Raw genomic sequence first — 55,660 nt, 5'->3', positions numbered from 1 at the left:
CGGGTGCCAGCACGACGGTCAGAGCGAACCCGGTGGCAAAGCCCACCACGTCGGCAATCCAGTCGCTGCCGCCCCCGAACAACATGCCAAAGACCAGTTGCACCGCCAGCAGCATCCCGATCAGGGCAAAGGCCCGCACCTGCGGCGCGCCCTCTTTCCCCAGCCGCACCCAGAGCAGGAAGGTGAACCCGCCGATCAGCCCGTAGACACCGGGAAAGGCGCCCACCAGCCAGGGATCGTCGCTGAACAGGCCAAAGCCCACCGCCCCGACGATCCCGGACACAAAGAACACCGCGACGAAGACCAGAGAGCCGACGGATTCCGCCACGATCTTGCCCATCGCCAGCAGGATCACCATGCTGAACAGCCCGTGGCTGAAACTGGGATGCAGGAACAGGTAGGCCACCAGCCGCAACAGGTGCTCGGGCGGGTATTGTCCCGTCTCCAGCATCCAGTCGAAAGCCCGCCCCGAAAAAGCATAGGTCTCGATCGCCGAGGTCCGCCAGCCGACTGCACCGGGGCCGCCGACGATGCCCTGTCCGCCCAGCCAAAGGGTCAGTTCGATCCCCGCCAGCACAAGGAACAGCGCCGCCACCACCGGCGGCAGCGGGTTGACCGGGGCCTCGTTATGCGGGTGCGTCATGGGGACCTCTTTCTTGACGGTGTCCGGCGGCATGGGTAAGCCAGCCGCGCAGGAATTTCCACAGGGGAACATCAATGTCCGAGTCTCAGCCCAATGCCGCCTTCACGCCGCGCGTCTTTTCGGGCATCCAGCCTTCGGGCAACCTGCACCTGGGCAACTACCTGGGCGCACTGAAACGCTTTGCGGACAGCCAGACGGCGGGGATCCAGTCCATCTTCTGCATGGTCGACATGCATGCGATCACCGTCTGGCAGGACCCCGAGGCACTGCGCCGCCAGACACGCGAGCTGACCGCGGGCTTCATCGCCTCCGGCGTCGATCCGGAAAAGTCGATCCTCTTCAACCAGAGCCAGGTCGCGGCCCACGCCGAACTGGCCTGGATCTTCAACTGCGTCGCCCGCATGGGCTGGATGAAACGCATGACCCAGTGGAAGGACAAGGCCGGCAAGAACCAGGAGAACGCCTCCCTGGGCCTGTTCGCCTATCCCGCGCTGATGGCGGCGGACATCCTTGTCTACCACGCCACCCATGTGCCGGTGGGCGAGGACCAGAAACAGCACCTGGAACTGACCCGCGACATCGCCATCAAGTTCAACAATGATTTCGGCGTCGATTTCTTCCCGATCACCGAGCCGGTGATCGAAGGCACCGCCACCCGGGTCATGAGCCTGCGCGACGGCACCAAGAAGATGTCCAAGTCCGATCCTTCGGACATGAGCCGCATCAACCTGACCGACGATGCCGATGCCATCGCGCAGAAGATCCGCAAGGCCCGGACCGACCCCGAGCCGCTGCCTGAAAGCGTCGAGGGGCTGGCAGAGCGTCCCGAGGCGCGCAACCTGGTCAACATCTACGCGGCAATCGCCGATCTCTCGGTCGAGCAGGTGATCGCGGAACATGGCGGCCAGCAGTTCGGCACCTTCAAGCCCGCGCTGGCGGACCTGGCGGTGGCCAAGCTGGAACCGATCTCCTCCGAGATGAAGCGCCTGACCGCCGACCCCGCACAGATCGACACGATCCTGCGGAACGGCTCCGAACGCGCCCGCGAGATCGCCGCGCCGATCATGGAGAAGACCTACGAGATCGTGGGCATGGTCCGCTAAGGGCCGATTTCGAAACCGCCTGTCCCGGGCCTGACCCGGGACCTCGTGCCTCCTATATCGGGTGGCTGACGGCCAGACAGCAGGATCCCGCGACGCGAAGGTTAACGGGACCTTGCCGGTTTGTACAAAATGCCGATTTCGCCGTACGTTTTGTACAAAACGTACAAATCTCGCGGTGGCTCAGCCTGCTGCGTCGCCCTCCGGATCGGCGCTGCGGACCCAGTCCCGCGCCGCCTCCAGTTCCGCCATGCCGAAGGTCCGGATCTTCGTCGAAATCAGTGCGCCAGCGGCCTTCACCACCGGGCTGATCCAGCCCATGTCCGACACGACGGCGACATGGGTGATGTAGCGGATATTGCGGATATCGAATTTCAGCCCCGGGATCAGGATCGACGGATCGAAGGTCGGGAAATGTTCGACCACCTCGATCATCCGCACAGTCCCGTTACGGTCGATGAAGTCCTGCAGCCTGTCCACCAGCGGCGCATAATCCGCGTGGCTGATGTGGCCCGTGATGTGGAATTCGACCACCTTGGTGGCGTCATCCTCTTGGTATTCTATCGTCATGGCGCTCCCCTCCGGGGATCAGGATGCGCCCGGATGCCCCATCTCGCAAGGGCGCAGATCCGCCAAGCGGATCATGGCCAATTCTTGCCAAAAGGCGAAGCCAACATCGCAAGAAATTGATTTCTCATGCACTTCTGCCTTGCCCGCGTCAGGGCAGCCTATTGCGTCCCCCGCCCGGCCGCGATCCGGGCCGCCAGCCGCAGGGCGTGGCTCGGGTCTGTCGCGGCCACCGGCAGAACCGGGTCATAGGCCGCGCGGATCACCTGCGCCAGATCCGGCCGCAGGATCACCCGCCCGCCCTCGACCTGCGCCAGCGGAGAGCGGTCGGCAAAGGCCCTGTCGGACCACAGGAGGATGGTCTGCACCACCTGGCTCAGCGCCAGCGTCTCTGCCGGAACCTTGGTCAGTTCGCCGTCCATCCGCAGGAAGACGAAACAGGCCTTGATCCCGCCATCGGCATCGAACCGGAACACCCGGTACTGGTTCGCCTCTGCGCCCTGCAGGCGGTCGACCAGCGGACCCAGCCCCTCGATCAGGCGGTCGAGATCCGGCACCTCCAGCAATTCCGCCCAGTCGCGGAAGAAGAAGACCATGACATTGGCCCCAAGCTCGGGGTCGGTTTCCGCCATCTTGTGCCCGGCCAGCGTGCAGACCGCCTCGAAGGCGCCCTTGACCACCTGCAGGGTCGCCTCTTCGACACCAAAGACGATCGGCGCCAGCGGGCGCCCCCAGCGTGCGCAAAGATAGCTGCCGTCCGACCGCGTAAAGAGCGTGGCGATCTCTTCGGGGGTCATGTCCTGGGTCATGCCGGCTGTCCTTTTCACGTCGTGGAATAGCGCTTTGCCGCGACCTGCCCGAAAACGACCCGAAAGGCAAACTGCCCCTGCAAGGTCGGGTTTACCCGACCGGCCCGCGGCTTGGCCGTCCGGCGTCCGCTCCCCATGTCATATTGGAACGCAGAGGAGAGACCCCATGCACAGCCGACGCACCATGCTCAGCCTGGTGAGCGCCTTCGTCTTTGCCGCCGCCACCCCCGCACTTGCCATTTGCAACAGCAATGACGCGGGTCGCATAGCCCTGGCGGCAGGCGACCGGACCGAGGTCGTCGCCCTTGCCGATGCCAGCCCCTCTTTCACGCAAAGCGGCCAGCCCACGATCAACCTGTCGCTCTGCGCCGACAGCGCGCCAGTCCTTGCCAGCATGACCAAGGAGGCCGTCGGCCAGCAGATCGCACTGACACTGGACGGTGAGCCTGTCTGGAACGCGGTGGTGGCGCAACCGATCCTAGGCGGGGCCTTGCAGGTCACCGGCGGCTTTACCGCAGACGAGGTCCGGGAGCTGGCCACCCGCCTGCGCGAGGCTGCGGGGCTGACGGACTGACGTCAGCCCTCGAAAAGGTCGCTTTGTCCCGGTGGCACCGGGGCAGCGAGTCCAAGGTGTTTCCAGGCCTTCTGCGCCAGCATCCGCCCGCGCGGCGTGCGGCTGATGAGACCCTGTTGCAGGAGGTAGGGTTCCACGACCTCCTCCAACGCGTCACGGCTTTCCGACAGTGCCGCCGAGAGTGTCTCGATCCCCACGGGACCGCCGCCGTAATTCTCGGCCATCAGCATCAGGTAACGTCTGTCGGCCCCGTCCAGCCCCAGGCTGTCGACCCCCAGCCGGGTCAGCGCATTGTCGGCCAGGGCGCGACTGACCACGCCACCGCCTTCGACCACGGCGAAATCCACCACGCGACGGAGCAGCCGTCCGGCGATCCGGGGCGTGCCGCGTGACCGGCGCGCGATCTCCAGCGCGCCGTCGCCCTCCATCCGCACGCCCAGCTTGGACGCATTGCCCGCGACGATGGTTTCAAGCTCGGGGATGGTGTAGAAATTCAGCCGCGTCGGGATGCCGAAACGGTCGCGCAGGGGCGTGGTAAGCAGGCCCAGCCGCGTGGTTGCACCGACAAGCGTGAAGGGTTGCAACTCGATCCTCACCGTGCGCGCCGCCGGTCCCTCGCCGATCACGAGGTCCAGCTCGTAGTCTTCCATCGCCGGGTACAGAACTTCCTCGACGGCGGCATTCATCCTGTGAATCTCGTCGATGAACAGTACGTCGTTGCGTTCGAGGTTGGTCAGGATCGCCGCAAGATCGCCTGCTTTGGCCAGAACCGGACCCGAAGTCATGCGAAAGCCGACCCCAAGTTCCCGCGCCATGATCTGCGCCAGCGTCGTCTTGCCCAGGCCCGGGGGGCCGTGGAACAGCGTGTGGTCCATTGCCTCGCCGCGCGAGCGCGCGCTCTGGATGAAGACACGCAGGTTCGCCCGCGCCTCGGCCTGGCCTATGAAATCCTCCAGCATCTGAGGACGCAACGCGCGGTCGCGGTCCTCCGGCAGGGGATCGGGGCGCAGGGTGGGGTCAGGATCGCTCATGTCCATCCCTTACCCCTTCGGCGCCAATAGCTTCAACGCCGCGCGGATCAGGGCGGCAGTGTCGGCCTCCGGCTCGGCGCCCGCGGCCTCGGCCACGGCACCGGCGGCCTCGGAGGGGCCGTAGCCCAGGTTGCCGAGCGCAGAAAGCGCCTCGGCCTGCGCGCTGGACCGGCGCGGCGGCGCCTTGCGGGGGGCATCGGGAGCAGGCGACGTCTCGATCACCTCGGCGGAGGCAGCCTGCGGGTCGTCCCCGAGGGGGTCGCTGACGCCCATTGCCATGATGGCGGGTGCCTTGTCCTTCAGCTCGTTCACGACGCGCTGCGCGGTCTTGGGGCCGATCCCCTTGGCCGCCTTGATCGCCGTCCAGTCGCCCAGCGCCAGCGCGCGGCTGACCCCGTCTGGACCAAGCGTGCCCAGGATCGCCAACGCCGCCTTGGCGCCCACGCCCTGCACCGACAGCAGCAGGCGGAACCATTCCTTTTCCACCAGCGTCGGAAAGCCGAACAGTTGTAGCAGGTCCTCACGCACCAGCAGATCGGTATACAGCGCCGCGGCTTCGCCGGCGCCGGGCAGACCCACGCGCACCCGGTCGCTGCAATAGACGACGTAGCCGACGCCCTGCACGTCGATCAGCACATGATCCTCGCCGTGGTAGACGATCCGCCCCGCGATACGCCCGATCATGCCCGCACCTTCATGCGCCGGGCGCCCATGTGATGCGCGTGGCAGATCGCCACCGCCAGCGCGTCCGCCGCGTCCGGCCCGGCGGGCTTCGCGCCGGGCAGTTGCAGGCTGACCATGTGCTCGACCTGGTGTTTCTCGGCATGGCCGACGCCAACGACCGTCTTCTTGACCGAGTTCGGCGCGTATTCCCCGATCGGCAATCCGAACTGCGCCGGGACCAGCAGGGCGATCGCCCGCGCCTGGCCCAGCTTCAGCGTGCCCGCCCCGTCGCGGTTGACGAAGGTATGTTCCACGGCCGCCTCGTCGGGCATCATCCGGTTGAACACATCTGTGAGCAATTCGTGCAATGCGAGCAGTCGTTCGGCCAGCTCCTTGCCGCCGGGCTTGCACAACCCGTTTGCGACGTGCCTGAGTCGGCTGCCCTCGACCTCGATCACACCCCATCCAAGGGTCCGAAGCCCCGGATCAATGCCCAATATCCGCATGGATGCCCGCCCGTGTTGTTTTTCAGACACGGCTAGCACGAAAGGCGAACAAAAGCCAAGGTTAATGCGGCGAGGGCCGTTTGCGACACCGATTGTCCCAGCCCCGACACATGACATTTGTTTCCGGCACGGTACCGCCGGAAAACGACGCTGGGTAGAGCGGATTTTTGCTTGTTTATCAGAAGGGTTAACCGCGATTTCCGTCATGCAGAAATCGCATGTGACCCATGCAGAAAATGCGCCTTGTTGCAGCAGATTGCCCAAACTATGTGCGGTTTCAGAACGAATACACCCCCCATCCAAAAGGAGACCAGCGATGGCCGCATTCGACACTTCCCGCCCCTTCGCCGCGTCGGGCTCCGCCGCCCAGATCGGTAACATCTTCACCTCCGCATTCGGCGCAACCCGCCCCTACCATGCATCGGAAACCGCAGCCCGAATCGGCAGCATCTTCGCCGCTGTCTTCGGTGCGGTCGCCGCATGGAACGACGCACGCATGACCCGCAACAGCCTGTCGGCCCTGACCGACCGCGAGCTGGAAGACATCGGCCTGCACCGCGGCGACATCGACAGCGTTGCACGTCGTTACTGAGGACAGTTCGCGCAGCCGGTCGACCAGGATGCTCGACCGGCTGCGCATCGCCACTCACGGCAAAGGCAAAACCCGCGCTTCATCGGAAGCGCGGGTTTTTTCTTGTCTCGTGATGTGAGGGGAGCCTCACCCCATGACCGGCGTCAGGAAGTCGGCCAGCATGCGGGTTGCCGGATCGACCTGCAGGATCCACGCCCCGGCCTTTTCGTAGAAAACGCCCTGTGACAGGCGTTCGACGTGTCCGGTGTAAATCCCGTCTCCCAGCCATGCCAGGGCGACCATCTTGAACAGCATCACCGCCACCGCAAGACGCAAGACCAGGTGCAGGCCGAAACCGCTCATCCTGCTCTGGGGGACCTGTTCGATCACGCCGTTGCGGTTCATCCGGGTCACATACCCTTGTGACATCCGGATGTGCTTGCGCCGCAGCGCTTGTTCACGCTTGTGAAAACTTCTCTGAGCGTCGTCCATGACAGCCTCATTTCAACCGGCCCCCACCGGATGAGGCAATTTTTAGCCAAACTTTATGGCAAGATTGGGGCAATTGGATTTAATTTTGCCTCGATTGCCCCGGTTAACCCTTTATTTACTGGTTTCTCCGGAGCGTCAGCGTCACCCACTCGCCGATCACATCGCGGCGTAATTGCGGCATCCTGTGGGCAGTGTAGACCTCGACCACCTCATCGGCCTGCCAAGTCAGAATACCCGAAAGGATAGCATAACCCCCTGGGGCAAGATGTTTTTCCATGTCGGGCGCCAGGTCGATCAGCGGTTGCTTCAGGATGTTTGCAAAGACCAGGTCATAGGGTGCGCGAGCGTGCAGTTCGGGGTTGTCAAAGCCGGCGGCCTCGACACAGATGACCTTGTCGCCAAGGTCATTGGCGCGCACGTTGGCCTCGGCCACCTCGACGGCGACCTCGTCGATGTCCGAAGCGATCACGGGATCGGGCCAGATTCGCGCCGCCCCCATCGCCAAAACGGCCGTGCCACAGCCGATGTCGGCCACGTTGCGGCCCTGAAAGCCCTCCGAGGCCAGCCGGTCCAACGCCTCGAGGCAGCCCTGAGTGGTGCCGTGGTGGCCCGTGCCAAAGGCCATCGCCGCCTCGATCAGCAGCGGTTCCGAGCCTTCGGGGATCTTGTCGGCATCATGGCTGCCGTAGACGAAAAAGCGCCCGGCCTCGACCGGTGTCAGTTCGCGCCGGACCTTGTCGACCCAGTCGGTGTCCGGCACCTCGGAGACGACAAAGCTCTTGGCGTCATAGGCGGCGGCCAGCAGTGCCAGTTCGATCTCGTTCGGCGCCTCGGTGAAGTATCCCCCGATCTCCCAGGTGCCAGAACCGTCCTCGATCTCGAAGACGCCGATACCCGTGGGCTCGGGATCGAGTTCCTCGAGTGCAAGGCCCAGGGCCTCGGCTTTGTCCTTGTCGGCAAGCTTGGTGAAGGCGGTCCAGGTCTTGGGCATGTGGGTGATCCATTGATGGAAAAAAGCGCATTCGCTGTGGCACGAAAGCCCGACCGCCGCAAGTCGCACTGCGTTTGACGTGATTCCGTCACGCAGCCGTGCTAGAGGCATTTGACCCTAGGCCAAGACATCATGCCCGCCGCATTCCTCGTCCTGTTCTACCTTGCCCTGACCTGCGCACCGCTGGCGCTTGCCGCGCTCCAGGGACACCCCCCGCGCCCCTTGCGTGACGAACTGGCCTCCGGCGTGGCCCTGGCCGGGCTGGCGATCCTGCTGGTGGAATTTGCCCTATCCGGGCGGTTTCGCGTGATCTCGGGGCGGATCGGCATGGATGTAACGATGCGGCTACACCAATTGCTGGCCCGCGCCGCCTCAATGCTGATCCTGCTGCACCCGTTTCTCTATTCCGGCCCACAAAGCCTGCGCCCCGGCCTGACGGCCCCCGGATCGACGGCCCTGAATTTCGACTGGTCCGGCCTCTGGCCCGGGATCGTCGCCTGGCTGTTGCTGGGCGCCGTTATGGTCATGGCACTGGGCCGAGACGGGCTGTATCGGCACGAGATCTGGCGCGCGTTGCACGGGATCATGGCGCTGGTCATGGCGGGACTGGGTGTTCTGCACGCCACCCGCGCCGGACGGTATAGCGGCGATCCGGCGCTTTGGGGGTTCTGGTGGGCCCTGTTTGCCATTGCCGTTCTCTCACTGGCCTGGGTCTACGCGGTCAAACCCCTGATGAAGGCGCGGCGCCCCTGGCGCGTCGGCAGCGTGACCCGTCTGGCAGACAGGACCTGGGAGCTTTGCCTCGACCCCGAGGGCCACAAGGGCCTGCACTACCTGCCCGGACATTTCGCCTGGATCAGCATCGGCAAGCCCGCCGTCTCACTGAACGAGAACCCGTTTTCCATCGCCTCTGCCCCGGCCGAAGGCGGCAGGCTGCGCTTCGTCATCAAGGAGCTGGGTGATTTCACCAACCGGCTTGGCCGCGTGACCCCCGGCACCCGCGCCTGGGTCGATGCCCCCTTTGGCTCACTGACCTTGAAACGGCATCGCAAGGCCGGCGGCGTTGCGCTGATTGCCGGCGGCGTGGGCATCGCCCCGCTGCTGTCTCATCTGCGCCAGCTGGATGCCGACGATGACCCGCGCCCGCGCGTTCTGTTCTATGCCAACCGGGCCGAAGAGCAGATCGCCTGCCGCGAGGAACTGCACCGGCGTGCCCAAACCGGACCGCTTCGCGTGGTCCATGTCCTGTCCGACCCGCCCGAAGGCTGGCAGGGAGAGACCGGCTTCGTCACGTCCGAGGTGCTGAACCGGCACCTCGACGCGGAGGCCCTGAAAAGCTGGGTGTTTGTCCTTTGTGGCCCGCCCCCCATGCTGCACGCCGTCGAGGACGCGCTCTTGGGTCTTGGCGTGTCTGCCCGCAACATCCTGCTGGAGCAGTTCAGTTATGACTAGCCGTGGACGCATCGCACGCGCCTTCTGGGTCCTGACCCTCGTGATCGTGCTGGCCGTCCTGGCCTTTGCCCTGCGCGGTTTGCTTTAGCGCCGGCGCCAGCGGTTCGGGTCGCGCAGGGCGCGCCGTTCGCGCAGGTTGACCCTGGGCAAGGCCCCCTCACCGATCCCGCGGACATAGCGCCAGCCCAGGACACCCGCCACAACGCCCATGACGGCCCCCACAAGCGCCTGCGCATAGATCACGCCCTGGGCCGCGTAGACCCCCGACAGCCAGAGCGCCACGGGCCACATCAGAACCGCCTCGCGCAGCCAGCTTTGCACTGAGGCCCAGAGCGGTCGGCCCAGCGTGTTGAACGCCGCGTTCGAGACGAACAAAAGCCCGCCCAGCGTGAAGGACAGCGCCCCGAACTGCGTGAAGGCCCGCAAGACCTCTGCGCCCTCTCCATCCAGCCCAAAACCCCGCGCAATGGGACCGGTCAATGCCATCAGGATCAGCCAGACACCCGCCGCGTATACAACGCAAAACAGAACCGCATCGCGGTAGGTCTGGCGAAGGCGGTCGAACTGACGCGCGCCGAAATTCTGGCCAAAGATGCCCCCGATCGCCCCGGCCAGCGAGAACAGCCCGCCGAAGGCCACAACCGTCAGCCGGTTGATCACTGCCCAGGCCGCCACGGCGGTATCGCCATGCACCGCGATGAACCCGGTCAGCAGGAAGTTTCCGAAAGGCGTGGCCATTTGCGTGATGATCGCCGGCAGCGCCACGCGCAACAGGCCCGGGCCGTGGCGCAACAGCAAGGCGGGCCGTGGCATGGCCAGCAGTCCATGCCGGTGGGCAGCGAACCAGATCGCCAGCCCCGCCATGATGCCGCGAAAGATCCAGACGCTCAGCGCCGCGCCGTCCAGTCCCCAACCCCACACATAGATCAGCAGCGGGTCCAGCCCCAGCATGATCAGCCCGCCGCCCATCGTCACCATCATCGCCTGCCGCGCCAGCCCGTCGGCGCGCAAGACCGCGCTACCGCAGAGACCCACGGCCATCACCGCCAGCGAAGGCATCGACAGCGCGACATAGCGCGCGGCCAGGTCCAATGCCTCGCCTTCGGCCCCCGCGCTGGCCAGCAGGTCATGCCGGAACAGCACCACCAGCCCTGCCGTCGCCGCCTGTACCAGGAAACACAGCAGCATGCCCGCCGCCCCCTGCTCCCGCGCAATCGCCCGTTCGCCGCGCCCGATGCTGCGCGAGACAAGCGCCGTGGTGGCGATCATCAGGCCGACGCCGATGGAAACGGTGAAGAACTGGACGGCAAAGGCATAACCGATAGCCGCCATCAGGATCGGCTCACCCAGTTGCGACAGCCAGAACAGGTTGGCCGCATCGACGACAAAGACAAAGGTGATGCCCGCCGCGCCGCTGAGCGTCATCCGGACGACATGCCCCAGGGTCGGCCCGGTGAGGAAACGCCCCCCGGCGCCGCTCGCCTCGTCGGCCACGCCTATTCCGCCGGGGCCGCAACGACCCCGGAAAAGACGGTTTCATTGCCCGGTTCCGGGTGACGCGGGATCATCAGTGCCAGCGCAAGGCTGGTCAGCGCCATGCCCGCCGCCAGGCCAAAGACGGACCCCGGCGAGGAATCCCAGAGATAGCCCAGTGCCGCCGGCAGAAAGACCGCCGCGATATGGTTGATGGTAAAGGCCACCGCGGCGGTGGGTGCCATGTCACCCGGGTCGGCGATCTTCTGGAAATAGGTCTTCAGCGCGAAGGCGAAACCGAAAAAGATATGGTCCAGCACATACAGCGTCGCCGCCAGCACCACGCCCCAGCCGAACCAGAACAGCCCGCCGTAGGCCAGGAACACAAACGTCAGCCCGATGTATTCGAAGGTAAGCGCATTGCGTTCGCCGAACCGCGCGACCACCTGGCCAAAGATGGGTGTCGCCACCATGCTCAGAACCAGGGTGACGAGGTAGAGCGAGGTGATCTCGTGCACGTCATAGCCGAACCTTTCGACCATCATGAAGGCGGCGAAGACAACGAAGATCTGGCGCCGCGCACCCGACATGAACTGCAGCGCGTAGTACAGCCAGTAGCGGCGGCGCAGGACGAATTTCTTGACCTGCGGATTGGGGCTTTCGAACTGCGGAAAGGCAAGGGCACACCAGGCTGTGATGCCCAGCGTCAGCACCCCGGCAACGGCATAGACAAGGCCGTAGGGCAGATCGTAGGTCCGCCAGGTCACGACGATACAGGCGTAGGCGACAAAGGTCGCGGCCGATCCCACGGCCACCAGCCAGCCCAGGATCTGCGGCGCACGGTCCTTGGGCAGCCACTGGAGCTGCAAGCTCTGGTTCACCGTTTCGTAGTAGTGGAACCCGATCGAGCTGAGCAGCGTCACGAAAAGCAATCCGCCGAGGCTGGGAAACATTGCGGTGATCGCCGTTGCCACCCCTAGCAGCGCCAGCGACACCAGCGCCAGCACCTGTTCGCGCACCAGCAGCAGGACCAGGATCACACCGATTGCCAGAAACCCGGGGATCTCGCGCACGGAATGCAGCCAACCGATGTGCTTGCCCTCGAAACTGGCCACCTCGATGACGAAATTGTTGAGCAAAGCCGACCATGTGGCAAAGCTGAGCGGCATGGCAATCGCCATGAGCGCCAAGAGGGCAATCGGACGCCGCCAGACCGGAAGGTGGCGCGCTTCTGAAAGGGGAACCGGGGTCATGGTTTTGCTTTAAGCCGCCACACTGGGCTTGGCGAGTCCCGGTTTGGTGCGTTGGCGCACATTGCGACCGCCGCCCCGGGCACCGGCCCGGACGGCGGCCAGCCCGTGAGGTTCAGACCGCCTGCGCCGCCGAGAACCGGTATTCCACCTCTGCGAAACGGTCCTTTGCAAAGACGTAGAGGAACCGCAGCCCCGCAGCCCCGGCAACGGTGTCATGCTCGGCGTCCTCGGGGATATAAAGCGCGGTGCCCGGCGTCAATTCATGTTGCACCCCGTCGATGGTCACGATGCCCGATCCTTCGAGACCGAAATAGATCTCGGCGGGGCTGTGACGATGCGGCAGCAGGGTGCCGGCGGGACCGAATTCCGCCACGCCCATCACCATGCCCGAGGTCGAGGTCTTGTCGGCGGAAAACAGGGTCCGCCAGCGCACGGTGCCAAAGGCCGGATCCTCTCCGCCTTCCAGCGGGGCGTGGTCCGCGTTGGCGACAACCGGCAGCCTCGCCACGGCCATCATCATCTCGTTGGCGAAATCCATGTCGAAGTCCATGACGCCTCTCCTCTTGCGCACGGGTGTGCCATCAACCATGCCCGAATCGCACCCGGGGCCGCTGTCCCCGCTGCGACCGCGTTCTGTCGCGACGGGGAGGCCAGTTTGCGACAGGGCTGTCGCCTGTGGACAACCCGCACGGCCGCCACCATCGCCGCGCGACATTCCACTTTCATGATCTGTATCAAGGCAACTCCGGCCCGTTCCGGTGCATCACACGGCGCATCACGCGCGCGGAGGCACTGGCATGGATATCGTCCCCCTGATCGACCGGATCGGAGAGAACCCGACGGCGGCGCTCTTTGGACTGATCACCGGTGTGATCTTCGGCGTCGCGGCCCAGCGGTCCCGGTTCTGCCTGCGGGCGGCCACGGTCGAGTTTGCCCGTGGCATGATGAAAGACAAGGTCGCCGTCTGGCTGCTGACCTTTTCCACCGCCGTGGTCTGGGTACAGGGGGCGCAGATCCTCGGCCTGCTGGAAACGTCAGAGGCGCGCATGATGGCGGTTCCGGGCAGCTGGTCCGGCGCGATCATCGGCGGGCTGCTGTTCGGCGCGGGCATGGTCTTGGCGCGAGGCTGTTCCGGGCGCCTGCTGGTGCTGGCGGCGACGGGCAACCTGCGTTCGGTCGTGTCCGGGCTGATCTTTGCCGTGGTGGCGCAGATGTCGCTGACCGGCTGGCTGGCCCCCCTGCGCGACCGGCTGGCCGCGATGTGGATCACCTCCGGCGGCCGCAACATGGACCTGCTGGCCGCGCTGCACCTGCCGCGCGAGGCCGGGCTTGTGATCGGGCTTGCCATCGCGCTCCTGGCGCTGGAGCTCAGCCGCCGCAACCGGATCGGCTTTTCGCGACTGGTGTTTGCCTCCGGCGTCGGGTTCGCTGCCGCCGTGGGCTATGGGCTGACCCATGCGCTGAGCCAGGTGGCCTTCGAGCCGGTCCAGATCGAAAGCCTGACCTTCACCGGCCCTTCGGCCAACACGCTGATGTTCTTCCTCGACCGCAATTCGGTGCTGGAATTCGACATCGGGCTGGTGCCCGGGGTGGTTCTGGGATCCTTCCTGGCCGCCCTGGTCAGCAAAGAGCTGAAGTTCCAGGGATTCGAAGGCCCGACACCGATGCGCAACGCGATGATCGGCGCCGTGCTGATGGGGTTTGGCGGGATGCTGGCCGGCGGCTGCGCCATCGGCGCCGGCGTGTCCGGCGGGTCGATCTTTGCCGGCACCGCCTGGCTGGCGCTGTTCTGCATGTGGGTCGGCGGGATGAGCATGGACGTCATCCTTGGCGGACGCGGCCAACCCGCGCATGTCTGAGACAGGCGCAGTCGCCCCTTACATCCCCCGAACCGTGTCGATCATCAACTGCACGTTCTCGGGGTCCGCGTCCGGCGTGATCCCGTGGCCCAAGTTGAAGATATGCGGCCCTTTTCGGAAAGCCTCGACCACGCGCCGCGTTTCATCCACCAGCGCCTGACCGCCCGTCACCATGTGCGACGAGGCCAGGTTGCCCTGAACACAGCCCGAAACCTGCACGTTTTCCGCCGCCCATTCCGGCGTCACGCTGTCGTCAACGGCCACGCAATCCGCGCCTGTCGCGGCGTGGAACCCGACATATTTCTCTCCCGCCTGGCGCGGGAAGGCGATGACTGGCAGCCCCGGGAAACGGCTTTTCAGTTCCTGCGTGATGGTCCGCGCGGGCGCGGTGCAATAGCGGTCGAAATCCTCGCCCTGCAGCGACCCCGCCCAGCTGTCGAAGATCTTGACCACCTCGGCCCCGGCTTTCACCTGCTCGGACAGGTAGTCGATGGTCGCCTCGGTCAGCCGGTCGATGATCTTTTCGAACAGTGCCCGGTTCTCGGCCTTCAATGCATGCGCAGGGCCCTGGTCCTTGGTGCCCTTGCCCGCGATCATGTAGGTCGCCACCGTCCAGGGCGCACCCGCGAACCCGATCAGCGTGGTCTCGGAGGGCAGCGCCGACGACAGGTTCCGCACCGTTTGGTAAACCGGGTTCAGCGTGTCGTGGATCATCTCTCCCCGGCCCAGCTTGTCGAACTCCGCATCGCTGGTGATGGTCGACAGGCGCGGTCCCTCGCCGGTGACGAACCACAGGTCCATACCCAGCGCCTGCGGCAGCAGCAGGATGTCGGCAAAGAGGATCGCCGCATCGAACCCGTACCGCCGGATCGGCTGCAAGGTCACCTCGGTCGCCAGGTCGGGGTTGTAGCAGAGCGACAGGAAATCCCCCGCCTCGGCCCGCGTCGCCTTGTACTCCGGCAGGTAGCGACCCGCCTGCCGCATCATCCAGATCGGCGGCGTCGGCAGGGTCTCGCCCGCAAGGGCACGCAAGATCGTCTTGGTCATCGCTTTCGCTCCTCCAGGTCCGGGGGCCTTGGTCCGATGCGGGCCCGCCGGTGTCAAGCCGCCTTGACGGAGCGGGCGCGCGTGACGCATGCCGGCGCCCGCAAATCCCGTTTCCTTTCCTCACGCAGCGCGCTAACCCTTTGCCATGACCGATCTGCCCACGCCCCACTCCCCGCTGAAACTCGGCACCCGCGGCTCTCCCCTGGCGCTGGCCCAGGCGCATGAGACCCAGCAACGGCTTGCCGCCGCCTTCGATCTGCCGCTGGACGCCTTTGAAATCGTGGTCATCAAGACCACCGGCGACGACCGCAGCCTGATCGATGCCGACCGCCCGCTGAAAGAGATCGGCAACAAGGGCCTGTTCACCAAGGAAATCGAAGAGGCGATGCTGGCGGGCATGATCGACCTGGCCGTGCATTCGATGAAGGACATGCCCACCGAACAGCCCGAGGGGCTGGTGCTGGACTGCTACCTGCCGCGCGAGGACGTGCGCGACGCCTTCATCTGCCCCGAGTTCTCCTCGATCCACGACCTGCCCGAAGGCGCCGTGGTCGGCACCTCTTCGCTGCGGCGCCGGGCGCAATTGCTGCACCGCCGCCCCGACCTGACCGTGGTCGAGTTCCGCGGCAACCTGCAGACCCGGCTGAAGAAGCTGCACGACGGCGTGGCGCGCGCCACCTTCCTGGCCTGTGCCGGGCTGAACCGCCTCGGCATGACCGAAGTGCCGCAAACCGCCATCGCCCCCGAGGACATGCTGCCCGCCGTTGCCCAGGGCGCCATCGGCATCGAACGCCGCAGCGACGACACCCGCGCGCGTGACATGCTGGCGGCCATCCATGATGCGACGACCGCCCTGCGGCTGAACGCCGAACGCGCCTTCCTCGCCGCGCTCGACGGCTCCTGCGAGACGCCCATCGCGGCGCTGGCGGAACTGGACGGCGACAGCCTGCGCCTGCGCGGCGAAATCCTGAAGACCGACGGCTCCGAGGCCCACGCGGGCGAGATCACCGGCCCGGTGGCGCAGGGCGCCGAGCTGGGCCGCAGCTTGGCGGCTGACCTGCTGTCGCGCGCAGGCGACGGGTTCTTCGACCACAAACTCTGACACCCTCTCGTGACCGTGATGGGAAAATCACGGCAACTGTGCTACCTTTTGACGCAATAGCGCGTTCGGCCGGCCTTCCCGTCGCCGCGCGGCGGGCCCTCCGGTTGGCGCGATCATCGCCAAGAGGAGAGGACTCATGCCTCAGACCATCGGAAATCCCGGAACCTGGCTGGCCAGTGCCTTCGGCCTCGCCGGACGCCACGCGGCGGACTCGGCCCAGGCCCTCGGCAGCGAGGATACCACCCCGCCCCGCACCCGCCAGTTGACCAACCAGGACCTGCGAGAGGCCCTGTCTGCCGGGTGGCACGATTTCCAGCAATGCCGGACCGACGTGATGTTCCTGGTGCTGCTCTACCCGGTCATCGGCATCGTCCTGGCGCTAGCCGCACTCAACATGGACCTCGTCCCGCTAATCTTTCCGCTGATTGCCGGCTTTGCGCTGCTGGGGCCGGTTTCGGCGGTGGGGGTCTATGAAATCAGCCGCCGCCGTGAACAGGGCGAGGAAATCGGCTGGCTCGGCGCGCTCAAGGTGGTGGAAAGCCCGCGCTTCGCCTCGATCCTTGTCATGGGGATCTACCTGGCGGTGATCTTCTGCCTGTGGCTGGTGGTGGCCGGGCACCTCTACGGCGCCACGCTTGGGCCAGAGGCCCCGGCCTCCATCGGCACCTTCCTCGGCGGCCTCGCAACCGGCCCCGGACTGGTGATGATCGTCCTGGGCTGTGCCATCGGCGGGGTCTTTGCGCTGGCCGTCCTGGCCACCAGCGTGGTCTCCTTCCCGCTCCTGCTGGACCGCGCAGTGGGCCTGCCCGTGGCAGTGCTGACCTCGATCCGGGTCACCCGGGAAAACCCGCGCGTGATCCTGACCTGGGGGGCCATCGTGACCCTGGGCCTGGTGGTGGGCAGCATTCCCGCCCTGATCGGACTGGTGATCGTCCTGCCTGTCTTGGGCCACGCCACCTGGCACCTATACCGCCGCGCGGTCGCCTGATCCCAAAAGGGGCGCACAGCAGTGCCGCGCCCCTGCTTCTTTGGGCCGAAAATACCTCAGGGGGTGAATTGGCCAGCGGCCAAGAGGGGGCAGCGCCCCCTTACCCGCTCACCTTCAACACGATTTTGCCGATGTGGCCCGAGCTTTCCATTCGCGCGTGCGCCTCGGCGGCCTGGTCCATCGGAAACTCGCTGTCCATCACAGGCGCCACCTTGCCCGCATCCAGCAAGGGCCAGACCTTCTCCCGCAGGCTCTCGGCGATACGCGCCTTGGCCAGGTCGCTTTGCGGGCGCAGGGTACTGCCGGTGATGGTCAGGCGCCGCACCATGACAAGGGCAAAGTTCAACTCGACCTTGGGGCCCTGCAGAAAGGCGATCTGCACCAGGCGTCCATCCTCGGCCAGCGATTTGACGTTGCGCGGCAGGTAGTCGCCCCCCACCATGTCGAGGATCAGGTTGGCGCCGCCTTCCTCCTTCATCACCGATACGAAATCCTCGTCCCGGTAGTTGATCGCCCGGTCCGCGCCCAGGTCCAGGCAGGCCTTGCACTTGGCCTCGGACCCAGCGGTGGCAAAGACCCGCGCCCCGAAATGATGGGCAAGCTGGATCGCCGTCGTCCCGATTCCGCTGGAACCACCGTGGACGAGGAACCGCTCGCCAGCCTGCAATCCGCCACGTTGAAAGACGTTCGACCAGACGGTGAAGAAGGTTTCCGGAAGGCAAGCCGCCTCTTTCATGCCCATACCCTTCGGCACCGGCAAGCAATGCGCGGCGGGCGTGGCGACATATTCCGCGTAACCGCCGCCGGGCAGCAACGCACAGACCTTGTCGCCAAGCGAGAGGGAATCAACACCTGCGCCCAGTGCCACCACCTCGCCCGAGGCCTCAAGTCCCGGCAGGTCCGAGGCGCCGGGAGGCGGCGCGTAGCTGCCGGCGCGTTGCAGCGCGTCGGGGCGGTTGACCCCGGCATAGGCGACCTTGAGCACCACCTGTCCTGCCGCCGGCTGCGGCATAGGTCGGCTTGTCGGTTTCAGTACCTCCGGCCCGCCCGGCTCGGTGATCTCGATCGCGCGCATGGTTTCTGTCATGGTTCAGCCTCCCTGTTTGCGGATTTGGTAGCAAGCAGGGCCGGGGTGGCAAAGCGGTTTCCCGTGCCACCCCCTGCGCCGATTGCGCGCGGCAGGGCCGCCAGGTCAGCGGGGAAAGGGATGTCCCCCCGGCAGGTCCGAGCCATCGCGCGCCGGCGCCTGCACTCTTTCCAGGATCTTTGCCGGGCCAGCCATCAAACCACTCAATAGACGGTTTCCACGCACTTGCGCCTTGGCCTTTTCAAAGCGCATCACGTCCTCGATCCGGCGATCCAGGAAGGCCCAGGTCGCCTCGTTGTCCAGCGAATCGTCGCCCAGCCAGTACAGCACGGTCGACGAATAGACGCCCGAGAGCGTCGCCCGCTTGGTGTACCAGTTGAAATCGCGCGAGGTGTCCCCCAGCGCGGTCCAGATCGCATCCGCCGTGCCCCAGATCAGCCGGGCGCCATCGGGCGCGTAGATCGGCAAGGCAAACAGGGTCGTCCCCCGCCGCACCGCCTCGCGGTCCTCGGCGGCCTCGATCCGGGCGCGCACCGCAAAGGCCACGCGATCGCGAAATCGCATCTTGTCCAGGTCTGCCGCCTCGATCCGCTGCAGCATCTCGGCATCGCCGCGCTTGTGATAGGCGACGGCCAGATCCACCGCTCCGCGCGGGAACAGGCCACGGGCGACCACCGGGTCCACCCCGGCGTCGGAAACCGCGGCACGAAAGCTCGTTTCGGACCAGCCGTCGAAGGGCACGTGCATCAAGGCGGCGTCCAGAATCTTGTCTGCTGTGTCGGGCATGGAACGGGTTCCTCTCGTTGCGGCGTTACTCTAGACAACTAGGCCAGCGGTTGCTATACGGCCACCTCCTGCAATTCTCCTTGCAACTCAAATCTAGAAAGGTGGTGACAACCACATGCAGGTCAGTGTTCGCGACAACAATGTCGATCAGGCGCTCCGCGCCCTGAAGAAAAAGCTGCAGCGCGAAGGCGTGTTCCGCGAAATGAAGCTTCGGCAGCATTTCGAGAAACCCTCCGAGAAGAAAGCCCGTGAAAAGGCCGAGGCGATTCGCCGCGCCCGCAAGCTGGCGCGCAAAAAGGCCCAGCGCGAAGGGCTGCTGTAAGCGACCGAACGCAATTTGAGACACGAACCCCTGCGACCCGCTCGCGGGGGTTTTCTTTTTGGGACGGCCTCATGTCCGCAACGGACAAGCGCGGGTATTCCCCACCTTGTTCCAGCCCCCCAAGGCATCATAATCATCGCAAGATGGACTCTCTATGCCCGTGAGGGGACGATGACACAGTTTACCCGTTTCGTATTCCTGGCTTTTCTCGCAAGCCTGACAGCCGTGCCGGCACCTGGCCGGGCGCAGGACATCAGCCGGGTCATCGCGCTGGACGCGCTGGCCGGAACCGATCCGTTCCAGGCCCTGCAGCAGGTCGATATCGCCCTGAGAGACCCGATTGTCCTGGGCACCCCACCGAATATCCGCATCCTGGTCGACCTGATGCAGCTGCGGGCCGACCTGCTGGACGGGCTGGGCTATGTCCAGGCCGCCGACGCCTGGGCCGACCTCGCCCGCACCCGGGCCTTTGCCCGGACCGAACTGGGCGAGGACCCGGTGCCCGCCTTCATCAAGGCCGCCAAAGCCTACGAGGCGCAGGGCGCGATCAGCTCGGCCCGCACGATGATCGAGGCCGCCATCACCGCCGAGGAGGAAACCGGCCGCAGCGATGCGGTGCTGCGCGATCTCTATGCCGAACTCGTGCGACTGACGGAACTGATGGGAGACGACGACGCCGCCGACCGGGCGCGCGCCGCGCTCGAGGCGCTGGCTTCGCCGTCGCTCGAGACATCGTTTGCCGGTGATGACGACGGATTCCACGCGGTCGATGTCTATTATGCCACCGACCGTGCCCGCAGTGGCGATTCGCATCCCGCCCGGTTCTATGGCGGCGAACGCGGCGACCGGCTGGAACTTGGGATTGCCACGGTCACGATCCCCAACATCCACGTCGCCGGACAGGTCGAGAAACCCTCGATCTGGCGGCTGGAATTCCGCGCCAACCCGTCCAAGCACATCCTGCTGAAATCGGTCGAACCGGTCGATCCCGACAGTTTCTATGGCCGCCTGCAGGACGAGTTCGAGGAGGACGGCCAGCGCGATCTGCTGGTCTTCATCCATGGCTACAACACCAGTTTCGAATATGCCGCCCAGCGCACGGCCCAGGTGGTGCACGACATGGGCAACGGCACGGTTCCGGTGCTGTATTCCTGGCCCTCGCGCGACACGACCATCGGTTATAACGCCGACGCCGCCGTCGTGCGGCTGTCTGGCCGCCGCCTCGCCCGCTTTCTCGAAGACCTGGTGCTGCGCTCCGGCGCGCGCTCGATCAACGTCGTCGCGCATTCGATGGGCAACCGCGCCCTGACCGACGCGCTGGAGATCATGGCCCTGCGCCGCGATGCCCGACCCGGCGACCAGCCGATCCTCGACCAGGTGATGTTTGCCGCCCCCGACGTCGACGCAGAGCTGTTCGGCGCGATGGCGGGCACCTTTGCGCCGCTGGCACAGCGCATGACGCTCTATGCCTCGTCCACGGACTGGGCGCTGGTCTCCTCGGGCAAGCTGCACGGATCTGCCCCCCGCGCCGGGCTGGGCGGGGACGTGATCCTGGCACACCCGGCCTTCGACAGCATCGACATGACCTCGCTGGGCGACGACATGCTGGCGCACAACTACTTTTCGAACGACAGTTCGGCCTTGGTCGACATCATGACGCTGTTCTGGCGCGACGTGCCGCCGGAACGCCGCTGCGGGTTGCAGGCGCGTCCTGCGCGCGACGGCACCGTCTGGGAGTACCGCGAAGGGGTCTGCCCCTCGAACGACCTGATTGGCGTCATTTCCTACGCCCAGTCCCGCCACCTGCGGACCAGCAACGAACTGCGCACCCTCGTCGCCGATCTCCTGTCCGAGGAAAGCCGCGTCGAACGGGTCATGAGTGTACTCGACCAGATCCTGGACGCGGTCCGCTGAACCTGCGGACATCAAAAAGGCGGCTGCACCTCCCGGTGCAGCCGCCTTTCTTCTGTTCGGTTAACGCCCCGACGGGTCAGCTGGGCCCGACCATGAAGCAGGTCATCTGACGTGCCTGAAGCCGGCGACAGGCCAGTTCCGCCCCGTCGCGCGTCATTCCCATGAACATCGCATCAAAGCCGGTCTTGCCCCGCACCACCTTGCGCAGTGCGTCATCCAGAGTCGCGGTTTCCGTGAGCCCGGTCTTCAACAGCATCTTCTGCGCCAGGTACTCGTTCGGGAAACGGCCCACGTTGATGCCCCAATGCCGCCCGCCCGAGGTCGACAGACGCGTGACGACCTCGGCCTTGCGGGCCAGCGTCGGCGTATCCTTGAAAGTGAGCGTGGCGGCGGCAGCCGCAACCGCGGCGGCAGCCGCAACCGCGGCGGGCCGCTGCACCGGTTTCTTCGATTCCGCTGGCGCCGCCACATCGGTAACATCGGCCAAGATAACCACGTCCGGATCGTCGGGCGCGGGGTCCGGCGCAGTATCGGAGGCCAGTACAATCTCCTGCAACTCGCGCTCGATGTCCTTGCCCACCGAGGCCACCAGCGGCGCCACCTTGGCCGGGTCTACCGTGCTGCCAGGCCGCGCCTTGGGCCGCAGGCTGCGGGTCACGGCAGCAGAGGCAACCCGGATCGACTTGGCGCGCGTGCCCGGTGCCGGATCAGAGGTATTGGCAACCACGATACCACCAGCGCCAGCCCCCTTGCCAAGGTAGGGTGGGCGGTCCGGTGTGCGCATTTTCACCCAGGTCGGGGACTTCTTGAACCCCAGGTCCAGCAGTTCGGCCACTCGTGCGTTGCGCGTGGCAGTGGACCGACCGCCAAAGACGGTCGCGATCACCCGTTCGCTGCCACGCTCGGCCGAGGCAACGAGGTTGAAACCGGCCGCGCGGGTGTACCCTGTCTTGATGCCGTCCGCGCCACGGTACGAACTCAGCAGCCGCGAGTTGGTGTGATTCACCCGGCGCACACCTGCATCCGCAGTCTTGCGCGAGAACAGGTTGTAGTACTGCGGGTAGTCGTAGATCACATGCTGCCCCAGGATCGTCATGTCGCGCGCCGTCGACAGGTGCCCGCTTTCGGTCAGGCCGTGGGCGTTCTTGAAGGTGGTGCGCGTCATGCCCATCGCCTTGGCAGTCCGATTCATACGGCGTGCAAAGGCGGCCTCGGACCCCTCGATCCCCTCGGCGATGGCCGTGGCGGCGTCATTGGCGGATTTGACCGCCGCCGCACGCACCAGATAGCGTAGCTTGATCTGCTGGCCGGGTCGAAGGCCCAGCTTCGACGGCTCTTCGGCGGCGGCCTTCCGCGACACGGTGATCAGCGTGTCCATCGTCAGCTCACCGTTCTGCACCGCCTCGAAGGCGATATAGAGCGTCATCATCTTGGTCAGGGAGGCGGGATGCAGGCGGGTGTCGGCATTCTGCGCATGCAGCACCTTGCCGTTGCGTGCGTCCATCACCAAGGCTGCATAGGGCGCAGCCGCTACGCTGAGCGGCAACAGAACCATGAGCCACACGAACATGAAGAAATACAGGCCCCAATGGCCTGACTGCCTGCGACGTCCCGTCACGATACACTGCCTTTCTGCCTCGTCCCCCCGATTTTTCGGTTGGGGTTGTTGCTTATGTCCCGGCCCCATTTTGCGCAGCCGTGGTTAAGAGAATGCTAACACGAAAACAGCTTCAAGAGAAGCGGACAATGCCCTGATATTCATAGGTTTTTATCATTGTGAACGCGCTAGATGTAGCGGGTCAAGACAGGTCCGCCCCCTAGACCGTCCATTGGGGCGGGACTGTGGCGAAATATGGCCGAAATGTGGCGACTCGGGTCGCCCCCCTTTCAACCGATCTCGTGAACGAGGCCGGGAAGGTCCCCAAGGTCAATCAGGGTCCGGAATCGCGGCGCTTCGGGGGGCTCGGCATGTTCCAGCGCCCAGGCCAGGTCATGCGGGACATGCACGCCCCAGGCCCCGGCCGCGATGGCGGGGACGACGTCCGATTTCATCGAGTTGCCCACCATCATCGCCGCACCGGCGCCGCCGGGCAGGGCACCGAAGATGCGCGCATAGGTGTCGGGCTGCTTGTCCGAGACGATCTCGACCCCGTCAAAAAGGTCCCCTAGGCCCGATTGAGCCAGCTTGCGTTCCTGGTGCAGCAGGTCGCCCTTGGTGATCAGCAGCACCCGGTGCGTATCGGCCACCGCCTCGACCGCCTCCTGCGCATGGGGCAACAGCTCGATCGGATGGGCCAGCATATCGCGCCCCGCCGCCATCAGGTCCGAGATGACAGAGGCCGGCACCCGCCCCTCCGTAACCTCGATGGCGGTCTCGATCATCGACAGGACAAAGCCCTTCACCCCGAATCCGTAGTGGCCGATATTGCGCCGCTCGGCCTCGATCAGGCGTTCGGCCAGGTGGTCCTTTTCCGCGTAGTCGCGCAGCAGATCGGCGAATCGCTCTTGTGTGAGCACGAAAAAGCGCTCGTTGTGCCACAGAGTATCGTCCGCATCGAAACCGATTGTTTGCAGTTTTTTCGGCATCCTGTATGCAGCCGCGAACGGCCCCCTTTTCGCCAACGCCCCCTACCCTATATACAGGGGCCGTAGACGGAAACCCAAAGCGCGATTGCCCTGATGACAGACGCCCACTTCACACGGACGTTCATGATGACCGGCACCCCGCCCGATGACGGCGAGGGCGACGCCGGTATCGCCGTGAAGACCAAGCCCAGGACCAAGCGCCCGCCGCTCTACAAGGTTCTGCTGCTGAACGATGATTATACGCCGATGGAATTCGTCGTTCACGTGCTGGAACGGTTCTTTGGCATGACCCATGCGCAGGCCTTCGAGGTCATGCTGACCGTCCACAAGAAGGGTGTCGCCGTGGTCGGCGTCTTCAGCCACGAGATCGCCGAGACCAAGGTGGGGCAGGTCATGGATTTTGCCCGCCGGCACCAGCACCCCCTGCAATGCACGATGGAGAAGGAATAGGCGCCCGCGCCTTTCCGTCCCATGTCGTCCGATCGTCTTTCCTTCGCCCTCGCCTCCGGCGGCCTTTCGCTGCCTGCCGACGGGCGTATTGCCCTCTTTGGCGCGCCCGGAGATGCCGCGCTGGACGGATTTGACCCGACCCGCGTCGAGGTCATCCAGACCTTCTTTCCCGATCACACCGCCTGGCAACAGCGCGGCATCGCCGTGCAGACCGAGCCAGAAGGCCCCTATGCCGCGGTCATCGTGACCCTACCCCGCGCCCGTGACCTGGCCGAGGACCGCATCGCCCGGGCCAGCGCCTTGGCGCCCGGTGGGCTGGTGGTGGTCAACGGCGCCAAGACCGACGGGGTCGAGGCCCTGGCCAAGGCCCTGCGCGGCCGCGTGACGCTGCTGGGCCAGGTGTCCAAGGCACATGGCAAATGCCTGTGGTTCGAAGGCGGCGCCGATCTGGCGGACTGGCGGCATGATCCCGCGCGCCTGCCCTCTGGCGACCTGACCGCGCCAGGCATCTTTTCCGCCGACGGCCCCGATCCGGCCAGCCAGGCCCTGGCCAAGGCCTTGCCGTCCACGCTCAAGGGGCGTTTTGCCGATCTCGGCGCCGGTTGGGGCTGGTTGTCGCGCCAGATCCTGGCCCGTGAGGCTATCACCGAACTGCACCTCGTCGAGGCAGAGAAGGCCGCGCTGGATTGCGCGCGCGAAAACGTCACCGACGCCCGCGCGCAGTTCCACTGGGCCGATGCAACGGACTGGACGCCTGCCAGTGCGCTGGACGGTGTCATCATGAACCCGCCCTTTCACCAGGGCCGCAAGGCCGATCCGGACATCGGTCGCGCCTTCATCACCTCTGCCGCCCGCATCCTTGCGCCGCACGGACGGCTCTGGCTGGTTGCCAACCGCCACCTGCCCTACGAGGCCACGCTGGCCGAGAGTTTCCGCGAAACCACCGAAATCGGCGGCGACAACCGGTTCAAGATCCTTCAGGCCGCACGCCCCTCTCGTCAACGGCGCTGAACCCGGTTAGCTTGACCGGACAACCCTCACGAGGCCCCCATGAGTTTCTCCATCGAAGGCAAGACCGCGATCGTGACCGGCGCCGCCAATGGCGTGGGCCTGGCCATCGCCCGGCATTTCGCCAACAAGGGCGCCAACGTCATGCTCGCCGACATGGACGAGCCGCAGCTGGTCAAGGAATGCAAGGGGTCCGACGACGACAGCGCGATCCGCTACTTTGCCGGCGACCTGCGCGAACGCCTGACAATGGCAAACCTTCTTTCCGCCACGCTCGACGCCTTTGACCGGGTCGACATCCTGATCAACGGCTCGCGCCAGCTGCTGACCTCCGATCCGCTGGACCTGGAGGATGACACGATGGAAACGCTTCTGTCGCAGAACCTGACGACGGCCTACCGCATGACCCAGCTGGTCTCGCGCCGGATGATCAAGCAGGCGGCGGGACAGGAAGAGGGACAGGTGGGCGCCATCGTCAACCTGTCGTCCATCGCCGCGCGCCGCACGCATCCCGAACTGCTGGGTTATTCCGTGTCCTGCGCCGCGCTGGACCAGATGACCCGCTCGATGGCCGTGGCGCTGGCGCCGCACCGGATCCGCGTGAACGCGGTCGCCTTCGGTTCGGTCATGTCCTCCAGCCTCAAGGACACGCTGCGCGAGCACAAGAGCTATCGCTCTGACATCGAGGACCACACGCCGCTGGGCCGCATCGCCGCCCCGCGCGAACTGGCCGAGTCGGTGCAGTTTCTTTCCTGCGAGGGCGCGGGCTTTGTCACCGGCCAGATCATGACGGTCGACGGCGGGCGCACCCTGCTGGACCCGGTGGCGGCCCCGGCGCACTGACGCTTGTCGCGCGTGCCATGCTGACCTAGACATCCCTGAAAAGGGAGAGCACCGCATGATGGACACCGAAAAGGACCGCGCCAGCAACTGGTTCCGCCAGTTGCGCGACGAGATCGTTGCCGCTTTCGAAGGGCTGGAGGACAGCCATTCCGAAGGCCCCTTCTCTGACATGGCACCGGGCCGCTTCGAGGTGACCGAGACAAAGCGCGCCTCCGACGACGGATCAGACGCGGGCGGCGGACTGATGAGCGTCATGCGCGGCGGACGCGTGTTTGAAAAGGTCGGCGTCAACGTCTCGACCGTCTACGGCACCCTGGGCGAGGCCGCGCAAAAGGCGATGGCGGCGCGTGGCGTGCCCGGCATGGACAACGACCCGCGCTTCTGGGCCTCGGGCATCAGCCTTGTCGCCCACATGCAGAACCCGCATTGCCCCGCCGTCCACATGAACACCCGCATGTTCTGGACCCCCGGCGCCTGGTGGTTCGGCGGCGGGTCCGACCTGAACCCCTGCATCGAATACGATGAAGACACTGCCCATTTCCACGCCACCCAAAAGGCGCATCTCGATCCGCACGGAGACACGCTCTACCCCGAGCTGAAGGCCTGGGCGGACGAGTATTTCTACATCCCCCACCGCCACCGGGCGCGCGGCGTCGGCGGCATCTTCATGGACGATCGCAACACCGGCGACTGGGAGGCCGATTTCGCCCTGACGCAGGACATCGGCCGCGCCTTTCTGCCCGCCTACCTGCCGCTGGTGGAAAAGCGCCGGGTGCAGGCCTGCACCGAGGATGACAAGGACACCCAGCTGATCCACCGCGGGCTCTATGCCGAATACAACCTGGTCTATGACCGGGGCACCAAGTTCGGGTTGGCCACCGGCCATGACGCCAATGCCGTCCTGATGAGCCTGCCACCATTGGCGAAATGGGTCTGAGCGCCGAACAGTGAGCGGTTTCGACCTCTCCCTCTATCTCGACCGGCTGCGCATCAGCCACGTGCCGGTCACGGTCGAGGGGCTGTCCCGGCTGCAATCGGCGCAGATCCGGCGCATTCCCTTCGAGGACATCGACCCCTTCCTGGGGATAGCCCCCGGCGTAGGCTCTGCAGAAGTCGCCGACAAGATCCTGCACCGGGGCCGTGGCGGCTATTGCTTTGAACAGAACCGGCTGTTTCAGGACGCCTTGCAAGCGCTGGGGTTCGACGTGACACGGCGACTTGCCCGCGTCCGCAAGGGGGCGACGCAGGGCGGCGCGCGCACCCATCTCCTGTTGATCTGCCGGATCGATGGCACCGATTACCTGGCTGACGCCGGATTTGGCGGACCAACTCCGCTAGAGCCACTCTTGCTGCATGAGAATGGCCCCCAGACCTCCCCCAACGGCAGCTATATCCTGCGCGACGATCCCGGAACCGGCGAGCGGGTGCTTTTCCTGCGCAAGCCCGATGAGGAGTTCGCGCTGTACGGCTTCGATGATGCCCATGTCAGCGACAGCGACATCGAGGCCGGGAACTTTCTTTGCACGCACTGGCCGCAGGCGCCTTTTCCGCATCACCTCATGGTTAAGGGCTATGACGGGGATATACCGTTGGGCCTGCTGGACCGACAGTTGAACGAAGCGGGCGAGAAACGGTTGCTGACCAGCGCCGTAGCCCTGCACAACGTCCTGTGCGTCAGGCTGGGCCTCGTGCTGCCGGATACCACGGTTCGGGCCCTCTGGGACCGCATCCAGTTCCTTTCGGCACCGTCCCGGTAATCCGGCCCCGGGCGGGCACGACCCGGAGCCTTGCGCCGGTTGCCCTTCATGCCTCGCGCCATTTTCCCGGCGCGATCCCGTCCAGCGTCCAGTCCCCGACCGACCAGCGCACCAGACGCAGGCATGGCAGGCCGACATGGGCGCACATGCGCCGCACCTGCCGATTGCGCCCCTCGGTGATGGTCATCTCCAGCCAGGCGTCGGGCACCGTCTTGCGGAACCTCACCGGCGGAATGCGCGGCCAGAGGTCTGGCGGATCGATCGCCACGCAGCGCGCCGGACGGGTCGGCCCGTCCTTCAGCGTGACGCCCTTGCGCAGCGCCTCAAGCTGATCCGTGGCCGGCGTGCCCTCGACCTGCACGAGGTAGGTCTTGGGCCGCTTGAATTTCGGACTGGCGATCCGTGCCTGCAGCCGCCCGTCGTCGGTCAGCACCAATAGTCCCTCGCTGTCGCGGTCCAACCGGCCCGCCGGATAGACCCCCGGCACGTCGATGAAATCCGACAGGGTTGCGCGCGGCGTGTCCGCGTTGCCCTTGTCGGTGAACTGCGAAAGCACACCGAACGGCTTGTTGAACAGGATCACGCGCGCCATGCCCTCACCTCCGCGCCGCAAAGAAGTCACGCAGCAACCCCGAGGCCGCGTCCCCGCCGATGCCATCATAGATTTCCGGCACGTGATGGCACTGCGGGTGGGAAAACACCCGCGGCCCCTGCGCCACGCCGCCGGATTTCGGATCGGACGCACCGTAGTACAGCCTCCGGATACGGGCAAAACCGATTGCCGCGGCGCACATCGGACACGGCTCCAGCGTGACGTAAAGATCATGCTCCGGCAACCGTTCGGACCCCAGCATCGAACAGCCGGCGCGGATCACCAGCACCTCGGCATGGGCGGTGGGGTCGTTCAATTCCCGGGTGCGGTTGCCTGCCTGCGCGATCACCTCGCCACCGGGCGAGACCAGGACAGCCCCGACCGGCACCTCGCCGCGCCGGGCGGCGGCCTGCGCCTCTTCCAGGGCGGTGTCCATGTGGCTGCGGAATGTCATGCCACCTGTTAGCGCGGGTGGAGGGTGGGGGAAAGGCGCTTGCAAGCACCTTCAAAGGGCCTTCGAAGGCCCTTTCGCCCGGCCCCGCTGCCGCGCTAAAGGACGTGGATGGAAAACAAGACCCCACCCGGAGAGCGAATCGCCAAGGTCATCGCCCGCGCAGGCCGCGCCAGCCGGCGCGAGGCCGAACGCATGATCGCCGAGGGCCGCGTCACCGTGAACGGCAAGGTGATCGACCGCGCCGCGCTGAACGTCACCGATGCGGACAAGGTCACCGTCGACGGCACTCCGCTGGAGGCTCCCGAAGCCGCGCGGCTTTGGCTGTATCACAAGCCGACCGGGCTGGTGACGACCACGCGCGACGAACAGGGACGGCCCACGATCTACGACGATCTGCCCGAGGATCTGCCCCGCGTCATGAGCGTCGGACGGCTCGACCTCAACTCCGAGGGATTGCTGCTGCTGACAAATGACGGGGCGATCAAGCGCAAGCTGGAACTGCCCTCGACCGGGTGGCTGCGGAAATACCGCGTCCGCGTCAACGGCCGCCCGACGGACGAGGTGCTGAAACCGCTGCGCGAGGGCATCGAGGTCGACGGGCAGAAATTCCAGCCGATGCAGGTCAGCCTGGACCGCCAGCAGGGCGCCAACGCCTGGCTGACCGTTGGCCTGCGCGAGGGCAAGAACCGCGAGATCCGCCGCGCCATGACCGACATCGGCCTGACCGTGAACCGGCTGATCCGCGTGTCCTACGGGCCGTTCCAGCTGGGCCAGATGAAACCCGGCGAGGTGCAGGAAGTCCGCCGCAAGATCCTGCGCGATCAACTGGGACTGGAGCCCGAGCCGGAGGGCACGGCCAAGCCCGCGAAACAGGGCAAACCCGGCAAGCCCGGGCATCCGGGCAAGCGACAGGTTCAACGCCGCCGGCGGGAGCCGAGAAAGGGTTAACGACAGGGCCGGCTGCGGCATTCGCTTCACCCATCGTTAACTTTTCTTTATTTTTCCCGGCGCTTGCCCCGATTTCGCCCCGTTTCGCACGAATGTTGTCCTCATGGTGACAACATTCATAGCCCTTTCGATTCTCCTCGCCTCCGCCCTGCTGGTGGTTGGGAACCTGCGCATGGTCGCGGTCGACACCTTCGACGCGGTGGCCACCTATACCCGTCGCGCACGGAAGAACGGGCAGTTGATAAGACACATCGCCTATTTCGCACTCTGGCTGATGATCTTCATCATGAGCTACACCTGAGGAGGCGCCGGGGCGGATGGACCATATCCACGATACCGCGGAATCCGCCCCTGACGAGGGCACTGACGGTCTGGCCGTCGAAAGGACGCAGATCGAATCCGGTCTGAACTTCCTCTTTCTGGCCGCCTTCCCCCTTTTGCTCTGGGTCTTCCAGGATTCCTTTGCCGGCATTGCCACAGCGATTGCCCTGCTCTGGGTCTACTCGCTGGCGCTGCGCCTGATCGCGGCCGGGCAGCAGATTCATCATGACTACGACCATGCCGAGGTTGCGCGTGCCCCGCGGGTGCCTCGCAAGGTGATCGGGTCCATCTTGATCGGCCTCGTCGTGCTGATCCTCGCCGGACACAAGTACGACAACCTGTGGATTCCGGCGCTGACCGGGGTCTTGGCCGCCGGGCTGGCCCTTTCCGCTTTCGGTCCGGACCCGATGCGCAACAAGAGTTCGGGACGGGCACGGCGCGAGGCGGCCCTGGACAGTGTCGAAGCGGCCCTTGCCTCGCTGGCTGATCGCGTTGCCGCGCTGGACGATGCCACGCTGACGCTCAAGGTCGAGGCCGCACGCCGGCTGGTGCTGACCCCGATGCGGCAGATCTCGGGCGATCCCCGGACAGCCGAGCGGCTTGATCGGCCCGCGCGCAGGGTCGTGGAGATCATGGAACAGGAAACCGACCGACTCGAGGCGGCCTGGAATGCGCAGGGCCACGTCTTTGCCCGGCGGCGGTTTCTTGCCAAGCTCGATATCATGACCGACAGCTTTGAAAGCTTTGCCATGCAAAACGGCATTCGGAGCGCCCGCGACGCATTTGAAAGGCAGGCCGACCAGCTGATCGACAGGATGCCCCGGGAATCCGCGGCCTGACGTGGCGCTCCGGGACTTCCCCCTAGCAAGCGCCGCTTTTTGCCCTTAAGTTCCGCCTTGGAAAGGCGCGATAAAAGCGCCGATACCCGGGGAGTGCGATGTCTGGAAACGCCTTGCAGAAGGTGAGCTACGTCCTGCTGATCGTGCTGCTTTTCGGAGTGGCGACCGGCTGGCTGGGAGGGCTTTGATCGCATGGCCCGAAAGTTCGGCGGAAAATTCAGCCCCGACGGGTCTTCGGACGGCCCCGACGACCGGCCGCACGAGGACCGCCCGGCCTACCACGGAGCCCGGGTCTCGCCCGCGGGCGCGCGGTCAAATGTCCTGTTCATTCCCGGCGTCATTCTGGCGATCCTGTCGATCAATGACGGTGCCATCGGCATGGCCGCAGGCCTTGCCGGTGCGGCGGCGCTGCTGTTGGGCGCCTGGCTCTTGCGTGACGGGCTGATCGCCGAATCCGCCTACCACGAACGCAAGATCGCCCGACGCCCGGCCATCCCCCGCAAGATTTTCGCCGCCGTGCTCTGTGGTATCGGGGCCGGCATCGCCGCATGGCGGTCGGAACCCGGCCTGGTCGCTCCGCTGATTTTCGGCGGCGCCGCAGGCGTTCTGCACATTGGAGCCTTTGGCATCGACCCGCTGAAAGACAAGGGGATGGAGGGGATCGACACCTTCACCCAGGATCGCGTCGCCAGGGTCGTGGACGAGGCGGAAAGCTATCTCAACGCCATGACCGACGCCGTGAAACGCGCCGGGGACCGCCAGGTCGAGGCGCGGGTGGACCGCTTTACCGTCAAGGTGCGCGAGATGATCCGCACGGTCGAGGAAGATCCCCGCGACCTGACCGGTGCGCGCAAGTTCCTGGGCGTCTACCTGATGGGTGCGCGTGACGCGACAGTGAAATTCGCGGACATCTTTTCCCGCCAGCAGGACCGCGATGCCCGCAGCGATTACATGATGCTGCTGACCGATCTCGAAGAAAGCTTCGACAAGAAGATCGACAAGCTGCTGGCGGACAACAACGAAGACTTGAACGTGGAAATCGAGGTGCTGCGCGACCGCCTGCAACGCGAAGGCGTCCATCTCGAACCAAGATGAATTTATTGAACGGGGGATCCCATGTCTGAAAACATACGTCAGGAAGCCGAAAAGACCGTGGCCTTGGTCGACGAGGTGAACGCCGTTGTTCTGCCCGATCCGGTCGAGGCAAACGCCGTCGTGCCGCTCAAGGATGCACCCGCCGAGGTCAGCGGCGAGATCCGCTCGCGGATGGACGAACTCGACATGGCGGATACCAATTCCATCGTCTCCTTCGGCTCTGCCGCCCAGGCCGAACTGCAGGAAATCAGCCAGGCCATGCTGACCGACGTGCGCAACAAGGACGTGGGTCCGGCGGGCGACTCGCTGCGCAACATCGTCACCACGATCCGCGGTTTTTCCGTGTCCGAGCTGGACGTGCGCCGCGAGCGCAGCTGGTGGGAGAAACTGTTGGGCCGCGCCGCGCCCTTCGCCAAATTCACCGCCCGTTTCGAGACCGTGCAGGGCCAGATCGACAAGGTCACTGACGACCTGCTGAAGCACGAGCATGTCCTGCTCAAGGACATCAAGTCGCTCGACCTGCTGTATGAAAAGACCCTGCAGTTCTACGATGAGCTGGCCCTGTATATCTCGGCTGGCGAGGCCAAGATCGAGGAACTCGACACCACCGTGATCCCCGCCAAGGAGGCCGAGGTGCAGGCCGCACCCGAGGGCGAACAGGTGATGAAGGCGCAGGAACTGCGTGACCTGCGCGGCGCCCGCGACGACCTGGAACGCCGGGTGCATGATCTCAAGCTGACCCGCCAGGTCACCATGCAGTCGCTGCCCTCGATCCGGCTGGTGCAGGAAAACGACAAGTCGCTGGTCACCAAGATCAACTCGACCCTCGTCAACACCGTGCCGCTCTGGGAAACCCAGCTGGCGCAGGCGCTGACGATCCAGCGGTCGAAACAGGCGGCCGCCGCCGTGCGCGACGCCAATGACCTGACCAACGAACTGCTGACCTCGAACGCCGCCAACCTGCGCGACAGCAACAAGATGATCCGCGAAGAGATGGAGCGCGGCGTCTTCGACATCGAGGCCGTCAAGCAGGCCAACGCCGACCTGATCGCCACCATCGAGGACAGCCTGCAGATCGCCGACGAGGGCAAGGCGCGCCGCGCCAAGGCCGAGGAGGAACTGCAGAAGATGGAGCACGAACTGCGCGATACGCTTGCCTCTGCCAAGTCCCGGCGCGAAGCGGCCGGATCGGTTCCGGGCTGAGGAAGACCATGAAGGGCGGCCTGAAAACAGCATTGGCACTTTCGGCTGCCCTGATCCTGTCGGGGTGTGTCGGCTCTGATCTTGCGCCGCGCAAGACGGGGGTCAAACCGGCGGCACGGCCGGCAACGCTGGCCCCCGCCGAAAAGCCGGCTGCAGAGCCCTCGCGCGCCAGCCGAGCCCTGACGCAATACTATGGCCGCGTGCAGAACGATCTCCTGGCGCGCGGCCTCCTGCGTACCGATGGCGGCGGGCCGGACACGGCCTTTACCGACACGATGCTGGTCCGGAACTTCGCGGCCATCGCGCTCGAAGAGGAATACGAACGCGGCGCCGGCCTGCGGCCGTCGTCCGGCGCGCCCAGCGCGATCAAGAAATGGACGATCCCGGTCCGCATGACCACCGAGTTCGGCCCCGGCGTCCCCAAGGATCAGATCGCGGAGTCTCGCGCGCAGGTTGCCTCGTTCGCGGCACGCCTGTCGCGGGTCACCGGGCATCCGATCTCGATGGTCGACCGCAACCCCAATTACCACGTCCTGTTCATGTCCGAGGACGACGCCGGCCTGATCGCCCCGCGCATCCGCGAGATCGTGCCGGACGTGAACCCGACCGCGTTGCGCATCTTCGACAACCTGCCGCGCGGCATCCACTGCGTCGTGGTCGCCTTCTCGCGCAGCCCGGGCGGCTATGACTATGGCACCGCCATCGCGGTGATCCGGTCGGAACATCCGCCGCTCTTGCGCCGATCCTGCATCCACGAGGAACTGGCACAGGGCATGGGCTTGGGCAATGACAGCCCCCGCGCCCGACCGTCCATCTTCAACGACGACGATGAATTCGCGCTGCTGACGGGCCATGACGAGATGCTGCTGAAAATCCTCTACGACCCGCGTCTGAAACCGGGGATGAGTGCCGAAGAGGCACTGCCGATCGTGCAGAAGAAAGCCGCAGAATTGATGGGCACCACGGGCCCAAGCTGATTTAGGGAGAGTAACATGGGCATCTGGGATTTCCTTTCGGGACAGTTCATCGACGTCATCCACTGGACGGACGACACCCGCGACACGATGGTCTGGCGGTTCGAACGTGAAGGCCACGAAATCAAGTACGGCGCCAAGCTGACGGTGCGCGAAGGCCAGGCCGCGGTCTTTGTCCACGAGGGCCAGCTTGCGGATGTCTTCACCCCCGGTCTCTACATGCTCGAGACCAACAACATGCCGATCATGACCTCGCTGCAGCACTGGGACCATGCGTTCCAGTCGCCGTTCAAGTCCGAGGTCTATTTCGTCAACACCAACCGCTTCACCAACCTCAAGTGGGGCACCAAGAACCCGATCATGCTGCGCGACCCGGAATTCGGGCCGACCCGTATCCGGGCCTTTGGCACCTATTCGATCAAGGTGGCCGACCCCGCGCTCTTCATGACCGAAATCGTCGGCACCGACGGCGAATTCACGATGGACGAGATCAGTTTCCAGATCCGCAACATCATCGTGCAGGAGTTTTCCAAGGACATCTCTGCCAGCGGAATCCCGGTGCTGGACATGGCCGCCAATACCGGCGAGGTCGCCGAGTTGATCCGCAAGGCCATCGACCCGGTGATCCACCAGTACGGGCTTGAACTGGCCGAGCTCTACATCGAGAACATCTCGCTGCCCGAAGCCGTGGAAAAGGCGCTGGATGCGCGGACTTCGCGCGGGATCGCGGGCAACCTCGACGACCACATGAAATGGAAGGCCGCCGAGGCAATGGGCCAGGGCGGCGCGATGGACCAGTCGATGGGCATGGGCTTCGGCGCCGGCATGGGGATGCAGATGGCCAATGCGATGGGCCAGCAAGGCCCCTGGGGCGCAGCGCCCCAGCAGCAGGGACGCCCGCAGCCCGCCGCTGCGCCGATGGCGCCGCCGCCACCGCCGGTCGAACATGTCTGGCACCTGGCCAAGAACGGGCAGACTTCCGGCCCCTACTCCAAGGCGGACCTGGGCAAGATGGTCGCCAGCGGTGAATTGACCCGCGAAACCCATGCCTGGACCCAGGGGCAGGACGGTTGGAAACGGGCCGGAGAGGTGCCGGAGCTTGCACAGCTCTTCACCGTCATGCCGCCACCGCCGCCGCCGATGTAAGCGACTGCGTGCCCCCGTCCCGGGCTTGCCCCGGGACCTCGCGCCCACAGACATCGCAGAGCAAGGACGCCCCATGCAGATCGCCATGACCGATTTCGCGCGCCGCAACTGGCAGCCGCGCGCCAGCGGCACGCTGATCGAGGGTATCTCACCCGAAGAGCTGACCGACCGATGCAACGCCGCCATTGCGGGAGGCGCGGCGCTGGCCGATGGCTATGCCCCTTTCTGCAAACACCTGTTCCTTGAAAACGACACCCCCACCCGTTGCGGCTTTGCCCCCATCACCCCGGAGAACGCCCACCTGCTGCGCAGCGGCTACGCCGCACGCCGTGAGGGCGAAATGGCGGTTCTGGAACGCTGGTTCGAAGGCGAGGCGCCCGTGGCGCGCTGGCTGGATGTGATCCTCTATAGCCACGCGCAACTGGTGGCCGAGGCCGCCGACTACCCAGAGGAACAGGGCGTTCCCGATTGTGACTGGGGCGTGGTCTCTATCATAGGCACTCTGGAACCGGTCGAGCCACCGATGCCACCGATCACGCAATGGCGCAACGCCCTGGGGCGCGCGGCCGGCGGGTCGGGGCAAGAGATCGACCCCGACGCCTATGCCAGGGCCGTTGCCTTTTGGGATCGTCACGCCGCCGTCAGGCCACCCGAAGACACCTGACGACCCGCGGGTGTCACCGCGTCAGCAGGCTCAGCATCGGCGGAGCATTGCAGGCATCGCCGGGAAAGTCGAACCCCTCGACCCTGATCGCCGGAAAGGGCTCGCCCGGTGCCACCTGGCTTTCAAAGATCAACCGGTTGTCGACGCAGATGTCCTGCGCGGCGTTGCCGATGTTGAAGCCGAACCCGTCCTGGCCGCAGTCATTCCCCTCGCCGTTCATATTCCAGGCCTGGGGCATCCAGATGCCTTCGCCGTCCACAAGGAAACTAGCCGACGCAGGGTCGAAATGCAGCCGCCAGCTGGTTTCCTCGTTCAGCATGGTTAGCGCCCAGCGGCCCACCGGCTCTCCCTCCTTGCTGCCCTCGATCACGAAACAGCTCAGATCCTGCGCAAGGACGAAGGGGCCACTGATGGCGGCGCTGTCATATTGCAGCGCGCCCTTGACCGAGTAGCCGCCACCGCCGGTCCATTCAAAGGCATAGGTCACGGGCTCTGCCAGGGCGGCCCCCGCCAGCCACACAAATCCCAGGACCAGACCTCGCATCATTCGAACGCTCCCTTGCCAGCTGCCGCCACGCTAGCCTCCGCGTCGGGCAGCGCCAAGTGCAGGCAACCGGGATTTTCCCTTTCCCCGGGGACCAATCCGCGCAAGGATGCGGACAAACGCCACAGCTTGATGCCTTTTTCGACATGAGTGATCTGCCCCCACCTCCCCCCTCCGACGCCCCGCCGCCACCGGCCTCGTCCAAGGACGCCACGGACGAGCACCGCTTTCCCTGTGACCAGTGCGGCGCCGATTTCCGGTTCGACCCGGACAGGGGCATGTTGGTCTGCGAACACTGCGGCAACACGTCCGAGGTCGATGTCGCCACCGGCCCCTGGGAGGGCGGCATCCGCGAACTCGATTTCCAAGCCGCGATGAACAATCTCCTGCCCTTGCAGGAGATGGAGGAAACCCGGGTTTCGACCTGCCCGAACTGCGCCGCGCAGGTGGAATTCGATCCCGACGTCCATTCCGCCGAATGCCCGTTTTGCGCCACGCCCGTCGTCACCGACACCGGCACGCACCGGCACATCAAGCCGCGCGGGCTGCTGCCCTTCGCACTGGACGAACGCGCTGCACACGATGCGATGAACGAATGGCTGGGCAAGCTCTGGTTCGCGCCCAACGGCTTGCAGGAATACGCCCGCAAGGGACGCAAGCTGACCGGCATCTACGTCCCCTTCTGGACCTTCGATGCCGACACGAGCTCGGACTATCGCGGCGAGCGCGGCACCGTCTACTACGAGACCCGGCAGGTCATGCGCGACGGCAAGATGGAAACCGAGCGCGTGCAAAAGATCCGCTGGACCCGCGTGTCTGGCCGGGTCAAACGCTTCTTCGACGACGTTCTGGTGCTGGCCTCAAAGGCCCTGCCAAAACGGTACACCGACGCGCTGGAGCCTTGGGATCTCTCGGCGATGGAGCCTTACAGGCCGGAATTCCTGGCCGGTTTCCGGGCCGAAGGCTACCAGGTCGACCTCGACGAAGGTTTCGCCGAGGCCAAGGTCAAGATGGACCAGCAGATTCACCGCGACGTGAAATTCGACATCGGCGGAGACCGCCAGCGCGTGCACAACATCGACACCGAGATGCGCGACATCACCTTCAAGCACGTCCTGCTGCCGGTCTGGATGGCCGCCTACAAGTACCGCGGCCAAAGCTATCGGTTCGTGGTCAACGGCCGGTCGGGCCGGGTGCGCGGCGAACGCCCCTGGTCGGTCTGGAAAATCACCTTTGCCGTGGTGCTGGGCCTGATCGTCGCCGGCGGCATCGGCTACCTGATCGCCGTGAACCAGTAAATCGCAGCGCCTTGCCCCTGGCGGACCGAACGCTTCCACTTTCTACGCCGCTCGGGCTTTGACCAGGGCCGTACTGCGGTATAGTTAGCGCAAACAAAAAACAGGGAGAGCGCCCATGATCCTCTGCTGCGGCGAAGCACTGATCGACATGTTGCCCCGCGAGACGGGCACAGGGGAACAGGCCTTTGCGCCCTATGCGGGCGGGGCGGTCTTCAACACGGCCATCGCCCTGGGCCGGCTTGGTGCGCCCTCCGGCTATCTTGGCGGGCTGTCGCAGGATCTCTTCGGCCAGATCCTGGCCGAGGCCCTGGCCGCCTCGCAGGTCGACTACAGCCTCTGCCCCCGCTCGTCCCGGCCGACCACGCTGGCCTTCGTCACCCTCACGAACGGGCAGGCGCAATACGCCTTCTACGACGAGAACACCGCCGGGCGGATGCTGTCGGAGCCAGAATTGCCGGACCTCGGCCTTGGCACAGAGGCGCTCTTCTTCGGCGGCATCAGCCTTGTCTCGGAGCCGCAGGCCAACAGCTACGCCACGCTCTGCGCCGGTGCGGGCGACCGTGTCGTGATGATCGATCCGAACATCCGTCCCGGCTTCATCACCGACGAAACCGCCTATCGCGCGCGCCTGGCGCGGATGCTGTCCCGTGCCGATATCGTCAAGCTCTCGGACGAGGACATGGACTGGCTCGGCACCGACCCCGGCACATTGCTGCGCGAAGGAACCGCGGTGGTGCTGGTCACGCGCGGCGCCGAGGGGGTCGATGTCGTCACCCGCGAGGGCGAGACACGCGTCCCGGCACAAAAAGTCGAGGTGGTCGACACCGTGGGCGCTGGCGACACCTTCAACGCAGGCTTCCTTGCCGGCCTGCATCGGGCCGGTCTGCTGACCCGCCCCGCCCTGGCCGCAGCCTGGGGCACCGATCTCGCCAAGGCTGCGGACCTGGGCGTCCGCGCCGCAGCCGTCACCGTCAGCCGCGCGGGCGCCAATCCCCCCTGGGAGGCCGAGCTGTGAGGGCCCTGATCCAGCGCGTCACCTCGGCCCAGGTCGATGTCGGCGGCGCCACCATCGGAGAAATCGGCCAGGGTATGCTGGTGCTGATCTGCGCCATGCAGGGCGATGCCGAGGCAGAGGCCGACAAGCTCGCCGCCAAGATTGCCAAGCTGCGCATCTTCAAGGACGACGAGGGGCGCATGAACCGATCTCTCCTCGACATCGGGGGCGCTGCGCTGGTGGTCAGCCAGTTCACACTTGCTGCCGACACGTCGCGCGGCAACCGCCCCGGCTTTTCCACCGCCGCACCGCCCGCCGAGGGAGAAAGGCTCTACGAGTATTTCGCCAGCGCGCTACAGGCGCAGAGCCTGCCCGTTGCCACGGGCCGTTTCGGCGCCGACATGGCTGTGAGCCTCGTCAACGATGGGCCAGTGACCATCTGGATGGATTCGGACGGATAGGTCGCCATGCGGGGGCCAGCCCCCGCACCCCCGGGAGTATTTGAACCAAGAAGAAACACATGGCGCGTCCTTGGGCTTCTTCTTGGCGCAAATACCCGAAAGACTCCGAGCCCAGAGCCGAAGGCGGCGGGCGAGAGACAAAGCGCCGCCGCAGGCGGCCCCTTCGGATCACGGTTCGCGGAAGGCTTCGCGCGACTTGTAGAGCGGTTTCAGCAGGTATTGCAGGACGGTTTTCTGCCCCGTGTGCAGCTCGGCCTGCGCCTGCATGCCGGGGCGAATTTCCATCGCCACCTGGCGGTCGGTCAGGGCCGACATGTCCACCCGTACCGTGACCTTGTAATGCGGCTCCGATTCGGGGCGGCGCTCGTCCTTGAAGGTATCGGCCGAGATCACCGAAACGCGGCCCTTCAGCGTGCCGTAGATCGTGTAGTCATAGGCGGTCAGCTTGATCGTCGCCTCCTGCCCCGGTCGGATGCCCGCGATGTCCTGCGGCCGCACCTTGGCCTCGACGTACAGGTCTTCGTCGACGGGGATGATCTGCATGATCTCCTCGCCCGGGCGCACGACGCCGCCGATGGTCGTGACCGACAGCTTATTGACGATACCATGCATGGGCGAGGTCAATACCGTCCGGTCCAACTGATCCTGCGAGGCCTTGAGGTTCTGCTGCAGTGTCGCCAGTTCCTTGAGCGTTTCCGAGTATTCCTCGGCCCGGACCAGTTCGGTCTGGGTGACGATCTCGTCATAGGCTTTCTGAGCATCCGCATGCGCCTTGCGGGCCCGGGTCACCTCGATCAGGGCGACCACCTTCTTGTCCAGCAGGTCCTCCATCAGCTTCAGCTCCGAGGCCGCCTGTTCCAGCACCCTGTCCGCGCCCTGCCGTCGTTTGAAGTAGTCCGATTGCCGCGCAGCCAGCAGCGCCTGTTCCGAAGCGACCATCTGCGGTGACCGCTGCGCCAGGTCGCGCGGCACCTCGACCACCGAGGCGCCCTGCAGTTCGGCCTCCAGCCGCAGGCGGCGGATTTCCAGCGCGGTAATCTGGTCCTGCAGGTCATCGACCAAGGATCTGAATTGTGTCCCGTGCAGCCGCGCCAGCACATCGCCACGCAGGACCTCATCGCCTTCCTTGACCATCAGCTCGGACAGGATACCGCCTTCGAGGTTCTGGATGATCTGCGGACGCGAGGACGAGATGATTTCGCCATCGCCCCGGACGATTTCGTCCAGCCAGGCAAAGTTGGCCCAGATGATGAAGGCCCAGACCGACCCGGCGCAAAGCCAGATCGTCAGCGATGGCCCCTTGATGTCCTTCGACAGTTGCGCGGAAAGATTGGTTGCCGTGGTTGCCATTTACGCGCTCCCCGTCTGGACGGTGCGCAGGTGATCCAGCACCTGGTCGCGCGGCCCGTCGATCGCCATGCGGCCATTCGCCAGGATCAACGTGCGCGAGGCGAGGCTGAGGATCGGCACGCGATGCGTCGCGATCACCGCCGTGCGCCCCTCCAGCCAGGACTCCAGCCGCGAGATCAGCGTCTTTTCCAGCGTCTGGTCCAACGCGGCCGTGGGTTCGTCCAGCAGGCAGACATCGGGGTCCTGAAGCCAAAGCCGCGCCCAGCCGATGGATTGACGCTGCCCCACCGACAGGCCCTCGCCGCCGTCACGAATATCGAGGTCCAGCCCCTTGGGATGCGATTTCACGAATTGCCCCAGCCCGGCAAAATCCAGCGCCTCCAGCAGGCGGTCGTCGTCGCGTTCCAGCAGGCTGAGATTGAGGTTGTCGCGCAGCGTGCCGTGAAACAGCCGGACCTCCTGCCCCAGGTAGCCGATGGACCGACGCAGGTCGCGCGGCTCGATCTGGGCCATTTCCGTGCCATCGATCAGGATCTTGCCGCTGGCGGGCGCGTAGAGACCGGACAACAGCTTGAGCAGTGTCGACTTGCCGGACCCGTTGGCGCCCAGTACCGCGATGGTCTGGCCCGGCTGGATCGTCAGCTTGTCCAGGTCCAGCACTGCGGCACTTTCGGGATCGTAGCGATAGCTGGCCTCGCGCAGTTCGTACTGCCCCTGCAGGCGTTCGCGGCGCAGGTAATGGCGGGCCTCGGCGCGGTCCTGGGGCACATTGGCGATCCCGTCCAGCCCGTCGAGCGCCGCCTTGACGTTGCCCCAGCGGGCCAGGATGCCCGCAAGCTGCGTCAGCGGCGCCAGCGTTCGCGACGACAGGATGCCCACCGCGATGATCGAGCCGACGGTGAATTCCCCGGCAAAGACGAGATAAGTTCCGGTGATGACCGCACCGACATAGGTGGCCTGTTGCACCCCCTGGCTCCAGAAGGTCAGCGTGGCGGCCAGACGGCGTTGATCCGAGGATTTCAGCGCCTGAACGGCGGTCAGTTCCTCCCAGACGCGGGCAAAGCGATCCTCGGCACGCTGGGTCTTGATCGTGTCCAGTTCGACCACCGCCTCTTGCAGCAGGCGCGATTGCCGGGCACTGGCGCCCTGCATTTCCTGTGTCAGGCGGATCATGCGTTTCTGAAGGAAGAAACCGGGAATGACCATCAACAGGCCGCCCGCGATCAGGACCCAGACGACGCTGCCCGCGATGGACCAGACAAGCAGGAGAAAGACGAAGATGAAGGGGATGTCCGCCAGCGCCCCCACGGTCGAGGCGGTAAAGAACTCACGCACCGAGCCGAACTCGCGCACGGCGGCAAACAGTTGCGAGGGCGAGCGCCCCGGCAGGTCCGACCGCATCCCCAGCAGGCGGCTCATCAACAGGCCCTGGACGCCCATCTCGATCTGGCGCCCCGCCCCGTCGAGGAGTTGCGAGCGAGAGACCTTGAGCAGGGCCTCCAGCAGCAAAGCGATCACGGCGCCCGCGGCCAGCACCCAGAGCGTCGCCTCGGACTGGTGCGGGATCACCCGATCATAGACCTGTAACGAGAACAGGGCGACCGAAACCGCGAGGATATTCGCCACGAAGGACCCCAGCGCGACCTCGGCGAAATGCTTGCGAAAGCGCGCGAACTGGCCCCAGAACCAATGCGCCTGCCGGTCGGTCGCGGCATGGACCTCGGACAGGGCCTGCACCGGCGCCTCGGCCTGCAGGAGTTGCCCGGCAAAGACCGAGCCGAATTCCCCCAGCGATACCTCGGACCGGCGCGAGGCGGCGGTTTCGTCGTAGATGGTCAGGCTGTGGCCCTCTTGCGAGAGCACCAGCACCGCCTGGCCATTGGTCATCAGTGCCAGCGCGGGCCACAAACCGGGCACAAGGCTGTCCGGCGTTTCGACATGGGCGATCAGCCCGGCGGCCTGCAGGCCCGCCAGCAGCGCCCCGGCATCATAGCTGTCGCCCGATCCGGCACGGGGCGACAGGGCTTCGAGAATGTCCGAGAGCCTGGGCTCGACCCCAAGCCGCCCGGCCAGCACGCGGACCAGCGTGGCTCGGGCGCGGGCGCGGTCGGTATGACGAGGGGCGCGGCGGGCGGCATTGGCGGCGGCCCCGGCGGGCACGGCGCGCAACATCGCCTTGCCGGCCTTCCCCGCCATCTCGAACATGCCCTTGCTCACATCTGCGCCCCTTCGGCCAGGGCCCCGCGCAGGCGGGCCAGTTCCAGTTCGGCGCGCGCGGCCTTGTATTTCAGCTCTATGGCCGTCTCCAGCGCGGCGGCATAGGTCTCGTAGACGCCGACCACGTCCATGACCTGCCTCTGGCCGCCGTCGTACTGGCGCTGGAACAGGTCGAGGTTCTGCTTGGCCTGCCGGGTCAGCAGCTCTGCCTCCTTGGCCTGGCGCGTATAGGCGGCCAGTTGGCTGGACTGGCTGCGGATGGCGCGATCCGCGGTTTCGCGGGCTTCACCGATCCGGCGCTCGGCGGCCTCCTTGCTGGCTTCGATGGCCCGCAGGTCCGACACGGTGCCCAGCGAAAACAGCGAATCCGACCCGACGTCGAGACTGCCCAGCCGCCCGCTGTCACCAACCGAGCCGCTGGCCACGAGACTGGGCAGATGGCTTGCGCGGGCGATTTTCGCCTCGGCCACGGCGATGTCACGTTCGACCTGCGCCCTGAGCACGCCCAGCGCTGCCCCGCCCGAGGCATCGCGCAGCCCACCAAGACCTCGCACCTCTGTCAGCGGGCGCCCCGCCATCGCGTCGAGCTCTTCCAGCGCGGTGCGCGCGGTTTCCAGCGCCTCGCCCCGCCGGGCGCGGATGCTGGCAAGCTTCTGTCGCAGGATATTGAGGTCGGACATGTCCGAGACACCGCCCCGCACCCTTTCGTTCATGATCCACTCGAAATGGGTCATATCCTTGAGCGCCAGTTCCAGGTGCGCGGCCAGTTCGCGGTTTTCCTCGGCCCGGATATAGAGTTTCAGCGCGTCGTCCACGCGGTCGTTGCCGTCTTCGACCAGCTTGACGGCGGCCAGTTCCACATGCGCCTTGGCCAGGTCACGCTCCGCCTTCTTGCGTCCATTGTCGAAGAGCACCTGGTTGATGACCAGGTCGGCCACAAAATCGCCCAGCGAGTTCAACGAAATGCGCGGCCCAATGGCCGGCAGCCAGTTGTATTTGGCCGCATCTGCCCGCAGCTGCGCCACATGCAGTTCCGCAGCCGCCACCCGGTTGTCCGAGGCGATGACCGCGTTTGCGACGCTGGCATAGGGCGTGCCCGGCTCAACCACCGTGTCACGCAGAGACAGGGCATGGATGACAGGTGCGGCCTGCGCGGGATCAGGGCGCGGCGCATTGGCCGCGCGCGCAACGGTTTCCTCCGCTGGCGGATTGGAGCCACCTGCGAAACGGGACACCACGCCCATGTCCTTCATGCAGCCCGAGAGCGCGACCGCCACCACGATCATGCCCAGGCCGTGCCTGCCTATCCTCATGTGTGCCCCCGTCTCGGCGCGATTATGGTTATGAAGCGGGATCCGCGGCCCGGTTCTGCGCCGGGCCTGCGGACGGTCTTGATCGGGTCAGGTGACGCCGTGGATCTGGGTGATGTCATCCTCGATCAGCAGGGTCGCGTCGCCAAGGCTGAAGACGTTGAACCCGTTGCCGTCGTTGCCCTCGGCGGTGGCTCCGGTGATTGTCACGCTGTCGTCAGATCCGCCCCGGATGGTGACCGTGTCGCTGTTCTCCGACAGCGCCTTGATCTGCGCCTCGGTGATGGTGAGGTTGCTGTCCTCGGCGAAGTGCAGGTCGATGGTGTCGATCTGGAAGTCGGACAGGGCCTCTGCGATGTCGTCGGACATCAGCACCGTGTTGGTCAGGGGATCGTCGGTGACGAGGTAGGACCCGGAGGTGTTGCCCGCCGCATCGGTCGAGGCCAGCACCAGGTGCGTGCCATCCGCCACCGACCCGTCGAGGTCGATGTAGGTCTGGCCGATCGCCTCGATATCCGTGCTGGCATCGATGGAAACCGCCGTCACATCCGGCGTTCCCGAAGGATCGCTCAGCTGGCCAAGGAAAACATCGTCCTCGGTGATCTCGGTCCGGATCAGGTCCACCCCGGATCCGTCGCGGCCATAGCCGGTCCAGTTCAGAGTGCCGGGTGCATCGGTATCCACGCTCAGCGTTTCCGTGATGGCGCGGGTGTTGCCCGCGGCGTCCACGGCCTCGATCAGGACCGGGGCAGATAGCGTGCCTGTGGGAATGGCCGAGGACGGTATGTCCACCGACCAATTGCCCGAGGCATCGACCGTGGCCACATGCACCATGCCACCCACGGTAACCGAGACGCTCGACCCCTGCTCGACCACGCCGGTCAGGGTGACGCCCTGGCGGGCCTCTGCCGCGTTGATGACGCCATCCGGCGTGACCGGGTCCGAGGACATGGCCAGCAGGTTGACCTCTGTGTCGATGTCGAAAGCGACCGAGGTCGTTGCCGTGTTGCCCGCCGCATCCGTGGTGTCGATCACCGCAGAGGTGGCCTTTTCTCCGGCGGGAATGTCCCCGGCCTGAAATCCGACGCTCCAGTTGCCGGAGGCATCGACCGTGGCGTCACGGGTGACCCCTTCGAAGGTGACGGAGACGGTGCCGCCCGGCTCTGTCGTGCCGGTCAGGACAAAGCCGTCGCTGGCCTCGTCGGCGTTGATGACATTGTCGCCCTCGACCGGCGCACCGGAGGCGGCAAAGTTCAGCACCTCGGTATCGACCTGGACGCTGTCGGTACGGGTCAGGGTGTTGCCCGCGCTGTCGGTGATGGTGGCGGAAATATCGGCGGTATAGGTGCCCGGTGCGATTTCTCCGGGGGCGAAGTCCAGCGACCAGTTGCCCGAGGGATCGGTCTGCACCGCGTGCGTGACGCCGTTCAGCGTCACGTTCACCACCTGGCCCGGGTCCGAGGTGCCCTTGATCGTCACCCCGTCCGAGGCCTCGACCAGGTTCACCACATCGTCCCCCTCGACCGGGTCGGGGCTGATGGTCAGCGTGCCCGCATCGGTGTCGATGGTGACGGGCTGGGTGATGGTCTCGGTATTGCCGGCCGGATCGGTCGAGACTGCCGTCAGCGTGACGGTCTGCTCGCCGCTGGGCAGCTGCGCGGGGTCAAAGCTGGCGGTCCAGTTGCCGCCCGCGTCCACCGAGGCCTGCACGGTGTGGCCGTTCAGCGTGATGCGCACGCTGCCGCCCGGTTCCGTCGTGCCCGTCAGGACAAGGCCCTGCGCCGCCTCGTCGGCGTTGATGACCGCATCCACCCCGCCCGGGGTGGATGTGATGGCAAAGTTGCGCACGAGTGTATCGACATCGATGCTGCCATTCGCGGTGGCAGTGTTGCCCGCCGGATCGGTCGAGGTCGCGGTGACGTCCAGCGTGCGTTCGCCTGCCGGGATCTCGGCCGCGGCGAAATCGACGGTCCAGCTGCCACTGGCCGCCACGGTGGCTTGGTGAGTCACCGCACCCAGCGTCACCATGACGGTGCTGCCCGGTTCGGCGGTGCCGGTCAGGGTCACGCCGTCGCTGCGTTCGGCGGCATTGACCACGCCGTCGCCCTCGACGCCGCTGGTCATGACCGCGACATTGGTTGTCGTGTCGATGGCGATGGTGCCGGTGGCCGTGACCACATTGCCCGCTCCATCGATGGAGGTCGCCAGAACGTCAAGCGAGGTCTCGCCTTCCGGGATCTCTGTCGCCGGCAGGACTACGGACCAGGTGCCGTCGAAGTTGATCGTCGCGTCATAGGAAGTGCCGTTTACCGTGACGGTGACGGAGGAGCCCGCGCCCGTTGCTTCGGTGTAACCGGTCAACAGCACACCATCGGCACGCTCGGCGGCATTCACCACCCCGTCGCCTTCGACGGAAGCCGTGTAAACCTCGACATGGTTGGTCACGTCGATCTCGAACCCGCCCGAGGCGAAGGCCATGTTGCCCGCCGGGTCGGTCGAGGTGACGGTGGCCAGGACCGCGATGCTGTCGGCCTGCCCCGCATTTGTCGGCAGGACGCTGGCCGGAAAGGGCATGGACCAGGTGCCATCGGCGCCGACGACGGCGGTGGCCGTCTCGCCATACAGTTCCAGTGTGACCGTCGCGCCCGGCTCGCCCGTGCCGGAAAAGGAGATCATGCCCGCGTGTTCGGTGCTGTTGACGATACCGTCCACCGCGATGGTCGAAGTGTCGAGCGTCAGCGCCAGTTCGGTGTCGATATCGACGCTGCCGGTCGCGGTCATGGTATTGCCGGCCAGGTCCGTGGCCGTGGCGCTGATCTCAAGCGCCATCGTGCCGCGCGGCAGGCTGACAGAGGGGATGTCGACCGACCAGCCACCGGTTGCGGTGGCCGTGGTCGTATAGCTTTCGCCATTGGTCGAGACGACAACCGTGGCGCCCGGCTCTGCCGTGCCTGTCACGGCGACACCTGCGTCGGCCTCGCCCGCGTTGATGACCCCATCCCCACCGACAATTGCCGTGTTCACGGTGACGGCGGTCTCGGTGTCCACGTCGAAATCATGGCTCGTCGTGACGACATTGCCCGCCGGGTCGGTCGAGACGATCTGCGCCGTGGCGGAATAGGTGCCTGTGGCCAGGTCTCCCTGGGCGAATGTCACGCTCCAGTTGCCATCGGCATCGGCGGTTGTGCTGTGGGTCACGCCATCGACGGTCACGGTGACGGTCGATCCCGCGTCGGTCGTGCCGGTGAAGGTCACGCCTGCGGCGACCTCTCCCCCGGAAATAACGTTGTCGCCGGTCAACGGCAGGTTGGTCAGCTTGATGGTGTTTTCGGTGTCCACCTGCACCACGTCGTAGACCGTGGTGCTGTTGCCGAAATCATCGGTGGCAACAAGGGTGATGTCCTTGCCGTAGGTGCCCGTAGGGAAGACCGCCGAGGAGAAGTCGAAGAACCAGTTGCCGTTCTCGTCGACAACCGTGGTCTGCGTGGTGTCGTCCACTGTGATCGTGATGGTCGAGCCGGGCTCGCCCTCGCCGGTCACGGTGACACCGTCCTGATGGTCGTCGTCGTTGACGAGATCGCCGGTGGAGACGGTTCCGTCGGTCACGTCGACCGGCGGCGGCGTGGTGTCGATCACGAAAGAGGGACCATCGAGGTAAGTCACGGTCCCGTCCGGGTCCGTGACCTTGACGGGAATGTCCGCATAGCTGCCATCGGGTGGGAAATTGTCACCTTCGAAGACGATCTTCCAGATGCCGTCCTCATCGGCCTCGCCGGTGACGGTGATCCCGCCGATAGTGATCTCGATGATTGAACCGGGGTTGGCCGTGCCGGTGATGGTGAGACTGGGCGTATCGCCGCCGTCGATGGTATAATCCGCGTCCGGGTCATCCACGGTGGGCGGGGTCCAGCCAAGCCCCCCGCCGCCACCGCCGCCGCCACTGTCGCCGTCTCCGCCACCCAGCAGCGCGGCACCGCCCAGCGCGGCCGCGCCCAGGCCTGCGGCGCCGAGGCCACCCATGCCGATCAGGCCAGCGGCCAGCATGCTGACCTCGTTACCCTCGTCCACGGGGACCGGCGCCTCTGCAACAACGGTCGGTTCGTCGATAAAGATGAGCGCGTCTGTCGGGCTCCACTTGCCCCATTCCTCGGTCGGGCCGTACTGGGCAAAAAGCGCCCCGCCCTCGGCCTCGACGAAAGTGACTTCGTTCAAGGTCCCGTAGGCACTCAGATACAGCTTGCCGCCCGCGTCACCGCCGTCGAAGTAATTTTCGAGCACGATCACGCGGCCATCGGCCAGGGTGATCAGCAGGTCATTCGCGGTCCGATCGTAGCCGCGCACATCCGATTGACTGATGTTGAGGGAAATTTCCTGGCCGCCGGTTGCGTCGATCAGGTAACCTTGACCGTCGCTGTTGACTTCACCACGTTCCAAAATGCCCGCACGGGTACGGGTCACGAATTTAATCGCGTTCATAATCACACCGCTCTACCTCTGTGCCCGCCTGATTTTTTGTATGGCGGGCTTGTTATTTCTCATCGCGAAATAACCTAATTTTATCGCTTTCGCTACAGAGAATTTCCCGATTTGCCCGATATGAGGGGGAAACTGCGGCGCCATGCGCCATATCTGCCATGAGCTGTGACAAAAATGTGGCGCCCACCAACAGGGTGCGATTGCGCTTGTCCATCCCTCCTTCCCGGCTGGAAACGGGGTGGACCGGGCGGCGCGCATCTAGGATGGTGCCGACGGCCAGCAAGGAAAGGATGCCCGGTTCTCCACCCTCGGCCAAGGTGGACCCGGCTGCGATACGAGCCAGATGACGCAAGACTTCGATCCCGCACAGACCGATGGCCGCGCTTTCCGCGATGCCCTGGGCCGTTTCGGCACCGGGGTGACAGTTATCACCTGCGCCACGACGACCGGACCGCTTGGCATCACCGCCAACAGCTTTTCCTCGGTTTCCCTGGAACCGCCACTGGTGCTCTGGGCTCCGGCGAAATCCTCGTCGCGTTACCCGTTCTTCATGGCGGCAGATCGGTTCGCGATACATGTCATGGGCGCCGACCAATTCGATCTCTGCCGCGCATTCGCCCGCGACGGCGATGCCTTCGACGCCTTCGACTGGCGCCGGAGCGCGTCAGGTGTCCCCCTGATCGAGGGCTGCCTGGCACGTTTCGAGTGCCGTCAGGTGGCAGCGCATGACGGCGGCGACCACTCGATCCTGCTGGGCCATGTGGAACGGGTCAGCTCCCGCGAAGGTGCTCCGCTCTTGTTTCAGGGCGGGCGCTACGGCAGCTTTTCCGCCGACTGATCGCCCGGAACGCCGCAAGAAACCGCGTTGACGGGAAAATTCGGCGTCACGGCCCGGATCGGGAACGATTTCCGCTACGGAAACCCTTTGTTTCCCCTAGCGAAAGCGGGATCTGGAAATTTCTGTCTTTTCCAAAGCTTGCCAAGTGGCCCCGGATTGCTCACAGTTTTGTTATCCGCTGACGCACTCGGCATTTCAAAAGACAGGTTCGTCATGATCCTCAGATTTTATCGCTCTTTCCCCGGCTTTTGGGCCCCTGCCCTGTTGATCACCCTGGCCACCTTGATGCCCACGCCCTCGCGGGCAGATGCGATCCTGGCGCAGGACTTTCTGGATTTCGACGCCCAGGAGGCCCAGCTTGGCCGCCTGCTGTTCTATGACAAGATCCTGTCCGGCAACCAGAACATCAGCTGCGCGACCTGCCATCACCACAGCCTGCACGGCGCCGACGGCATCAGCCTGGGCATCGGCGAAGGCGGCACCGGGCTGGGCCCCGACCGGACCCCGGGCGAGGGCACCCACCGGATCGCCGAACGGGTGCCCCGCAACGCGCCCGCGCTTTGGAACCTCGGACATAGCGAGGTGCGCGAGATGTTCCATGACGGTCGGGTCGAACGGATCGGCGCAGGCTATGTCGCATTCAAGACACCGGCCAAGGAATACACGCCCGCCGGGCTGAACTCTTTGCTGGCGGCGCAGGCCCTGTTCCCGATCAGCTCTCCGACAGAAATGGCCGGGCACCCGGACGAAAACCCGGTCAGCGCCGCCTTTGCCGAACGCATCGACCTGGGTTGGGCCATGCTGGCCGACCGTGTGCGCGAGGTGCCGGAATACCAGCGCCTGTTCAAGGCAACCTATCCCGATGTGCACGATCCCGACGACATCACCATCGTCGAGATCGTGAATGCCATCGCCGCCTTCATCGGGACCGAATGGCAAAGCCATGACAGCCCCTACGACAAGTGGTTGACCGAGGGCACGCCGCTTTCACCCGAGGCAGAGCGTGGGCGGCAGCTCTTTTTCGGGGACGCGGGCTGTTCCGGCTGCCACAACGGGCCACGCTTTACCGATCAGAATTTCTACGCCGTGGGCATCCCGCAGTTCGGGCCGGGCCGGCCCTTTGGCGAAGACACCATGCCGCATGACCTGGGACGGATGGAAACCACCCGCAACCCAGAGGACGCCTACAAGTTCCGCACGCCCTCGCTGCGCAATGTGGCCCTGACCGCGCCCTATGGGCACAACGGCGCCTATCCCACGCTGCGCGCCATGATCCGCCACATGTGCGACCCGCTGACCGCCCGCAACGAATGGACCCCCGGCATGGCCCGCCTGCCGGACGTGGCCTGGCTGAACGATCGCGACTTCACCCTTGTCGGCGACATGCTGGAAACCGCGCAGCAGGTCGCCTACCTCGATATTTCCCCGGTCGACATGGTCGAGGCGGATATCGACGCGCTCGAGGCCTTTCTGAACGCATTGACCGGCGAAACCGCAGAGAAACGCCCGATGGGCCGGCCAGACACGGTGCCCAGCGGACTGCCGGTGGACTGACGCCCCTTGGCCCCGAATGGACCGCGGTCCATCGACCGCATTCAATCCATGCGGTCGATCAGCTTGCGGATGGCGGGCTCCTTGTGCGGCTTCTTCTGAAGCCGCAGCAACAATTCGGCCAGGTCCCCTTCGTCGACGCGCTGTGCCGCCGCCTTGGGGGTGAACCACTTGCGCTTGCGTTCCTTGCGCTCTTTCCAGTCACGCAGCAGCTTTTCCACAAACATCGGGTAGACCTCGACCGTGCAGGGCACGACGCTGCCATCGTCCATGACCTTGCCATAGCTGTATGTGCCGATCATCTCGGTCCCGACATGGCCCTTAGCGCCCGCCTCTTCCAGTGCCTCGATCTCTGCCGCACGCCAGGGTTTCTTGCCATCCATCTGCCAGCCCTTGGGCATCACCCAGCGTCCGGTATCGCGTGATGTCACCATAAGGACCTTGACCTGGTCCTTGGCGTCCCTGCGCATCGGCAGGGCGGCTATCTGCTCGCCTTGTCCCGGCACGGGTGCCTCCTCCTGAAATACTGGGCGGCCCTGCGTCTCCCCTCGCCGACCGCCCGTCTGAAAAATCCTTCACCCGCAGGCATCGCATCTCGGCGCGCCCGGAACCACCCCTAAAGCAGGGTGAACATATCCTCGGTCAGGCTGTCCACGTCACGATCCATGAGGATGATCCTCACCCCATTGTCGTAAAAGACCGCGTCCTCCCCCTCTTGCGTGACATGGCTCAGCGCCTCGGCGCTGTCAGCATAATCGAACCCGACCAGTTCAATCCTGTCCCAGCTTTCCCAGTCGGTGATCCAGTGCTGCCCGCCCTGTTCGTATTGGAACACGAAGGTGTCCGAAAACAGGCCGCCGGACAGAACCCCGCCGCCGCCTTCGGGGATCAACCGGTCGTCGGCGCCATAGCCAAGCATGAAGTCCAGCAGCGCCGGGCCGGTGTTTTCCACGAATTCCGGGCTGTCCATGAAATGCCGGACCACAGCGACGCGGCTGGCCCCGTCTTCCAGCAGCCCGACCCAGGTCGCAAAACCGCCGGGATCGGGGTTTCGGTCCAGCACGTTGTTGTAAAGTAGAGTCACGAACTCTGCGTCCGTGGTGTCGCCATAGGTGGCCTGGAACTCTGCCGATCCGACGAAGAAGGCGACTGTTCCGCCGAAATCCCAACCGTTGGACAGTTTCTCGACCCAGCCCGAGAAACCACCGTAGTCCGGGTCACGGTCAAAGACCGCGCGATACAGGCGATAGACATCATCCGCCCAGGTTGTCGGATCGTGGAATTCGTCGAAGACCGCCTGCGCCGCCTCCGTGCGGGTCACATGTTCTGGGCTTTCGGCGAAATGCCGGACCACCGCCGTCCGCGACATTCCGGCCTCCATCCGCTCCACCCAGGCCTGGGCATCCTCTTCGGTTGGCACCCGGTTGAAGACGTTGAGATAGAGCAACCCGACAAAATCGAGGTCATCCATGTCGCCGTAGGTGTCGCGAAACTCGCGCGACCCCATGAAAGCTTCGGCGATCGCCTCGTGGGTCATGGCGCCCGACGCCACGCGGGTCAGCCATTCCTGGTGCCCGTTCGCATCCGGCTCTCGTCCGAAAACCGCAAGGTACAGGCGATAGATCTGGGCAGAGATCTCGATCCCGTAAAGGCCACGCTCATCCCCGATCAGGTAGTCGCGATCGAGCCCCCCGCGCAGGACATCGGCCCCTGCCCCGCCGACCAGCACGTCAGTCCCGGCCATACCGGTCACAAGGTCGTCGCCCGCAGCCCCGTTCATGTAATTGCCGGACGCCGAACCGATCAGGTACTCGTCATCGGCATCGCCGAACATGCGCGTGCCTTCGGTGTGATAGTTGTGCTGAACGTAATGCCCCTCTGTCAGGTTGTTGTCGATGATCTCCTCGAACGGTCCTGGCACGATCCACCCGAACAGATAGAGGTCGGCGGTGAATGACCGGAACTGGTCGGGCGAAAACGTGAAGGGATAGATCTGCGCGCCGCCGACCTCTCCTGGCAGAACGGCCACCTCGGCAGCGTCGGGTGACATCCTGTCCTCACCCGAGGCATAGACCCGCAGTTCGAAAGCCTGCATCGGGCGGTCGCCCAGGTTGCCACCGAAGACGACGAAATCAAGCGGCCCAGCCTGGTCCCCCGCCAGGAAGGACAGGTCGACATAGAAATCCGTGATCCGCTGGTCTTCGTGAACCGTCACCTCACGCGGGGTCGAGGCGTTGTTGGTTTCGTCCGACTCGGCGATCTCGTTCTCCGGGTCGGCCAGGAGGGCGATATAGTAGGTTCCCGGCTGCAGGCCCAAGGCATCATAGTCGATCTCGATCGGCGGGCCGGTGAAATGCTCGAAGTGGTAGGTGTCGATGACGTTCTGATAGCCGGTATAGGTCCAGGATCCGATCAGCAGATCATCAACTGTCACCTCTGGGTCGGTCGACAGGTAGATGCCAAAGGTAAAGGGCGGCGCGTCGGCATCCCCCTGGTTCGCGATGGTTCCGCCCGAGTGCAGGAAATCACCGTGAAAGATCATCCCGCCGGTTGGGCCGACCTCTCCCTCGACGGCGACATAGCCATCCGCAAGGACAAGATCGGGCAAGGGCTGAGCGGCTGATTGCATGGCGGCCGTGCCGGCTTTCACCTGCGAAGAGGCCGAAAAAGTGTTACTCATCAGAAGGCTACCAGTGCGACGCAAATTCGCGGGCACGCTAGGTCAAATGTGCGTTCCGGACAACGGCGGAACTGACGCCAAAGTGCGACAGATGGTGCGCTTGGTAGGGTTCGACGTCTGCTATGTCTGGTAGTGGAGAGAGTGGCTGGCATGGGACCTCCCCGCTGCCAGTGCCGCGTTGAGCGGGCTAGGCGGGGGAAGTGGCGGACCGAGGAACCGCCAGAGTTAGGTTGCGACTTTTCGGACCCCGCCGCAATTCGTCGTTTCAATACAGACTTGTACGGAGAAAATTTGCGATTCCAACCCGCCAAACTTTGCAATCCGTCGCAAGAAATCGCACTCTTTTTAGGTGGGTAAGTTGGAGTCGGCCCTTTGCCGCGTGTTGCCAAGGAACTGTCTGCACTAGATGTAAAAAGGTTGCAGCACCCCGGAAGGGGAAGCAACGCGCTCTTTGCCGTGGGTGGGGTATCGGGCCTCAACCTGCAAATCACCCCGAACGGCGGGCGCACATGGCTGCTGCGGGTATCCGTGGGAGGCAAGCGCCGCGAAATCGGCTTGGGCGGCTTTCCCGATGTAACCCTTGCGCAAGCCCGTGAACGCGCACGGGAAGCCAAGGACAAGATCCGGCAGGGCATCGACCCTGTGGAGGAACGCAAGGCAGCGCAGGCCGCACTGGCGGCGGCGCAGCGGCGCGGGCTGACCTTTGCGGATGCAACCGACAAATACCTTGCGGCGAAGCTGGACGCCTTCAAGAACGCCAAGCATCGCCAGCAATGGCAGAACACCTTGCAGACCTACGCCATGCCTGAACTTGGCAAAATGCTGGTGGATGAAATCACGGTGCAGGATGTTTTGCGCGTTCTTGAACCGATCTGGCAGAGCAAGACCGAAACCGCATCCCGCCTGCGCGGACGGATTGAAAGCGTACTGTCATGGGCCACAGTGGCCGGGCACCGCTCTGGCGATAATCCCGCCCGTTGGGCTGGAAACCTCAAAGAGCTTCTGCCCGCCGCCGCGAAGGTGGCGAAACAGGACAATCAACCGGCTGTGCAGATCGACGAAGCGCCGCGCTGGCTTGCAGCGCTGCGAAAACGCGATGGCACGGGCGCACGCGCCTTGGAATTTGCCGCCCTGACCGCTTCCCGCTCCAAAGAGGTGCGCGGCGCTGTCTGGGAGGAAATCGACCTGGACGCGGGGCTTTGGGTCATTCCGGCGGCGCGCATGAAGATGGATCGGGAGCACCGCGTGCCGTTGACGCCCGAGGCCGTGGCGCTCTTGGAGGCTCTGCCGCGTTTCGAGGATAACCCGCTGGTTTTTCCGGCGCCGCGTGGAGGCGAAATGTCCGACATGACCCTGAGCGCGGCCATGAAACGGCTGCACAAGGCTGACGTTGATGCAGGTGGGCCGGGTTTCGTGGACCGGGTAAGCAAACGCCCGGCGGCACCGCACGGGCTGCGCAGCACCTTCCGCGATTGGGTGGCCGAGCGCACGCATTTCCCTGGTGACATGGCCGAGGTGGCCTTGGCGCACAAGGTGAGCAATGCCGTGGAGGCGTCTTACCGGCGCGGGGACATGGTTGAAAAACGCCGTGCGATGATGACGGCTTGGGCAGATTACCTGACCGGGAAGGACCGGGTTGGGGCTGATGTGGTGAGGATTGGCTAGGGTCAGGACCCATTGATTTGGTTGGGCGAGCATGATTCACCGTTCGAAAATGAGCGGTGAACATGTCTGATCTTTTCTGGTTGAGCGATGCGCAGATGGCGCGTCTGGAGCCTTACTTCCCTAAGTCGCACGGCAAGCCCAGGGTTGATGACCGGCGTGTCCTGAG

The 55,660-nt window shown here is 65.2% G+C and carries 53 protein-coding genes and 1 pseudogene (1 of these 54 cut by a window edge); 29 read left to right on the top strand and 25 right to left on the bottom strand.

The genetic code is table 11. The features are described from left to right. Window positions 1-643: the 5' portion of a rhomboid family intramembrane serine protease gene (locus tag BLQ71_RS20655; protein WP_074623085.1), read on the bottom strand. It extends 41 nt beyond the left edge of the window; only the first 643 of its 684 coding nucleotides appear in the window; its start codon is at window positions 641-643; its stop codon lies beyond the left edge, outside the window. Window positions 644-717: 74 nt separating this feature from the next. Here BLQ71_RS20655 and trpS point away from each other — a divergent pair, with 74 nt between their 5' ends. Beyond that, window positions 718-1,746: a tryptophan--tRNA ligase gene (trpS, locus tag BLQ71_RS20650; RefSeq protein ID WP_069208243.1), complete on the top strand. Its 1,029-nt coding sequence runs from the start codon at window positions 718-720 to the stop codon at window positions 1,744-1,746. Between the two features lie 180 nt (window positions 1,747-1,926). Here the strand turns inward: trpS and BLQ71_RS20645 are convergent, their stop codons facing one another. After that, on the bottom strand, window positions 1,927-2,313 hold the full coding sequence (locus BLQ71_RS20645; RefSeq protein WP_074623084.1) for a SpoIIAA family protein: 387 nt from the start codon (window positions 2,311-2,313) through the stop codon (window positions 1,927-1,929). Window positions 2,314-2,471: 158 nt separating this feature from the next. Continuing rightward, a complete protein-coding gene (locus tag BLQ71_RS20640; protein ID WP_074623122.1) occupies window positions 2,472-3,107 on the bottom strand; it encodes a hypothetical protein in 636 nt (211 codons plus the stop codon). A 178-nt stretch (window positions 3,108-3,285) separates the two neighbouring features. On the opposite strand from BLQ71_RS20640, the gene BLQ71_RS20635 reads away from it, so the two are divergent. Beyond that, entirely contained in the window at window positions 3,286-3,693 is a 408-nt protein-coding gene (locus tag BLQ71_RS20635) for a SecDF P1 head subdomain-containing protein (protein WP_074623083.1), read from the top strand. Between the two features lie 2 nt (window positions 3,694-3,695). On the opposite strand, the gene ruvB is transcribed toward BLQ71_RS20635, so the two are convergent. The 3 genes from ruvB to ruvC are packed head-to-tail and all read right to left on the bottom strand — an operon-like array spanning window position 3,696 to window position 5,893. Continuing rightward, a complete protein-coding gene (gene ruvB / locus BLQ71_RS20630; RefSeq protein ID WP_043141294.1) occupies window positions 3,696-4,724 on the bottom strand; it encodes a Holliday junction branch migration DNA helicase RuvB in 1,029 nt (342 codons plus the stop codon). Window positions 4,725-4,733: 9 nt separating this feature from the next. After that, window positions 4,734-5,408 (bottom strand): Holliday junction branch migration protein RuvA, encoded by a 675-nt coding sequence (gene ruvA / locus BLQ71_RS20625; protein ID WP_069208245.1) that lies wholly within the window; start codon window positions 5,406-5,408, stop codon window positions 4,734-4,736. Beyond that, window positions 5,405-5,893, bottom strand: coding sequence for a crossover junction endodeoxyribonuclease RuvC (gene ruvC / locus BLQ71_RS20620; protein ID WP_043141073.1), 489 nt, complete (start codon window positions 5,891-5,893; stop codon window positions 5,405-5,407). The genes ruvA and ruvC overlap by 4 nt, the downstream gene beginning before the upstream one ends. A gap of 316 nt (window positions 5,894-6,209) precedes the next feature. Here ruvC and BLQ71_RS20615 point away from each other — a divergent pair, with 316 nt between their 5' ends. Beyond that, the gene (locus BLQ71_RS20615; RefSeq protein WP_043141071.1) at window positions 6,210-6,485 is read left to right on the top strand and encodes a DUF1127 domain-containing protein; all 276 of its coding nucleotides are present in this window, start codon (window positions 6,210-6,212) and stop codon (window positions 6,483-6,485) included. Between the two features lie 126 nt (window positions 6,486-6,611). On the opposite strand, the gene BLQ71_RS20610 is transcribed toward BLQ71_RS20615, so the two are convergent. Then, complete coding sequence (locus tag BLQ71_RS20610; RefSeq protein ID WP_074623082.1) at window positions 6,612-6,956, bottom strand: hypothetical protein; 345 nt, start codon at window positions 6,954-6,956, stop codon at window positions 6,612-6,614. Between the two features lie 115 nt (window positions 6,957-7,071). Continuing rightward, a complete protein-coding gene (locus tag BLQ71_RS20605) occupies window positions 7,072-7,947 on the bottom strand; it encodes a 50S ribosomal protein L11 methyltransferase (protein WP_074623081.1) in 876 nt (291 codons plus the stop codon). 132 nt (window positions 7,948-8,079) lie between these two features. Here BLQ71_RS20605 and BLQ71_RS20600 point away from each other — a divergent pair, with 132 nt between their 5' ends. Beyond that, window positions 8,080-9,399, top strand: a complete 1,320-nt coding sequence (locus BLQ71_RS20600) for a ferredoxin reductase family protein (protein WP_074623080.1) — start codon at window positions 8,080-8,082, stop codon at window positions 9,397-9,399. Window positions 9,400-9,483: 84 nt separating this feature from the next. Here the strand turns inward: BLQ71_RS20600 and BLQ71_RS20595 are convergent, their stop codons facing one another. From BLQ71_RS20595 to BLQ71_RS20585, 3 genes are all read right to left on the bottom strand, one after another. Next, window positions 9,484-10,893 (bottom strand): MATE family efflux transporter, encoded by a 1,410-nt coding sequence (locus BLQ71_RS20595; protein ID WP_229754941.1) that lies wholly within the window; start codon window positions 10,891-10,893, stop codon window positions 9,484-9,486. A 2-nt stretch (window positions 10,894-10,895) separates the two neighbouring features. Then, complete coding sequence (locus tag BLQ71_RS20590; protein WP_074623079.1) at window positions 10,896-12,125, bottom strand: MFS transporter; 1,230 nt, start codon at window positions 12,123-12,125, stop codon at window positions 10,896-10,898. A gap of 112 nt (window positions 12,126-12,237) precedes the next feature. Beyond that, window positions 12,238-12,675, bottom strand: a complete 438-nt coding sequence (locus tag BLQ71_RS20585) for a cupin domain-containing protein (RefSeq protein WP_088702475.1) — start codon at window positions 12,673-12,675, stop codon at window positions 12,238-12,240. 247 nt (window positions 12,676-12,922) lie between these two features. Between BLQ71_RS20585 and BLQ71_RS20580 the strand changes: the two genes are divergently transcribed. After that, on the top strand, window positions 12,923-13,984 hold the full coding sequence (locus tag BLQ71_RS20580; RefSeq protein ID WP_069208250.1) for a YeeE/YedE family protein: 1,062 nt from the start codon (window positions 12,923-12,925) through the stop codon (window positions 13,982-13,984). A gap of 18 nt (window positions 13,985-14,002) precedes the next feature. Here BLQ71_RS20580 and hemE read toward each other — a convergent pair whose 3' ends face one another. Continuing rightward, the gene (gene hemE, locus BLQ71_RS20575; RefSeq protein ID WP_074623078.1) at window positions 14,003-15,031 is read right to left on the bottom strand and encodes a uroporphyrinogen decarboxylase; all 1,029 of its coding nucleotides are present in this window, start codon (window positions 15,029-15,031) and stop codon (window positions 14,003-14,005) included. 145 nt (window positions 15,032-15,176) lie between these two features. Between hemE and hemC the strand changes: the two genes are divergently transcribed. Further along, window positions 15,177-16,133 carry a hydroxymethylbilane synthase gene (gene hemC, locus BLQ71_RS20570; RefSeq protein WP_074623077.1) on the top strand — a complete coding sequence of 319 codons (957 nt, stop codon included), beginning with the start codon at window positions 15,177-15,179 and terminating at the stop codon, window positions 16,131-16,133. A 136-nt stretch (window positions 16,134-16,269) separates the two neighbouring features. Continuing rightward, on the top strand, window positions 16,270-17,121 hold the full coding sequence (locus BLQ71_RS20565) for a DUF2189 domain-containing protein (RefSeq protein ID WP_074623076.1): 852 nt from the start codon (window positions 16,270-16,272) through the stop codon (window positions 17,119-17,121). Window positions 17,122-17,221: 100 nt separating this feature from the next. Here BLQ71_RS20565 and BLQ71_RS20560 read toward each other — a convergent pair whose 3' ends face one another. Both BLQ71_RS20560 and BLQ71_RS20555 read right to left on the bottom strand, forming a co-directional pair. Continuing rightward, the gene (locus BLQ71_RS20560) at window positions 17,222-18,208 is read right to left on the bottom strand and encodes an NAD(P)H-quinone oxidoreductase (protein WP_074623075.1); all 987 of its coding nucleotides are present in this window, start codon (window positions 18,206-18,208) and stop codon (window positions 17,222-17,224) included. Between the two features lie 105 nt (window positions 18,209-18,313). Then, window positions 18,314-18,994: a COQ9 family protein gene (locus BLQ71_RS20555; RefSeq protein ID WP_074623074.1), complete on the bottom strand. Its 681-nt coding sequence runs from the start codon at window positions 18,992-18,994 to the stop codon at window positions 18,314-18,316. 115 nt (window positions 18,995-19,109) lie between these two features. On the opposite strand from BLQ71_RS20555, the gene rpsU reads away from it, so the two are divergent. After that, window positions 19,110-19,316 (top strand): 30S ribosomal protein S21, encoded by a 207-nt coding sequence (gene rpsU, locus BLQ71_RS20550; RefSeq protein ID WP_007818122.1) that lies wholly within the window; start codon window positions 19,110-19,112, stop codon window positions 19,314-19,316. 171 nt (window positions 19,317-19,487) lie between these two features. Continuing rightward, complete coding sequence (locus BLQ71_RS20545) at window positions 19,488-21,230, top strand: alpha/beta hydrolase (protein WP_074623073.1); 1,743 nt, start codon at window positions 19,488-19,490, stop codon at window positions 21,228-21,230. Between the two features lie 76 nt (window positions 21,231-21,306). Here the strand turns inward: BLQ71_RS20545 and BLQ71_RS20540 are convergent, their stop codons facing one another. Further along, window positions 21,307-22,800 carry a D-alanyl-D-alanine carboxypeptidase family protein gene (locus BLQ71_RS20540; RefSeq protein WP_074623072.1) on the bottom strand — a complete coding sequence of 498 codons (1,494 nt, stop codon included), beginning with the start codon at window positions 22,798-22,800 and terminating at the stop codon, window positions 21,307-21,309. Between the two features lie 317 nt (window positions 22,801-23,117). After that, window positions 23,118-23,816: an HAD family hydrolase gene (locus tag BLQ71_RS20535; RefSeq protein WP_069208255.1), complete on the bottom strand. Its 699-nt coding sequence runs from the start codon at window positions 23,814-23,816 to the stop codon at window positions 23,118-23,120. Between the two features lie 93 nt (window positions 23,817-23,909). On the opposite strand from BLQ71_RS20535, the gene clpS reads away from it, so the two are divergent. Genes clpS through BLQ71_RS20510 form a run of 5 tightly spaced genes read left to right on the top strand, consistent with a single transcriptional unit; the run spans window position 23,910 to window position 27,874 of the window. Further along, complete coding sequence (clpS, locus tag BLQ71_RS20530) at window positions 23,910-24,266, top strand: ATP-dependent Clp protease adapter ClpS (RefSeq protein ID WP_052244451.1); 357 nt, start codon at window positions 23,910-23,912, stop codon at window positions 24,264-24,266. A 21-nt stretch (window positions 24,267-24,287) separates the two neighbouring features. After that, complete coding sequence (locus tag BLQ71_RS20525) at window positions 24,288-25,277, top strand: class I SAM-dependent methyltransferase (protein WP_074623071.1); 990 nt, start codon at window positions 24,288-24,290, stop codon at window positions 25,275-25,277. Between the two features lie 39 nt (window positions 25,278-25,316). Continuing rightward, on the top strand, window positions 25,317-26,117 hold the full coding sequence (locus tag BLQ71_RS20520; RefSeq protein WP_043141041.1) for an SDR family NAD(P)-dependent oxidoreductase: 801 nt from the start codon (window positions 25,317-25,319) through the stop codon (window positions 26,115-26,117). Between the two features lie 55 nt (window positions 26,118-26,172). After that, the gene (hemF, locus tag BLQ71_RS20515) at window positions 26,173-27,054 is read left to right on the top strand and encodes an oxygen-dependent coproporphyrinogen oxidase (RefSeq protein ID WP_074623070.1); all 882 of its coding nucleotides are present in this window, start codon (window positions 26,173-26,175) and stop codon (window positions 27,052-27,054) included. Between the two features lie 10 nt (window positions 27,055-27,064). Continuing rightward, complete coding sequence (locus tag BLQ71_RS20510; protein WP_074623069.1) at window positions 27,065-27,874, top strand: arylamine N-acetyltransferase family protein; 810 nt, start codon at window positions 27,065-27,067, stop codon at window positions 27,872-27,874. A gap of 46 nt (window positions 27,875-27,920) precedes the next feature. On the opposite strand, the gene BLQ71_RS20505 is transcribed toward BLQ71_RS20510, so the two are convergent. Both BLQ71_RS20505 and BLQ71_RS20500 read right to left on the bottom strand, forming a co-directional pair. After that, window positions 27,921-28,466: a pseudouridine synthase gene (locus BLQ71_RS20505; RefSeq protein ID WP_074623068.1), complete on the bottom strand. Its 546-nt coding sequence runs from the start codon at window positions 28,464-28,466 to the stop codon at window positions 27,921-27,923. A gap of 4 nt (window positions 28,467-28,470) precedes the next feature. Next, complete coding sequence (locus tag BLQ71_RS20500) at window positions 28,471-28,920, bottom strand: nucleoside deaminase (protein ID WP_074623067.1); 450 nt, start codon at window positions 28,918-28,920, stop codon at window positions 28,471-28,473. Window positions 28,921-29,028: 108 nt separating this feature from the next. On the opposite strand from BLQ71_RS20500, the gene BLQ71_RS20495 reads away from it, so the two are divergent. From BLQ71_RS20495 to BLQ71_RS20460, 8 genes are all read left to right on the top strand, one after another. Continuing rightward, window positions 29,029-29,868 carry a pseudouridine synthase gene (locus BLQ71_RS20495; RefSeq protein ID WP_043141030.1) on the top strand — a complete coding sequence of 280 codons (840 nt, stop codon included), beginning with the start codon at window positions 29,029-29,031 and terminating at the stop codon, window positions 29,866-29,868. 103 nt (window positions 29,869-29,971) lie between these two features. Further along, a complete protein-coding gene (locus BLQ71_RS20490) occupies window positions 29,972-30,169 on the top strand; it encodes a hypothetical protein (protein ID WP_043141026.1) in 198 nt (65 codons plus the stop codon). A gap of 16 nt (window positions 30,170-30,185) precedes the next feature. Beyond that, the gene (locus BLQ71_RS20485; RefSeq protein WP_083342322.1) at window positions 30,186-31,028 is read left to right on the top strand and encodes a hypothetical protein; all 843 of its coding nucleotides are present in this window, start codon (window positions 30,186-30,188) and stop codon (window positions 31,026-31,028) included. A 192-nt stretch (window positions 31,029-31,220) separates the two neighbouring features. After that, entirely contained in the window at window positions 31,221-32,123 is a 903-nt protein-coding gene (locus BLQ71_RS20480; RefSeq protein ID WP_074623066.1) for a 5-bromo-4-chloroindolyl phosphate hydrolysis family protein, read from the top strand. 21 nt (window positions 32,124-32,144) lie between these two features. Next, window positions 32,145-33,326 (top strand): toxic anion resistance protein, encoded by a 1,182-nt coding sequence (locus BLQ71_RS20475; RefSeq protein ID WP_043141016.1) that lies wholly within the window; start codon window positions 32,145-32,147, stop codon window positions 33,324-33,326. 8 nt (window positions 33,327-33,334) lie between these two features. Then, window positions 33,335-34,303, top strand: coding sequence for a DUF2927 domain-containing protein (locus BLQ71_RS20470; protein WP_043141014.1), 969 nt, complete (start codon window positions 33,335-33,337; stop codon window positions 34,301-34,303). 15 nt (window positions 34,304-34,318) lie between these two features. Continuing rightward, window positions 34,319-35,446: an SPFH domain-containing protein gene (locus BLQ71_RS20465; RefSeq protein ID WP_043141011.1), complete on the top strand. Its 1,128-nt coding sequence runs from the start codon at window positions 34,319-34,321 to the stop codon at window positions 35,444-35,446. Window positions 35,447-35,519: 73 nt separating this feature from the next. Continuing rightward, window positions 35,520-36,110 (top strand): DUF3228 family protein, encoded by a 591-nt coding sequence (locus BLQ71_RS20460; protein WP_043141009.1) that lies wholly within the window; start codon window positions 35,520-35,522, stop codon window positions 36,108-36,110. A gap of 13 nt (window positions 36,111-36,123) precedes the next feature. On the opposite strand, the gene BLQ71_RS20455 is transcribed toward BLQ71_RS20460, so the two are convergent. Beyond that, a complete protein-coding gene (locus tag BLQ71_RS20455; protein ID WP_088702477.1) occupies window positions 36,124-36,657 on the bottom strand; it encodes a hypothetical protein in 534 nt (177 codons plus the stop codon). A gap of 143 nt (window positions 36,658-36,800) precedes the next feature. Here BLQ71_RS20455 and BLQ71_RS20450 point away from each other — a divergent pair, with 143 nt between their 5' ends. From BLQ71_RS20450 to dtd, 3 genes are all read left to right on the top strand, one after another. Continuing rightward, window positions 36,801-37,952: a TFIIB-type zinc finger domain-containing protein gene (locus tag BLQ71_RS20450; protein ID WP_223306193.1), complete on the top strand. Its 1,152-nt coding sequence runs from the start codon at window positions 36,801-36,803 to the stop codon at window positions 37,950-37,952. Between the two features lie 115 nt (window positions 37,953-38,067). Then, window positions 38,068-38,967 carry a carbohydrate kinase family protein gene (locus BLQ71_RS20445; protein ID WP_074623065.1) on the top strand — a complete coding sequence of 300 codons (900 nt, stop codon included), beginning with the start codon at window positions 38,068-38,070 and terminating at the stop codon, window positions 38,965-38,967. Further along, window positions 38,964-39,407 carry a D-aminoacyl-tRNA deacylase gene (gene dtd / locus BLQ71_RS20440; protein ID WP_074623064.1) on the top strand — a complete coding sequence of 148 codons (444 nt, stop codon included), beginning with the start codon at window positions 38,964-38,966 and terminating at the stop codon, window positions 39,405-39,407. The genes BLQ71_RS20445 and dtd overlap by 4 nt, the downstream gene beginning before the upstream one ends. 168 nt (window positions 39,408-39,575) lie before the next feature. On the opposite strand, the gene BLQ71_RS20435 is transcribed toward dtd, so the two are convergent. The 4 genes from BLQ71_RS20435 to BLQ71_RS26115 form a co-directional block, all read right to left on the bottom strand. After that, complete coding sequence (locus tag BLQ71_RS20435) at window positions 39,576-40,757, bottom strand: HlyD family type I secretion periplasmic adaptor subunit (protein ID WP_074623063.1); 1,182 nt, start codon at window positions 40,755-40,757, stop codon at window positions 39,576-39,578. Next, window positions 40,758-42,953, bottom strand: a complete 2,196-nt coding sequence (locus BLQ71_RS20430) for an ATP-binding cassette domain-containing protein (RefSeq protein WP_074623117.1) — start codon at window positions 42,951-42,953, stop codon at window positions 40,758-40,760. Between the two features lie 17 nt (window positions 42,954-42,970). Further along, window positions 42,971-44,287, bottom strand: coding sequence for a TolC family protein (locus tag BLQ71_RS20425; protein WP_229754942.1), 1,317 nt, complete (start codon window positions 44,285-44,287; stop codon window positions 42,971-42,973). 87 nt (window positions 44,288-44,374) lie between these two features. Next, entirely contained in the window at window positions 44,375-48,760 is a 4,386-nt protein-coding gene (locus BLQ71_RS26115; protein WP_074623061.1) for an Ig-like domain-containing protein, read from the bottom strand. Between the two features lie 343 nt (window positions 48,761-49,103). Between BLQ71_RS26115 and BLQ71_RS20415 the strand changes: the two genes are divergently transcribed. Both BLQ71_RS20415 and BLQ71_RS20410 read left to right on the top strand, forming a co-directional pair. Further along, entirely contained in the window at window positions 49,104-49,598 is a 495-nt protein-coding gene (locus tag BLQ71_RS20415) for a flavin reductase family protein (RefSeq protein ID WP_074623060.1), read from the top strand. A 213-nt stretch (window positions 49,599-49,811) separates the two neighbouring features. Beyond that, window positions 49,812-51,152 (top strand): cytochrome-c peroxidase, encoded by a 1,341-nt coding sequence (locus tag BLQ71_RS20410; protein ID WP_083342321.1) that lies wholly within the window; start codon window positions 49,812-49,814, stop codon window positions 51,150-51,152. 41 nt (window positions 51,153-51,193) lie between these two features. Here BLQ71_RS20410 and BLQ71_RS20405 read toward each other — a convergent pair whose 3' ends face one another. Next, a complete protein-coding gene (locus BLQ71_RS20405; protein ID WP_043140995.1) occupies window positions 51,194-51,655 on the bottom strand; it encodes an NUDIX hydrolase in 462 nt (153 codons plus the stop codon). A 110-nt stretch (window positions 51,656-51,765) separates the two neighbouring features. After that, window positions 51,766-53,829: a DUF4214 domain-containing protein gene (locus tag BLQ71_RS20400; protein WP_083342320.1), complete on the bottom strand. Its 2,064-nt coding sequence runs from the start codon at window positions 53,827-53,829 to the stop codon at window positions 51,766-51,768. A gap of 372 nt (window positions 53,830-54,201) precedes the next feature. On the opposite strand from BLQ71_RS20400, the gene BLQ71_RS20390 reads away from it, so the two are divergent. After that, complete coding sequence (locus BLQ71_RS20390) at window positions 54,202-55,494, top strand: tyrosine-type recombinase/integrase (protein ID WP_074623057.1); 1,293 nt, start codon at window positions 54,202-54,204, stop codon at window positions 55,492-55,494. Between the two features lie 62 nt (window positions 55,495-55,556). Next, window positions 55,557-55,660, top strand: a pseudogene (locus BLQ71_RS26110) (IS5/IS1182 family transposase); the annotation flags it as partial.

The sequence above is a fragment of the Antarctobacter albus genome, from assembly GCF_900101505.1.
Taxonomy (GTDB): Bacteria; Pseudomonadota; Alphaproteobacteria; order Rhodobacterales; family Rhodobacteraceae; genus Antarctobacter; species Antarctobacter albus.
Note: the sequence above shows the minus strand (reverse complement) of the source record. Positions and strands in the feature narration are given on the sequence as shown.

Coding starts and splice junctions, on each gene's coding strand:
- trpS (WP_069208243.1), top strand. CDS start 718: ATGTCCGAGTCTCAGCCCAATGCCGCCTTCACGCCGCGCGTCTTTTCG.
- BLQ71_RS20645 (WP_074623084.1), bottom strand. CDS start 2,313: ATGACGATAGAATACCAAGAGGATGACGCCACCAAGGTGGTCGAATTC.
- BLQ71_RS20640 (WP_074623122.1), bottom strand. CDS start 3,107: ATGACCCCCGAAGAGATCGCCACGCTCTTTACGCGGTCGGACGGCAGC.
- BLQ71_RS20635 (WP_074623083.1), top strand. CDS start 3,286: ATGCACAGCCGACGCACCATGCTCAGCCTGGTGAGCGCCTTCGTCTTT.
- ruvB (WP_043141294.1), bottom strand. CDS start 4,724: ATGAGCGATCCTGACCCCACCCTGCGCCCCGATCCCCTGCCGGAGGAC.
- ruvA (WP_069208245.1), bottom strand. CDS start 5,408: ATGATCGGGCGTATCGCGGGGCGGATCGTCTACCACGGCGAGGATCAT.
- ruvC (WP_043141073.1), bottom strand. CDS start 5,893: ATGCGGATATTGGGCATTGATCCGGGGCTTCGGACCCTTGGATGGGGT.
- BLQ71_RS20615 (WP_043141071.1), top strand. CDS start 6,210: ATGGCCGCATTCGACACTTCCCGCCCCTTCGCCGCGTCGGGCTCCGCC.
- BLQ71_RS20610 (WP_074623082.1), bottom strand. CDS start 6,956: ATGGACGACGCTCAGAGAAGTTTTCACAAGCGTGAACAAGCGCTGCGG.
- BLQ71_RS20605 (WP_074623081.1), bottom strand. CDS start 7,947: ATGCCCAAGACCTGGACCGCCTTCACCAAGCTTGCCGACAAGGACAAA.
- BLQ71_RS20600 (WP_074623080.1), top strand. CDS start 8,080: ATGCCCGCCGCATTCCTCGTCCTGTTCTACCTTGCCCTGACCTGCGCA.
- BLQ71_RS20590 (WP_074623079.1), bottom strand. CDS start 12,125: ATGACCCCGGTTCCCCTTTCAGAAGCGCGCCACCTTCCGGTCTGGCGG.
- BLQ71_RS20585 (WP_088702475.1), bottom strand. CDS start 12,675: ATGGACTTCGACATGGATTTCGCCAACGAGATGATGATGGCCGTGGCG.
- BLQ71_RS20580 (WP_069208250.1), top strand. CDS start 12,923: ATGGATATCGTCCCCCTGATCGACCGGATCGGAGAGAACCCGACGGCG.
- hemE (WP_074623078.1), bottom strand. CDS start 15,031: ATGACCAAGACGATCTTGCGTGCCCTTGCGGGCGAGACCCTGCCGACG.
- hemC (WP_074623077.1), top strand. CDS start 15,177: ATGACCGATCTGCCCACGCCCCACTCCCCGCTGAAACTCGGCACCCGC.
- BLQ71_RS20565 (WP_074623076.1), top strand. CDS start 16,270: ATGCCTCAGACCATCGGAAATCCCGGAACCTGGCTGGCCAGTGCCTTC.
- BLQ71_RS20560 (WP_074623075.1), bottom strand. CDS start 18,208: ATGACAGAAACCATGCGCGCGATCGAGATCACCGAGCCGGGCGGGCCG.
- BLQ71_RS20555 (WP_074623074.1), bottom strand. CDS start 18,994: ATGCCCGACACAGCAGACAAGATTCTGGACGCCGCCTTGATGCACGTG.
- rpsU (WP_007818122.1), top strand. CDS start 19,110: ATGCAGGTCAGTGTTCGCGACAACAATGTCGATCAGGCGCTCCGCGCC.
- BLQ71_RS20545 (WP_074623073.1), top strand. CDS start 19,488: ATGACACAGTTTACCCGTTTCGTATTCCTGGCTTTTCTCGCAAGCCTG.
- BLQ71_RS20540 (WP_074623072.1), bottom strand. CDS start 22,800: ATGTTCGTGTGGCTCATGGTTCTGTTGCCGCTCAGCGTAGCGGCTGCG.
- BLQ71_RS20535 (WP_069208255.1), bottom strand. CDS start 23,816: ATGCCGAAAAAACTGCAAACAATCGGTTTCGATGCGGACGATACTCTG.
- clpS (WP_052244451.1), top strand. CDS start 23,910: ATGACAGACGCCCACTTCACACGGACGTTCATGATGACCGGCACCCCG.
- BLQ71_RS20525 (WP_074623071.1), top strand. CDS start 24,288: ATGTCGTCCGATCGTCTTTCCTTCGCCCTCGCCTCCGGCGGCCTTTCG.
- BLQ71_RS20520 (WP_043141041.1), top strand. CDS start 25,317: ATGAGTTTCTCCATCGAAGGCAAGACCGCGATCGTGACCGGCGCCGCC.
- hemF (WP_074623070.1), top strand. CDS start 26,173: ATGATGGACACCGAAAAGGACCGCGCCAGCAACTGGTTCCGCCAGTTG.
- BLQ71_RS20505 (WP_074623068.1), bottom strand. CDS start 28,466: ATGGCGCGCGTGATCCTGTTCAACAAGCCGTTCGGTGTGCTTTCGCAG.
- BLQ71_RS20500 (WP_074623067.1), bottom strand. CDS start 28,920: ATGACATTCCGCAGCCACATGGACACCGCCCTGGAAGAGGCGCAGGCC.
- BLQ71_RS20495 (WP_043141030.1), top strand. CDS start 29,029: ATGGAAAACAAGACCCCACCCGGAGAGCGAATCGCCAAGGTCATCGCC.
- BLQ71_RS20490 (WP_043141026.1), top strand. CDS start 29,972: ATGGTGACAACATTCATAGCCCTTTCGATTCTCCTCGCCTCCGCCCTG.
- BLQ71_RS20485 (WP_083342322.1), top strand. CDS start 30,186: ATGGACCATATCCACGATACCGCGGAATCCGCCCCTGACGAGGGCACT.
- BLQ71_RS20480 (WP_074623066.1), top strand. CDS start 31,221: ATGGCCCGAAAGTTCGGCGGAAAATTCAGCCCCGACGGGTCTTCGGAC.
- BLQ71_RS20475 (WP_043141016.1), top strand. CDS start 32,145: ATGTCTGAAAACATACGTCAGGAAGCCGAAAAGACCGTGGCCTTGGTC.
- BLQ71_RS20470 (WP_043141014.1), top strand. CDS start 33,335: ATGAAGGGCGGCCTGAAAACAGCATTGGCACTTTCGGCTGCCCTGATC.
- BLQ71_RS20465 (WP_043141011.1), top strand. CDS start 34,319: ATGGGCATCTGGGATTTCCTTTCGGGACAGTTCATCGACGTCATCCAC.
- BLQ71_RS20460 (WP_043141009.1), top strand. CDS start 35,520: ATGCAGATCGCCATGACCGATTTCGCGCGCCGCAACTGGCAGCCGCGC.
- BLQ71_RS20455 (WP_088702477.1), bottom strand. CDS start 36,657: ATGATGCGAGGTCTGGTCCTGGGATTTGTGTGGCTGGCGGGGGCCGCC.
- BLQ71_RS20450 (WP_223306193.1), top strand. CDS start 36,801: ATGAGTGATCTGCCCCCACCTCCCCCCTCCGACGCCCCGCCGCCACCG.
- BLQ71_RS20445 (WP_074623065.1), top strand. CDS start 38,068: ATGATCCTCTGCTGCGGCGAAGCACTGATCGACATGTTGCCCCGCGAG.
- BLQ71_RS20435 (WP_074623063.1), bottom strand. CDS start 40,757: ATGGCAACCACGGCAACCAATCTTTCCGCGCAACTGTCGAAGGACATC.
- BLQ71_RS20430 (WP_074623117.1), bottom strand. CDS start 42,953: ATGGCGGGGAAGGCCGGCAAGGCGATGTTGCGCGCCGTGCCCGCCGGG.
- BLQ71_RS20425 (WP_229754942.1), bottom strand. CDS start 44,287: ATGAGGATAGGCAGGCACGGCCTGGGCATGATCGTGGTGGCGGTCGCG.
- BLQ71_RS26115 (WP_074623061.1), bottom strand. CDS start 48,760: ATGAACGCGATTAAATTCGTGACCCGTACCCGTGCGGGCATTTTGGAA.
- BLQ71_RS20415 (WP_074623060.1), top strand. CDS start 49,104: ATGACGCAAGACTTCGATCCCGCACAGACCGATGGCCGCGCTTTCCGC.
- BLQ71_RS20410 (WP_083342321.1), top strand. CDS start 49,812: ATGATCCTCAGATTTTATCGCTCTTTCCCCGGCTTTTGGGCCCCTGCC.
- BLQ71_RS20400 (WP_083342320.1), bottom strand. CDS start 53,829: ATGAGTAACACTTTTTCGGCCTCTTCGCAGGTGAAAGCCGGCACGGCC.